General features: G+C 40.8%; 22 protein-coding genes, 1 tRNA gene and 1 pseudogene (1 of these 24 running past the window's edge). 4 read left to right on the top strand and 20 right to left on the bottom strand.

Translation table 11 applies throughout. The annotated features are described in order from the left end of the window. Positions 1–780: 780 nt before the first annotated feature. Positions 781–2,394 carry a hypothetical protein gene (locus tag ACFO6W_RS02280; RefSeq protein ID WP_379993685.1) on the bottom strand — a complete coding sequence of 538 codons (1,614 nt, stop codon included), beginning with the start codon at positions 2,392–2,394 and terminating at the stop codon, positions 781–783. Positions 2,395–3,267: 873 nt separating this feature from the next. On the opposite strand from ACFO6W_RS02280, the gene ACFO6W_RS02275 reads away from it, so the two are divergent. Together ACFO6W_RS02275 and ACFO6W_RS02270 are read left to right on the top strand one after the other, a co-directional pair. Then, a complete protein-coding gene (locus ACFO6W_RS02275) occupies positions 3,268–6,774 on the top strand; it encodes a bifunctional proline dehydrogenase/L-glutamate gamma-semialdehyde dehydrogenase (protein WP_379993684.1) in 3,507 nt (1,168 codons plus the stop codon). A gap of 112 nt (positions 6,775–6,886) precedes the next feature. Next, positions 6,887–7,792 (top strand): glycosyltransferase family protein, encoded by a 906-nt coding sequence (locus ACFO6W_RS02270; protein WP_379993683.1) that lies wholly within the window; start codon positions 6,887–6,889, stop codon positions 7,790–7,792. A gap of 122 nt (positions 7,793–7,914) precedes the next feature. On the opposite strand, the gene ACFO6W_RS02265 is transcribed toward ACFO6W_RS02270, so the two are convergent. The 8 genes from ACFO6W_RS02265 to ACFO6W_RS02230 form a co-directional block, all read right to left on the bottom strand. After that, positions 7,915–9,243, bottom strand: coding sequence for a TolC family protein (locus tag ACFO6W_RS02265; RefSeq protein ID WP_379993682.1), 1,329 nt, complete (start codon positions 9,241–9,243; stop codon positions 7,915–7,917). A 9-nt stretch (positions 9,244–9,252) separates the two neighbouring features. Beyond that, on the bottom strand, positions 9,253–10,377 hold the full coding sequence (locus ACFO6W_RS02260) for an efflux RND transporter periplasmic adaptor subunit (protein ID WP_379993681.1): 1,125 nt from the start codon (positions 10,375–10,377) through the stop codon (positions 9,253–9,255). 287 nt (positions 10,378–10,664) lie between these two features. Next, a complete protein-coding gene (locus tag ACFO6W_RS02255; RefSeq protein ID WP_379993680.1) occupies positions 10,665–11,921 on the bottom strand; it encodes an ABC transporter permease in 1,257 nt (418 codons plus the stop codon). 21 nt (positions 11,922–11,942) lie between these two features. After that, complete coding sequence (locus ACFO6W_RS02250; protein WP_379993679.1) at positions 11,943–13,202, bottom strand: ABC transporter permease; 1,260 nt, start codon at positions 13,200–13,202, stop codon at positions 11,943–11,945. 107 nt (positions 13,203–13,309) lie between these two features. Then, the gene (locus ACFO6W_RS02245; protein WP_379993678.1) at positions 13,310–14,005 is read right to left on the bottom strand and encodes an ABC transporter ATP-binding protein; all 696 of its coding nucleotides are present in this window, start codon (positions 14,003–14,005) and stop codon (positions 13,310–13,312) included. 290 nt (positions 14,006–14,295) lie between these two features. After that, on the bottom strand, positions 14,296–15,489 hold the full coding sequence (locus ACFO6W_RS02240) for a pyridoxal phosphate-dependent aminotransferase (RefSeq protein ID WP_379993677.1): 1,194 nt from the start codon (positions 15,487–15,489) through the stop codon (positions 14,296–14,298). Between the two features lie 38 nt (positions 15,490–15,527). Further along, a complete protein-coding gene (locus ACFO6W_RS02235; RefSeq protein WP_379993676.1) occupies positions 15,528–16,745 on the bottom strand; it encodes a bifunctional 3,4-dihydroxy-2-butanone-4-phosphate synthase/GTP cyclohydrolase II in 1,218 nt (405 codons plus the stop codon). A 23-nt stretch (positions 16,746–16,768) separates the two neighbouring features. After that, positions 16,769–18,823, bottom strand: a complete 2,055-nt coding sequence (locus ACFO6W_RS02230; RefSeq protein ID WP_379993675.1) for an LptF/LptG family permease — start codon at positions 18,821–18,823, stop codon at positions 16,769–16,771. A gap of 218 nt (positions 18,824–19,041) precedes the next feature. Here ACFO6W_RS02230 and ACFO6W_RS02225 point away from each other — a divergent pair. Further along, a tRNA-Met gene (locus tag ACFO6W_RS02225) sits at positions 19,042–19,115 on the top strand. Positions 19,116–19,377: 262 nt separating this feature from the next. Here ACFO6W_RS02225 and ACFO6W_RS02220 read toward each other — a convergent pair. The 11 genes and pseudogenes from ACFO6W_RS02220 to ACFO6W_RS02170 form a co-directional block, all read right to left on the bottom strand. Next, positions 19,378–20,727 (bottom strand): family 43 glycosylhydrolase, encoded by a 1,350-nt coding sequence (locus ACFO6W_RS02220; RefSeq protein WP_379993674.1) that lies wholly within the window; start codon positions 20,725–20,727, stop codon positions 19,378–19,380. A gap of 81 nt (positions 20,728–20,808) precedes the next feature. Beyond that, entirely contained in the window at positions 20,809–22,392 is a 1,584-nt protein-coding gene (locus ACFO6W_RS02215) for a glycoside hydrolase family 43 protein (RefSeq protein ID WP_379993673.1), read from the bottom strand. Positions 22,393–22,463: 71 nt separating this feature from the next. Beyond that, the gene (locus ACFO6W_RS02210) at positions 22,464–23,849 is read right to left on the bottom strand and encodes a glycoside hydrolase family 43 protein (protein ID WP_379993672.1); all 1,386 of its coding nucleotides are present in this window, start codon (positions 23,847–23,849) and stop codon (positions 22,464–22,466) included. A gap of 18 nt (positions 23,850–23,867) precedes the next feature. Next, positions 23,868–27,011 (bottom strand): glycoside hydrolase family 2 TIM barrel-domain containing protein, encoded by a 3,144-nt coding sequence (locus tag ACFO6W_RS02205; protein ID WP_379993671.1) that lies wholly within the window; start codon positions 27,009–27,011, stop codon positions 23,868–23,870. An 80-nt stretch (positions 27,012–27,091) separates the two neighbouring features. After that, positions 27,092–29,020, bottom strand: a complete 1,929-nt coding sequence (locus tag ACFO6W_RS02200; protein WP_379993670.1) for a glycoside hydrolase family 97 protein — start codon at positions 29,018–29,020, stop codon at positions 27,092–27,094. A gap of 31 nt (positions 29,021–29,051) precedes the next feature. Next, on the bottom strand, positions 29,052–29,966 hold the full coding sequence (locus ACFO6W_RS02195; RefSeq protein ID WP_379993669.1) for a prolyl oligopeptidase family serine peptidase: 915 nt from the start codon (positions 29,964–29,966) through the stop codon (positions 29,052–29,054). A gap of 97 nt (positions 29,967–30,063) precedes the next feature. Continuing rightward, the gene (locus ACFO6W_RS02190) at positions 30,064–31,170 is read right to left on the bottom strand and encodes an alpha/beta hydrolase-fold protein (RefSeq protein ID WP_379993668.1); all 1,107 of its coding nucleotides are present in this window, start codon (positions 31,168–31,170) and stop codon (positions 30,064–30,066) included. A 76-nt stretch (positions 31,171–31,246) separates the two neighbouring features. Next, positions 31,247–33,217: an alpha/beta hydrolase-fold protein gene (locus ACFO6W_RS02185; protein ID WP_379993667.1), complete on the bottom strand. Its 1,971-nt coding sequence runs from the start codon at positions 33,215–33,217 to the stop codon at positions 31,247–31,249. Between the two features lie 58 nt (positions 33,218–33,275). Further along, entirely contained in the window at positions 33,276–35,030 is a 1,755-nt protein-coding gene (locus tag ACFO6W_RS02180; protein ID WP_379993666.1) for a glycoside hydrolase family 43 protein, read from the bottom strand. Between the two features lie 387 nt (positions 35,031–35,417). Beyond that, a pseudogene (locus ACFO6W_RS02175) lies at positions 35,418–35,799 on the bottom strand (hypothetical protein). Between the two features lie 47 nt (positions 35,800–35,846). Next, complete coding sequence (locus ACFO6W_RS02170) at positions 35,847–37,010, bottom strand: endo-1,4-beta-xylanase (protein ID WP_379993665.1); 1,164 nt, start codon at positions 37,008–37,010, stop codon at positions 35,847–35,849. A 503-nt stretch (positions 37,011–37,513) separates the two neighbouring features. Here ACFO6W_RS02170 and ACFO6W_RS02165 point away from each other — a divergent pair. Next, on the top strand, positions 37,514–40,822 hold the 5' portion of the coding sequence (locus tag ACFO6W_RS02165; protein WP_379993663.1) for a hybrid sensor histidine kinase/response regulator transcription factor. It continues 498 nt past the right edge of the window; only the first 3,309 of its 3,807 coding nucleotides appear in the window; its start codon is at positions 37,514–37,516; the stop codon falls past the right edge of the window.

The raw sequence follows: 40,822 nt of genomic DNA, 5'->3' as shown, positions 1-40,822 counted from the left end.
CGTTTGCGCCTGTCCTCTCTTACTATCTAATATATATAAATCGTTTGGGGGGTAATATAAGTCCTCTTTGGGCAGGGCTGTTAAGTTCTAATTTTTTATACCCTCTGTGTCATGTTGAACGGAGTGAAACATCTCGTTTCTCAGGGTCGAGACCTTCGTTCCACTCAGAAACAACGTTCGGCAGAGCGAAGCGGAGCCAATGACAGCAGAAAATAACAGAACAAAGTCGAGAACTTAACAGCCCTGCCCTTGGGGGATTGAGGGTCCTGCTGGCGCGGACTTCCAGTCCGTGTCTTGTTGACGGTGCAAAAATGTTTGCTACGCAACACACAGACGGGACGTCTGCGCGAGCGGGCAAGGTAACAAAGGTAACACTTGTTTCAGTGAACAGTAAACAGTCATCAGTTAACAACTTGTATCTCGTATCTTGTTTATTTGCATCTCGTTTACTTGTAACTCGTAACTGCCCTAGGGCGAAGTAACTCGTAACTGCTTTAATCAATACATCAAAGAGCTATCAGCCAACAGCTAAAGGCTATCGGCTCTTATTCTATAGATAAATTATTTTCCAAAGATTGAACAATCACGTTTAATCTTTGATTTTTTCAGAAAGAAAAATCTGCTGGCCTGCGCCGGCCGGGGTATTTGATTCATATTGCAGATAAGGGACGTTTCTCAACGTCCCCCGTTTGTTTTGGAGTATATATAAAGGGATTTAAACAAAGCTATTTTATTTCCATATTAGCTTATATTCATTATATCTGTATTATCTCAACGGTGCTATTGCGCTGTTACCTGACTAAATTTAATATAGCATTTTATCAATGTCGGATGTACTGCTGTCGCCGGGGTAGTTGTATCCAGCGCCACCATAATGGTAGCCTCATAGCATACTTTATTATTTGCTCCTATCGGAATCCATGTATAACGTCGGTATTCAGGTCCATTATTTTCACCATCGTAAATACCTACTTGTCCCCAATAGGCTCCATTGCTGGTGTTGCTTCCCGTGGCATTAGTCCAACTATTGCCGCTATCCTGGTCGCCACCCCATCTCTGAGATGGTATAGTTAAAACCCCCATAGTGCTAAGAGAGCCGCCATAGTCTGTATTGAAGTTCCATATCACAGGTACGGCGGAGCTCTGATTATTTCTCACTTGTACATTAAGATACTGGTTGCCGGATCTCACGGAGGTTTGAGTGACAGGTACTTCGGCCCTTATCGAAAACTTGCCGTCGGGTGAGTTACATTGCAAGGCATAATATCGTGTGCCCGTGTCATTTCCCGTATTATCCGTAACGAGCATAAAATTGCCCATCACTGCGGTTTCTTCTATCGAGGCGGTCAGCGTGTTACCTACGGTTACCTGATTGCAGCCGGAGATGTCGGTATTAGCATTCAGAAAAGGTGTAAGATCGAAGGTAATACCGTTAGGCGCCTGCTGGTCTAGCGTAGGTGTGCCTGATAGCGAGAAGTTAAGCACACCGTTGCCTACCGACAACATGCTGCCTGCGATGGTAGCGGTTACACCCGGGTTGCCGGTGGAAACGAGCGTGGCGCCGTTAAAGCTACCGCCGTTACCGCCCGTATATGGTACTTGCAACACGGTTCCTGCTATGATAGCAGTTGCATCCACAATCTGCTGACCCGGGCTCATTTGTGCTCCCGCGCAATTCAAGGTGGCAGATCCAGCCTCTGAAGAAGCATTGGCAAAGAGCCTCCATTGTGAACCGTCCCAGAACATATAGCCTACGGTGGTGAAACTCGTGTTGGCTCCTGTATTATATACCAGTAAGCCGGTAGTAGGATTGGGTATAGTTACATTGTCGGTAGAGCTTGTTAACTCTACTCTTGGAAGTAATACTCCTTTATTCGTTGAAACTACATTTAAAGCTGCTGTAGGATCGGCAGCCCCGCTTATTCCGACAGATACACTTCCCATCTGGTAAATATTATCGGTATTTGATGTGGCTGCATTCGAGGTTCCGGAGATATTCCATGGGGAAGCTCCGCTACCACCACCGACCGCTGTCCATTGTGTCCCGTTCCAGATATGCAAACCTGCAGGGGTTCCGGTATTGTAGACTACAAGGCCTATGTGTTTCTGCCTGTCCCAACTGTCTGTAGCTCCTATCGAGGCTGCAAAATCGTTATCTGTGGTTGGGGTAAAATCGGAGATGAGCACCCGTGGAAAATTAATTCCTCCATTGGCATTTACGGTATTATCATTGTTTTTGACGTCGAGCATCGCCCCGTTGTTCGGTTCGGTATTTGATCCGATGGTCACCTGTGCATGTATTGCAGGGCTCATAGCTAATATTGCCACCAGCAGCGATAATATCTTAAATATTACGCCTTTTCGGTGTTTTTGTTTGTAGTTTGCTTGTTTCATCCTGGTTTTGTTTTTTAGTTTATGAAAATAGGCTTCTCAATTTGTCTGCTGTGATATTTATTAGTTTTGTCTTTCTGTTATAACCGTTTTCCTGTAAAAGCGTCAATATCCCATATTCTTATCCGGTACTTTCCCAGGCGATGGCCAAGGAAAAAGGAGTAAAGACAATGAAGAGACACTCTTTTCACAGGGTATCAAAACTTTTGCAGAGAATGGATGGATGTGTATGCTGGATTGAAAAAGAATATGGCGGGGTATGAGAATTCTTCCGTCCGTAAAGAAACGGATCTTATATTTGTTTTTGACTTCGGAAAATAATATATCGCGCACGCATACACTCGCAAGGATAATAATGTGGCTGATATAGGCATATACAACCCTGACATTACTCAAAATAAGAAATGTGAAAGGTATGGCTAGTGTGTGTGTGTGTCTCTCTCTCTCTCTCTCTCTCTCTCTCTCTCTCTCTCTCTCTCTCTCTCTCTCTCTCTCTCTCTCTCTCTCTCTCTCTCTCTCTCTAATAAAATATAACTAACTTCCAAATATTCAGTTGGAAAATTGAAGCAAGTAGATGTATATTTTATGAAAGAAAAACTCATTAAAATAGAATTGTATTGTTTGGTTTGTTGCTGCAAAAATAAATAATAGTCCCCAATAAATAAGTTAAAAAATATTAATTTTATTTGTGGTAACCGGTATCATTGATATATCAAATAATTTAATACTTTTTATCCGACGGATACCTCCTTCATGAAGTTAATGGTGCAGGCATTAACGCCCCCCTGTTATTTTTTTATCTCAAAACAACTTTATTCTCACACTTTTATTTTAACTTAGAACAAAAAAATAATACAGTTAATACTTAATGCGCTAATGGAAAAAATCACATCTACAGAAGTCCTCGAATGGGCAAAACAATTTCTCGACAAAGCAGAAAAAGAGTTAACTCCGCAGGAAGTAAAAGAGCAGAAAAAATATGCTTCGCTTATACAGACTCCTGCTAATAAAACATTGTTGTCTAAAATGTTGGACGAGTCTTCTCAGGTAAGGGATAATAAGAAGCTGGCGAAGCGGATGAAGCTCTTGATCGAAGAATACGGTGTGCCTGATTTTTTTAGTCCGTTCGACCGTTTTCAGCTAAGGTTGTTTACAAGCATAGGCTATCTGTTCGATGGTATTTCTATTCCCCTGTTTAAAGAAAGGCTGCGTAAAGAAACTGATAAGATAATCATTTCGGAAGAACGCCCCGCTCTTACCGGTCACCTGTCCGGCAGATGGAAAAGTAAGATAGGGCAGAATGTGAATCTGCTGGGTGAAGTTGTGCTTGGAGATGGGGAAGCCAATCACCGTTACCTGCATTATCTGGAAGCACTGAAAGAACCCGATATCAATTATATTTCCATTAAGCTGTCAGGTATTTACGCGCAAATACATCCTTTAAGCTACGAACAGAATAAAAAAGAACTCTGTAAACTGGTAGCCACAATATATCAGCAGGCAATAGATTATCCGTATACAGATCAGGACGGGGTTACCAAACCGAAGTTCGTGAATCTGGATATGGAAGAATATAAAGATACCGAGCTCACACTCGATGTATTCGAAGAAGTATTGGGCATGCCGCAGTTCAAAAATTACAATGCGGGCATTGTTGTACAGGCTTATCTTCCTGATGCGGGACTGTTTCAGGAACGCTTGTTGAAATTTGCCAGGAAACGTTATGCCGAAGGAGGCGCACCGCTGAAAATGCGTCTGGTGAAAGGTGCGAACCTGCAAATGGAAAGCATTATTTCATCGTTGAAAGGATGGACAAACCCTGTATTACCTACCAAAGTAGATGTAGATGCAAATTATATGCACATACTCGATGTTGCTTTACAACCCGAAAATGCCGAAGCGATGCATGTGGGCGTAGCTTCCCACAACTTTTTCAGTATTGCCTACGCTTATTTGCTGAGTGAAAAGTATGGAACATCCGAATATGTGACCTTCGAAATGCTGGAAGGTATGGCAAATAACCTGCCGCGTGTGATGCGTAATTTTGGAAAACAGATCATACTATATACACCCGTTGTGAAAAAGGAACATTTCCTGAATGCTGTGTCTTATCTGGTACGCCGGTTGGATGAAAATACGGGAAAAGATAATTTCCTTAGCTATTCGTTCAATCTGAAACTGGGCAGTCCGCAATGGAATTTCCTTGCCAACCAGTTTGCAGAAGCATATAAACTGAAAGACAGTGTACAACCAAAATCGTTCCGTTCACAAAACAGGAAAGAAAAGCCAGTTCCGGTAAAAGATATTAATGTATTCCGTAATGAGCCCGATACCGATCTCGACCTGCATGAGAATCGTGAATGGGCCTTGGAATCGCTACGCAAATGGGGCACGTTGGTAAATGACAAGAACTTCATTGTGCCTGTGCAAATAGGAGATAGGGAAGAGATAACCGGGCATAAGAAAAAATATTATGACCGCAGTCGAAATGATGAGGTCTGCTTCTGTGAAGCCAACCTTTCCTCATTGGAGCAGATAAAGGAAATAATCGCCATTGCCGGAGAAGATAAGCCGCAGTGGAGAAAGACAGATATAAATAAACGCAACGAGATACTCCATCAGGTAGCCGACAACCTGAGCGCCAGACGTGGCGACCTTATAGGCTGTATGTCTGCCATTACGGGTAAGACCTTTATGGAAGGGGATGTGGAAGTGTCGGAGGCTATCGATTTCTGTCGCTTCTATCCCATTACAATGAAGCATTTCGATGAACTGAAAACAGTAGAGAATACACCTAAAGGTATAATCCTTGTTATCCCACCTTGGAATTTCCCTTTGGCTATCCCTGTCGGGGGAGTAGCTGCTGCATTGGCAGGGGGCAATACCGTGATACTGAAACCCGCGACTGTCGCCCTGCCTGTCGCCTGGGAATTTGCTAAGTGTTTCTGGGATGCAGGTGTGCCAAAAGAGACATTGCAGGTGGTATGTAGTGCCGACCGTTCGTCTTTGAACTATCTGACAGCGCATCCATCTATTAAGCATGTGATACTTACAGGGGGGACAGATACCGCATTCCGCTTGTTGGAAAACAGCCCGAAGACACCGCTTTCGGCGGAAACAGGAGGAAAGAACCCTATCATACTTACAGGTAACGGCGATCAGGATCACGCTATCCTGAACATAGTCTCTTCAGCATTTAGTAATGCGGGGCAAAAATGTTCGGCATGTTCGCTCTTATTGCTTGATAAGAAGACCTATAATGATGAAAATTTCAAATCGAAGTTGAAAGATGCGGTAACCAGTATGCGTACAGGCAGCGTATGGGACACAATGAATATGGTGGGGCCGATGATAACCAACGACAACGATAAACTCCTGCATGCAATAGAAAACCTTGAAGAAGGAGAATCATGGCTTGTGGCACCGGAATTTCTCGATGAGAAGAAGTATATACTCAAACCTACTGTAAAATGGGGTGTGAAGCCGGCGAGCTTTACATTCAGGAACGAATTGTTCGCTCCACTCCTGTCTGTTGTCTGTATAGATGATTTGGAGCAGGGAATCGAATTTGCCAATTCGTCTGAATACGGGCTTACGGCAGGATTGCAAAGTCTGGATGAAGAAGAGCAGTTGTTGTGGAAGAACAGTATCGAAGCCGGTAATCTGTATATAAACAGGGGAATTACGGGCGCAATCGTCAACCGCCAGCCGTTTGGCGGAATGAAACGTTCTGCGTTTGGCGGTGGTATCAAAGCTGGAGGGCCTAATTATGTTTCCTGTTTTGTAGAGTTTGCTGAAAATGAAGTTCCTGCGACCTCCGTCAGATCACAGTTGAGCGATCTGGTAGATGCCGATAAAGATAAAAACCGCTTGAACTATGCCGTGGAAAGCTACAAAAATGCCTGGGGGACGGAATTTTCTTTAGAGAGAGATGTAAATCATATTTACGGAGAGGAAAACATATTCCGTTACCTGCCGCTGAAGAGCATAGGCCTGCGTGTTCAGGAGAATGATAACCTGTGCGATATTTTGCTGATCCTTTCGGCTGTGACCACTGCTAAAACTCCTCTTACAGTCAGTATTTCGGGCTCGGACAGTAAATTGCAGGCTATTGAGAAAGCAGCTCTGACTTTATTGGGAATCGTTATCAAAATGCAGGACGAAGACAGGTTTGTGGAAGAGATGGATAACTATGAACGTATCCGCATCTGTTCTCCGGCTGCGTCCGATGCTATATATCTGAAAGCTGCGAAACTTGGCAAACATATCGCAAATAACAAGCCGCTTGTGGAAGGACGTCTCGAAATGCTTCATTATCTCAAAGAACAAAGTATCGCCTACGAGTACCACCGCTATGGAAGTATATTTGGAGAAGATAGATAATAAACGGATTTGATAAAATTTAGCTATATTTGTAGTTAATCGGGAATTCTGGTTTGCAGGAAATGAACTCTGGCAGGCCGGAATTCCGGTATACTCACTAAAATTATACAATATGAAACCTACATTGTTCATTTTGGCGGCCGGAATGGGTAGCCGCTACGGAGGCCTCAAACAGCTTGACGGACTTGGCCCTAATGGGGAGACCATCATGGATTATTCTGTGTATGATGCTATACAGGCAGGTTTTGGTAAAATAGTATTCGTTATCAGGCACTCTTTCGAGAAAGAGTTCAGAGAAAAAGTGATATCAAAATATGAGGACAAAATATCTGTAGAGGTTGTTTTTCAGGAGTTAGACTATATACCTGCAGGGTTTGTGCCGAATCCCGAAAGAGAAAAGCCGTGGGGGACAAACCATGCCTTGCTGATGGGAAAAGATGTTATTCATGAACCTTTTGGTATCATTAATGCAGATGATTTCTATGGTCGTGCCAGTTTCCAGATTTTGGCAGGTATGCTTAAGACGATGGCGGATAAGACGCATAATTACTGTATGATAGGCTATCTCTTGGGTAATACCCTTTCCGAAAGCGGAACAGTAGCGCGTGGCATATGCCAGCTCGATGATGAAAACTATCTGACCAAGGTCGTGGAACGGACGCAGATAGAACGCATCGATGGTGTTCCTTGCTACAAAGATGAAGATGGTACGTGGAAAAAACTGACTGATACAACTCCTGTATCGATGAATATGTGGGGTTTCACACCCGACTATTTTGACTTGTCGGAAAAAAGTTTTGAGAACTTCCTGAAAGAAAACCACAACAACCTCAAGGCGGAATTTCTGATTCCTACGATGGTTAATGATTTGGTAGAAAAGAAAGAAGTGAAGGTGAAGCTGATAAATACACCATCTGTATGGTTTGGCATCACATATGCTACCGACCGGCCCGAAGTAGCCTTACGCATACAGGAGCTGGTAGATGAGAGGATTTATCCGGAAAAGCTCTTCGGATAATCTGAAAAAGGGAAAGCCTTCTTCATCGATACTATAAGCCGGTATAATAAAAAAGCCCTGTGATTTTACATATCACAGGGCTTTAATCATTATGGAAGGCGCTTCACTAAACTACTATATCTTTATTCTATATCGATTTCTTTGCCTTGATAGAAATCCAGAATCTTTGCTCTGAATATAAAATCGTATTTCGCTTGTATACGTTCCGATTTGCTGGTCAGCAATTTTGTCTGAGCTTCATTAAATTCAAATACAGTCGATTTACCAATGTCGTAACGTTCCCGGGCATATTTGAATGACTCATCAGCAGCTTCATAAGCTTTGCTCGCCGAATTATACTTAGCCTGCGAAGAAATAGCACTCTGGTATGCCTGTTGAATCTCTTTATATAATGCAAGTTTCACATTGTCAAGCGCTAAATTCTGGTTCTCGATGCTTAGGCGTGCACTTCGCACTTTGTTCCTTGTTTCGAAACGGTTAAAGATAGGAATACTTAAGCTAAAACTCAAATATTCGGAGCCGAAATCTCGGATCTGTTTACTAAAACTCACATTGTTTTGCCCCGATACATTCTGATATGAAGTGCTGTAACCTGCGCTGAAGTTAAGGGTAGGCCAGTAACCTGACTGAGCTACTTTCAGGGTCTTTTTGCTGCTCTCAAGTTTGTATTCAGCTTCTTTTATATGCGGTTTAATCCCTAACGCCATCTGATAGACCTGATTGGGCGGCAGTACACTACCCAAATTGTTGTCCACTATATTATCTATTTTCGGTTCTTCAATATCGAAAGCCTCATTTGATGCGAGATTCAGAGCCTGAGACAAATTCAGCAGCGATAGGGCCAGATCGTTGTCGGCCATTGTTACATTTGATTCGTCTTTTGCCAGTTGGGCCTTTATATCATATAATTGCGATGTTGGTACCTTGCCTGATTCAACCAGCATATTGGTACGCTCTACCTGCTGTTTGCTCAATCCTGCCTGCTCCTGATATGCCTTGAGGATTTCTTTTTTGAACAATACATCGAGGTATAGGGAAACCACCTGTAATTCCAGATTCTCCTGGGCTTTTTTCAAACCTTCCATAGCAGCCTGCAAAGTCAGTTCATCGGCCTTTATCTGGTTAGGAATCCTGAAACCAGTGAATATGGGAACAGAGGTAGATATACCGAATGAAGAACGGGATGAGTTTACCGCTTCAGAAACGTTCGTACCCAAAGTAGACCGCCCGAAGTTGAAGCTTTGTCCCATACTGGCATTCAGGTCGGGTAAACGACTGTTCTTGCTGGTACTCAGGTCTATTTCCGAGTTTTTTACTTCCAGCGATTGCTGTTTCAGTTCTATGTTATTCCGGACAGCATAATCGACACATTGTCTCAGTGTCCATTTGCTCTGTGCTTGGGAACATAGGCAAACAAGTAATAAACCACATGATATTATGTACTTTTTCATATGAGTCTGTTAATTTTTAGGTGCTTCTTTAGGCTTGTCCGAAACTTCGTTTCCTCTGATTTTCTGTCCTTTACTGAGCCCTTCTTTTACTTCTACTTTTATTCCGTCCGACAATCCTACTTTTACCAGCTTTTTGTCAAATACCTGCTTGTGGTTGGTAGTATCGGTCAGTATATAAACGAAAGAAGAGTCGTTGCTGAATGTGATCGTACTTTCGGGTATTGTCAATACCTTTTCAACCTTAGCCAGTACAATCTCAGCATTGGCGCTATATCCTGCTCTCACCATCACTGTATCGGGAATGCGGGCTGCGGCCTTTATTTCAAACAGGATAGCTCCGTTTTCCTCTACTCCTTTAGGCGCGATATACTCTAATATAGCGTCGAATTTCTGAGCTTCGATAGCACCTACCGACAATTTGATCGGCATGCCTGTATGTACCCGGCCTACTTCAGTTTCATCTATTTTTCCGATGAATATCATGTCATTCATATTTGCTACTGTAGCGATGGTAGTACCGTCGTTGAATGTATTGGCCTGTATTACCGAGTTTCCGGCTTTTACAGGAACATCCAGTATCATACCTGTGATGGTAGAACGGATTTGTGTGTTGCTATATTGTGCCGTTTTTTTAGAGATACCTGTTTTTACAATATCGAGGTTGTCTTTCGAATTTTCCAGTTCTTCGACGGCTTTTTTGTAATCGGCATCCGATTTGTCCATTTCTTCCTTGGCTATCACACCTTTTGCAAACAGGTCTTTCTGGCGTTCATGTTCGGCTTTTACCTGTGTAAGGTTTATCTGTGCTACATTCACGCGTGATTCGGCTGAGTTCAACTGGGCAACTTCCGGAATAACCTTTACGGTGGCAATAATATCCCCCTGTTTTACAAAGTCACCTGCTTCTTTAAGAACCTCCGATATAATACCGGATATCTGCGGTTTAATAAGGATTTCGTCACGGGGCGATACCTTACCTGTGGCTACTGAAGTATTTTCCACATTTCCTTCTTCAACGGTAGCGATTTCGTATCTGACTTCTTTCGGCTGCGATTTTTTCCAAAGGAAAAAGAATGTGCCAAGGACCACTAATCCTATAATCACAAACAGTGCTATTCTGAGAACCTTTTTCATATAATATATATTTACAATTTTTTTTCTGTTATATTATCGATCATCATCCAAAAAGTAACAAAGGTAACAGATATATCAGTTAACAGTTATCAGTGAACAGTGAACTAACTTGTAACTCGTAACTGCCCGCAGGGCGCAGTAACTTGTAACTTGTAACTGTTAAAAAGTAACAAAGGTTACAACTTTCCCATACTTTTTGGTGTGCCACATTTTTTATTTTACAGTCTCTGACTCTACAGAGTCTTGTATGTTGCGGCTATGGGCCGGCAATTTATATATAGATAAATTTATTCGTCCCTGATAGCGTCTATAGCTTTTACACTAAGAGCCCGCATAGCAGGCATCAGGCCTGCAAAAATTCCCGATGCGATGAGTATTCCCATAGCAGCCATTGCTGTTCCAAAGGAGACTAACGGAGGTAAGAAAATCATATCTTCGTTAGCCATACTACTCATCCCCTGACTTATCATACTTAAAATAAGCACGCCAAAGAAAAATCCCGAAAATCCCGCGATTGCTGTCAATACGAAGCTCTCACTCATTATTTGCAACATAACGGAAAGCGGTTTGGCCCCTATCGCCCTGCGTACACCGATTTCCCGGGTACGTTCCCGTACGGTGACCAGCATGATATTACTTATCCCTATGATACCGGACATCAGGGCCCCTATTCCAACAAACCAAATCAATATATCAATTCCGCTGAACAGATTATTGAATATCTGGAACTCTTTCTCTATATTGAAACTGCCTATTGCCTTTTCGTCTGAGGGAGATATGCTGTGTGCGGCCTTCAATATACTTTTTACCTCTTGTTCTACAACTGATGCCGGATAGCCGGGCTTGGCGGTGCATGCCATGAAATAAATATCCTGTCCCTGATTGAAAGCCCTCTGGGTAGTAGAGAATGGTAAAAATACCGATGATTCCACATCTCCTCCAATGGATATTTTCGATTTTGGCCGGATGACCCCTATCACTTGAAAATAAATGCCATTTACCCTGATATACTTTCCTATAGGATCTTCGCTTTTGGCAAATAATGTTTCATAAACCTCCCGGCCGATAATACAGACCTTGCGGCTCTTATCTACATCTATCTCATTAAACAGGCGTCCTTGCAGAACGTGCTGGCCCTCTATCTTAAAGTGTTCCGTATATATGCCTCTGACACCATAGCTTCCCGATTTATTCCCGTTAACTACATTTTTGTCGCCACCGCCAATAAACAGTACCGGAGATACATATTCCACCGATTTGGCTTTATCTTTTATTGCTTGCACATCTTTTGTCTTCATCGTCCACTGACGCCCTTTCCGGAACCCATCATAAGGTTCGCTTGTACGTTGTGTCCAGAAGAAGCAGGAATTGGAGGCAAAAGCCTCAAAGTTTTTATATATTCCTCCCTGCAAAGAACCTCCCAGTCCGATGAGCAGAATAAGCATGAAAAGCCCCCAGAATACCCCAAAGCCCGTAAGAAAACTCCGTAGCTTGTTTCGCTTGATGGTAATCCATATCTCCTGCCAGTTATCTAAATCAAACATATTGCGCTAATTTTATTTTTTTTATTCTGCCCGCATGGCTTCTATCGGACTTATCTTTGTCGCTTTCAGCGCAGGCATAAATCCCGATACGACACCGGCTATTATCATGACTATGGTTGCTTTAAGGATAGTTGATAAATCGACCGAGGGATCTTTGAATATCGGAGGCCCGTCGGTAGGCATGCTAAATATCAGATCGGTCATCAGCCCGAATTCATTTATGGCTATTCCCCCGATCATTCCTATATAGCCGGCGATGGTAGTTATAAGGATGGATTCCAATATGATCAGTCTCAATATTGAACCTGATTTTGCGCCTATTGCCTTTCGTATCCCTATTTCCCTGGTACGTTCTTTTACTGTGATCAACATTATATTGCCTACTCCTACTATCCCTGCCATGAGGGAAGCGCCGCCTATTATCCATAGAAATATGTTGATGCCTGAAAAAATCATGTTTGCTTCAATCATGTCTTCAGCGGTATTACGGATATAGAGGGCAGACCTGTCGGCGGGATCGAACTCGTGCAATTTACCCAGTTTCTGACGCAATCTTTCTGTGAAATCCTGATTCTGTTTCAATGTATTTAACCCGACTATGGTGAAATCGATTTGCCGGAATCCAAAACCTTTACTGTAAAGCATCTGGGCAGTTGTGAAGGGTATGTAAGCCGGAGGATTGTTACGGAATTCATTTTCGTCGTCATAAATCCCTATCACCTGATATGCCATATTGTTATCAGCTATTACATATTTTCCTAAAGGGTCCTGATCTTTAAATAATATCTTTTTTATTTCCTGACTGATAACTATTACTTTTCTGCGATTATCCACATCAATTTTATTCAGAAAACGACCTTCCCCGCTTCTTACCTTGATATTGTTTATATATGCTGCATCCTGGGAAACCCCGTCAAGCGACCATGAGCCATATTCCTGGAGATAAGACAGGTTGACCGTCTTACTTATCCGTGCTGAAACATATTGTACTTCCGGGATCTTATTTTTTATCAGGTCATAATCACGTCCGTCAAATTTGATTTCTCTGTTGGTGGGAAATCCCTTATATGGCATTGAAGTCCATCCCGGCCATAAAGTGACTGAATTCTGTGCTCTACGGGAAAAGTTTGAAGTTACTCCGTTCTTCAGACCATTTCCGGTTCCTAACAAGACTATCAACATAAATATTCCCCAAGCCACAGCAAAGCCTGTAAGCGCAGTCCGCAGCTTATTTTTGCTGATAGTTGAGAGTATTTCCCGTAGCGAGTCAAAATCAAACATAGACAAGGTGTTATTTAAGGAACGGACGGAATTTGAATATATAATTCAACAAATTTTATCTGTTCCTGTTGTTTTACTTTTCGGATAATAAAAAGAGGTTTGCACCCTTACATCTCTATTACAGGGTTCTCATTTGTTTCTATCGAGCCTATTATACCGTCTTTTATATGTATTACGCGGTCGGTGGCATTGGCTACAGCCTGTTCGTGCGTTACGATAAGCATTGTGATACCATCGTTTGTATTTATTTCCCTCAACAACTGCATCACATCCCTCGATGTTGAACTATCCAAAGCTCCGGTAGGCTCGTCGGCCAGTATTACCTGGGGCTGCGCTATGAGGGCGCGGGCTATGGCCACACGTTGTTTCTGACCTCCTGATAATTCGTTCGGTAAATGGTCGGCATGGCTGGCCAGTCCCATCTTGTCGAGGTATTCCATTGCCAGCTTATTTCTTTTTTTGCGGTTCATCCCCTGATAATAAAGAGGTAACGCAACGTTTTCCATTGCATTCTTGAATGAGATAAGATTGAAAGACTGAAAAATAAAACCTATTTTCTTGTTTCTCAATTCGGCTGCATATGTCTCGCTTGGTTTATTTATCAATACATTATCGAGATAATACTGACCTGTATCATAGTTGTCGAGTATGCCGAGAATATTCAGCAATGTGGATTTTCCGGAACCGGAGGCCCCCATAATAGACACTAATTCTCCTTTCTCAACTTCCAGATTGATTCCCTTCAAAACGTGCAAAGGAGCACCGTTGTAGTAGGTCTTGTTCAAATTATTAATTCTTATCACGCTTGTAAACTGTTAGATATGCAAAATATGAACACACAAATATAGATTTTATTATAAAGTGTTAGCGCTTGAGCCGGAACTTTTATACTTATATGTCGCAAAAAAAATAAAAAGGTTACAATCTTTTTCAATTTTAACATTTTTATGTTCACATTGCCATATTACTTTATAAAAGAATGTGGCTTTTGTGTATTATATGAGTTATTTCTGAATAACGAATCTTAATATAAAAATAAAGGCTGGCTTCCAATAAGGAACCAGCCTTTGTTCTTTATCTGTAGATGTTATGTTTACTGCAACTTCGCTAGTGTCTCTTTCACCCGTCTCATTGCCTCCACAATATTCTCATCAGAAGTAGCGTATGAGAAACGGATATAGTCAGGAGCTTCGAATGCAAGTCCGCCCACACAAGCCACATGGCCTTCTTCAAGCAGGAACATCGCCAGGTCTGCCGATGTATTGACCTGCCGCCCATTGTACGACTTGCCCAGGTAATAGCTGCATTCGGGGAACAGGTAGAAAGCCCCTTCCGGCTTATTCACTTTAAACCCTTCTATTTCAGAAGCCAGCTTTACAATCAGGTCGCGACGGCGTTGGAATGCCTGGCGCATATCTTCCACACATTGCTGATCTCCCAGATAAGCCGATTCTGCAGCTTTCTGAGCAATGGATGAGGCTCCTGATGTATATTGCCCCTGCAACTTGTTACAGGCCGAAGCAAGCCACTGGGGCGCGGCTACCCATCCCAGGCGCCAGCCTGTCATGGCATATGCTTTGGATACTCCGTTGATAATGGCAACACGGTCTTTTATATTTTCGAACTGGGCAATGCTCTCATGTTTTCCCAGATAGTTGATATGTTCGTATATCTCGTCTGCGATGATGATGATATTCGGATGCTTAGCCAATACATTCGCTATTGCCTCCAGTTCGGCTTTGGAATAGATACTGCCTGTAGGGTTCGAAGGTGAGCATAATATAATAGCCCTTGTTTTCGGAGTAATAGCTGCTTCCAGTTGGGCAGGAGTCATCTTAAAATCCTGTTCGATGCCTGTGCGGATTACCACGCTTTTACCTTCAGCCAGTTTTACCATTTCCACATAGCTAACCCAGCATGGAGCGGGAATGATCACTTCGTCACCCGGATTCACTACGCATAGCACTACATTACAAACATCCTGCTTTGCCCCATTGGAACAAATAATCTGTTCGGGCTTATAGCTAAGCCCGTTTTCTGTTTCCAGTTTTTTGCATATTGCCTGCCGGAGCGACAGATAGCCGGGCACGGGTGTATAGAAAGAGAAGTTATCATCGATGGCTTTTTTCGCAGCTTCTTTTACATGGGCGGGCGTGAAGAAATCCGGTTCTCCTACACTCAGATTGATAACATTGATGCCCTGAGCTTTCAACTCATTGCTTTTCTGCGACATAGCCAGGGTCTCTGAAACTGCAAGGCTCGCTATACGTGCTGATACTTGTGACATAGTTATTTATTATATTTAGGTTGTTGACCTTTTTCTGATTAATCTACATTATGTAAATCGTGTCCCATACGCTCTTTTTTCGTATGCATATAGAACTCGTTATATTTGTTGGGTGTGATTTCGATAGGTACGTTGCCTACTACAGTCAGCCCGAAAGACTCCAGACCTTTTCGCTTGACAGGGTTATTAGTCAATAAGCGCATTTTACTAACGCCTAATTCCCTGAGAATAGCTGCACCTACGCCATAATCTCGTTCGTCGGCACGATAACCCAGATGAAGGTTTGCATCTACTGTATCGTATCCTTCCTCCTGAAGTTTGTATGCTTCCATTTTAGCCATTAGCCCGATTCCCCGTCCTTCCTGATTGAGATATACGATTACTCCTTTTCCTTCTTTCTGAATCATTTCCATCGACTTGTGCAGCTGTTCTCCGCATTCGCAACGCATAGAGCCGAATATATCGCCTGTTACACAGGAGGAATGTACCCTGACGAGGATAGGCTCATCTTTTTCCCATGTTCCTTTTATGAGGGCCACGTGTTCCAGCCCTGTCGATTTTTGCTTGAAGGGAATCAAATGGAAATGCCCGTATTCGGTAGGCATATTCACTTCGGCGCCTTTTTCTATCAGTGATTCTCTTTCGAGTCTGTATTTTATAAGATCGGCTACCGATATCAGTTTCAGGTTATATTTGTCGGCCATTTCGCGTAATTCGGGTAAACGCGCCATCTCGCCATCTTCTTTCTTTATTTCTATTAAAACTCCTGCGGGATATAATCCGGCAAGGCGGGCAAGGTCTACCGATGCTTCGGTATGTCCTACACGGCTAAGTACCCCTTTGTCTTTTGCCCGTAGAGGGAAAATGTGTCCGGGACGGCCGAAATCTTCGGGTTTAGTGTCTTTCCGGGTTAGGGCGAGTATCGTTTGCGCCCTGTCGTAGGCCGAAATTCCGGTTGTTACACCATTCTTGAGTAAATCTATAGATACTGTAAAAGGCGTGGCGTGAGTCGCAGTATTGTGGGTCACCATCATTGGCAGATCAAGTTCTTCGCATCGCTCTGCTGTTATAGGCGCGCAAATCAGCCCTCTGGCATGTGTCTCCATAAAGTTTACTTTTTCGGGAGTGATGGCTTCCGCGGCAATGATGAGGTCTCCTTCATTTTCGCGGTCTTCATCATCGACAACAATAACGAAGTTGCCATTCCTTATTTCTTCTATGGCTTCTTCTACTGTATCCAGTTTTATTTTTTCCATATTATATATCTTTCCTTAAAAACTTAAGAGTATGAAATGATTTCAACTTCTTTTTTATCCTTGCCTATCTGTCTGGTAACATAGAAATATACGAGAGGATAGAACATAAATGAGAATATTACAATAAAGAAATGGTATAGTTTAGACCGCTTCTTAATATTGGTGTAAAAAGCAAAATAGTAAAACATCGACCGTATAAACAAGAATAGATATGAAACGTCGATGATCCATGAAAACCCTGTCAGATTGGTTATCAGGAGAAAGATGCATAAGATATAACCTGCCATAGTCCATTTAGAACTATAGTCATACAGGAATTCGGCATTATCCATATATTGTGCGTCTTGTTTATCTATGATCCCGCCTATTTCTGCTCCTCTTTCTTTCAGGATACTCAGGGCAGCCAGCTGCGTATCCTTTTCGTAATTGTATTTCTTATAATTCTGTATCAAATCCCGTAGTTTGTCGGTATCCATAGCGCGCAGACCATTAAGGATTTCGGGTTGAAGATCGAGCTCCGATACATCAGGTATTTTCTTGACAATAATATTGCGCCTTTCATCGCTGATCTTTGGAGGAGTCTTTATAAAGAAGATCTTCCGTATAAATTTACCATATGCTTCAGGATTGAATAAGGCGGAATCATTCATCGCTTTATAAGTGAGGAATACGCCTAACGGGAATAATGCGAATGAACTGAGCCACATACCCTGCCACGCTTCCCAGACGCCGTCGCGCGCCATTTTATACCCGATATTGTCTATTATATAATAGACGATGAATAAAGCGACGGACACAACCACAGGCATTCCTAATCCACCCTTGCGGATAATAGCACCCAAAGGCGCACCGATGAAGAAAAAGATAAGACAGGCGAAAGATAAGGTGAATTTCCGGTGCCTTTCTACTTCATGATATCTGATATTCTTTTGAAGTCCTGCTTTTTGGGTAGACTCCAGCATATTATACCGGCTATTTTCCGCTTCGCTGGCAGCAGACATTAAATGTTGCGCCATTTCTTCTTTACTGTAAGAGTTCAGCAAGGAGTCGAAGTCGATTCTGGCCGGTTGTTCCTTTTTTAGAGAAACTTTTGGCTTCTCAATTTTTAGCGAGTCGGTTTCTTTTATCCTATTTTGGTATGCTTCAGTATTCCGGTATGCGAAATATGTGTGTTGCCCTATTATTTTCCGGTCCCTGATATTTACACTATCCAGCCGTACACTCATGGAGTCGATAGATCGAGAGAGTTGAACGATATTCTTGGATATCTGTGTTCCTTCCAGATTGGATTCGTCCATCCGGTCAAATCCGGTATTAAAAGGAATGATAACTTCTTTTTCTTTAAAGTTCTCCCGGCTATATGGCACAAACTGATTGTTGCTTCTACTGCTCGTGTTATTAATTTCAGCTTGCCGGAAATTAGAGAATTGCTGTCCGTGGTACAAATTTAATAAAAGAAAGGTTTTATCTTCCGAACCTCTCATTAGAGCCGAATCGCAAACTATGACAGCCATGTTGTCAAATCCCTTGGAGGTATCGTATATCATGACTTCGTGCAGCATCTTGGTTTCACGGTTTTTTTTCTTCACATACAGGTTATAGTTTGGGATGTCGCTATAGAAAGAGCCTTCCGGAATGTCCAGTTCGGGCGATTTTTGTTTGATTGACCATAACAACGCCCTGAGTTTAACCTGGATACGAGGCATTGCTTCATTCTGGAAAAAGAATGCACCCACGGATATAAAAGCGACAAGTATTATCAGAGGTCTCATTGCCTTGAGCAGCGAGACTCCGGATGCTTTGATGGAAAGGAGTTCGAGCCGTTCGCCCAGATTACCGAATGCCATAAGTGAAGCTAACAGCAGAGATAGGGGTAAAGCCATCGGTATCAGCTGGAAGGCGGCATAAATGAAGAGTTCGGCTAAGACAGAAATCTCAAGCCCTTTCCCAACAAGGTCCTCAACATAGCGCCACAGGAATTGCATCAGTACAATAAACAAACATATCACAAATGTCATAGCAAAGACAGGCAGGAATGTTTGGATGACGAATGTATATAGTCGTTTAATTTTTAGCATTAACTACAGAAACTCAAATTGTGTACAAAAGTAGTAAAAAGAAAAATGTTAAGGCAAATATTATCATGAAAGATGTCATTCTTAATTTTTATTAGTGAATTTATACAGGCCTACAAGCTTCATTGGAAGACCGGAGGGAAATATTTTTGTTATTTTCGAGCCGGAAGTTTGTATTATATAAAATAATCTTCTATTTTTGCACCCGCTAACATAAAGTTGGCGGGATAGCTCAGCTGGTTAGAGCGCATGATTCATAATCATGAGGTCCGGGGTTCAAGTCCCCGTCCCGCTACGAAGAAAAGGGAGGTTTACACAGCGTGTAAACCTCCCTTTTTGATGCACATACCTAAATTGAGAAAAATGAAGAAAGCCTATCCTTTTGTACTAGTTTCTCTATGATTGTCCGGTTTCTTTTTTGGGGTTCATTCCTCTGGATTCTTGACTACCAAAAGCACGGTTCTTTCTCCGTCATGATTTTAATTTAATTACTGTTTAATTTTTTACTCATTCCAATATTATGACGGAGAGTTAGTTCCTCCAATATTTCACCCCAATCAATCTGCAGATAACCAATCAATCTCTATTTTATTGGAACTTTTTGTTACTACATATAAGTTGTGTATCCCTCGGTTGAACCTTTGAACAGGTACCGTGGTTATTTTCCAATCTTTGCTTGCCGGGACTTTTATCTCGGCAAGAAGTGTACCTCGGATTCCATTTAGGCGAATCTCTATAATACCACCCTTTTCTGACAAGGTTTTTGCACTCACTGTTTTCAGGTCTTTGTCTCCGAAATCAACACTGTTGTACTGGATCCATGCATCAGTGGAGTTAAATACAGTTTTCCACCCATTGAACTTGTTGAGTGTATCCAGAAATTGAATTTCAACGCCTTTTTCGCTTATCTGATTATAACGATCGATTTGTATCTCGCGGGTTGCATCGGTTAAACCTACTCCGCGTAAAGTGGCAATTACTTTACGAATAGTACCGTCGGGGTTGAAGAACAAACTATCGATACGGGCCGAACGGTTTTTATCAAACCCGGGAGATAAATCATTATGATGGTAAAAGAGATACCACTGATCCTTGAAATTCAGGAGTGAATGATGGTTTGTCCAGCATCCTGTAGACGATTCATCCATAATTACCCCCGTCATTTTGAATGGCCCGAGAGGTTTGTCACTCATTGCATATTCGAGCCTTTCAGTCTTCTTTTCGACATGTGGAAATGTCAGGTAGTATATTCCGTTATTCTCAAAAACAAAAGGCCCTTCCTTTAGTCCTTTTTCGGGTAAATCTTTCAAAACAACGGGCTCCGATTCGAGCTCCGTCATATTTTCTTTCAGTTTGGCTCCGTAAATATTTCCTTGCGACCAATATAAATACGCCTGGCCATCTTTGTCTATGAATATACAAGGATCAATTCCACTGACATTTTCAATGGGTTCAGGTAGCGGCATATATGGCCCTTCCGGTCTATCGGCAATGGCCACACCTATACCAAACCCTTTTCTCCCATTCAAATCAGTCTGTTTTATATTGGCCGGAAAATAGAAATAATATTTTCCGTTCCGCTCTATACAATCGGGTGCCCACATACTGTAAGACATAGAATCGACCCAGGGTACTTTATTCTGAGTAACGATGATTCCATAGTCTACCCAGTCTGTTAAATTATCCGATGAAAATACATGGTAGTCCTCCATGCAAAACCAGTCTTTCCGGAGATTTTTACCGTCAGGAGCCTGAATGTCATGTGATGGAAAGAGGTACACCTTTCCGTTGAACACCCTGGCTGTAGGATCTGCCGTAAACTGATTAAGGATAATCGGGTTCTGAGCAAATGACAATTTAGATAAAATCACCAGCAATAAAATGGCGAATGTTTTATATTTTTTCATTTGGGAACTATAATTTTTTAATGAGTAATAGGCCGTATTAATTCAAAATACGCAAAGTATTACATATCAATTCATACATCTTTACTTACTTTCAGATATCTTATCACTGATATGGAAGTAATCAAAATCAGCATATCCGCCAGCTATTTTCGACGAATAATTGTATAATCCGAAACGGTAGCCCATAAAATGTTCCATTAACGTATATTCCATTTTAAGCGGTTGTCCAATGTTATTCCACGTTTTTCCATCGAGGCTGTAAAAGAAATATGCTATGTCAATTTTATCCCTGAAATCACATTCTATTTTTAGATAAATATTGTTCTGAAAGACAGGGATGCTCTGTAACTCGGTAGGTTTATCCGTTTTGTTACTAACCATATAAATATATTTGTTATTACCTTCTTTCTTTACTCCTACCAACCCGAACTTTCTTTGCAATGCACACAATCCCGCAAAATCTCCGTCCTTTAAATGCGACACATCCAGCAATGTCGTACCTGAACATACAGGGCCAAAAGTGCGTTGGGTAAGAGTATTGCGTGAATGGAGGAATAGCGAGTCGATACGGTTGGTTTTGAGACGTAAATATCCCCGACGCTCTGTTACTGACCATAAGTTATTATCAGGATTGTGATTCCACTGCCATACTAAAGGTAAAGCAATCTCACCCTTTTTACGGGTAAACTCGTCGTTGTTGACTATACCCGGAATCAAACTTTTATTGGCAGGCAAGTCAAGTGTTTCCGGAACTTTGCCATTGATGCCGAGTATAGGCCAGCCATCTTCCCATCTGACAGGAACCAGGTACGGGATACGTCCGACTGAGCCATAATCGCGGAAAAGGTATGAATACCATGTGCCATCCGGCATATCTATAAGCCCGCCTTGAGCCACTCCCAGATCTTTCAGTCCTACACGGCCTTCATAAGGACCGTTAATCTTATCGGCGCGATGGATTACGACTGTCCGCATAGCACCTTCTCCTCTAGGCCAGGTAATGTTGAAAAGATAATATTTACCATTCACTTTGAAGAGTTGCGACCCTTCTGCACCTAATCCCGGTTGCCCGGAAGGAGCCGTGGCATTTTCTATCAGAGTATGGTCGGTTCCTTCTTTGATGCCTGTAAGCTCATCATTCAACTCTACGATATTAAGTTTGTGATTTCCGTAGATCAGGTAATTTCGTCCATCATCATCAAAGAATAAATTGCAATCGTGGTAAGACGGGCTGAAAGATACCGCTTTCCAAGGGCCTTTTTCTATATCTTTTGTAGTATAGATATATGTTTTATTTGTTGTTTGGGCAAAGGTTGTGACATAGAACAGGCCTTTATGATACCTGATAGTACTGGCCCATGAACCTCTGCCATAAGTACTTTTGCCATTCGTGAGATTCAATGCGGCCACATCGGCGAGGGTATCGTATGCATAGCTTACTATTTTCCAATTGACCAGATCATTCGACTTCATAATGGGCACACCCGGATTCATGTGCATAGTTGTGCTCGACATATAATATGAATCGCCTGCACGAACCATTGACATATCGGGTACATCGGCGAATATGATAGGATTATGACCTTTTTGATTTTGTGCTGTGGCTTCAACTAATAATATTGAAGTGGTCAGTACCATAAAATAGGAGAAAAACTTCTTAATCATTTCTATTTGTTTATTTTATTGTTGATAAGCGTAGAGTATTGGTAAATATTATCGTGCACTACGAATTGACATTAATTTTCATCAAAAACCCAATAATCAAAATTAAACAATTCGCGTCCGGCAGTAATATTCTGGCCATTAAAGCAAAAAAAGACATCGTGTTTCCCTGTTACTTCCTGTTTTAGTTCCATCGTAAAAGTTTTAAATATTTCCCATCCACCCGTACGTGGTAACTGCACAGATGAAATAATCGGTCCGGAAATACTATCGAGGCGAACTTCCAAAATTCCGCCGTCGACTCCGGCAGCCAAAGAGGCCGAAAAAGACTTGGGCGATTTAATTCCGAAGTTCACCTCTCTAACCTTTGTATAACCATTCATACGAGTAGCGGTAACATATACCCCAATATCGGTACTTTGATCTATAGAGCATTTTTGGGACCAAGCCATCGTTTCAGCTTCAACACGTTTGTATGGATTTATTTCACCTACCGGTTCAGGCCCTTCTTTAGTAGCTGTTACAGCAGGAATAGTTCCGTCGACATTGTAAGTGAATTGTTCTATACATGAAGCTCTGCCATAGCTGCCTCCGTTGGGTAACAAACCACTGTGATAGAAAAGGTATGAATTACCTTTGTAGTCAATAATACCACCATGATTGGTAAAACTGTTCAGTTTCTGGTCTTCCATAATTTTTCCTTGATATTTCCAGGGGCCTATAGGACTTGCGCTTGTAGAGTAAGAAAGTGTTTCACCACCCTTTCCCATTCCTGCAAACATCATGTAGTATAAATTGTTCCGTTTATATAACCAGGGACCTTCTACAAACATGTCTTTGTTGGGTGTTTCAGCGTTTTTATTACCTCTTATGCCTCCAAAGGATTCCATGGTAATTGGAACGGTAACTATATCACCCGAATAGGAAATCATATCCTTATTCAACTTTACATAATAAAGACTACCGTTTCCCCAGTAGAGGTAAGCCTGGCCATCATCATCTATATATACTGTCGGGTCGATATTCGACCAACTTCCGTTAATGATTAATGGTTTACCAAGCGCATCTTTGAAAGGCCCGGTGGGAGAATCGGCTACCGCGACGCCTATTGCCATATCGTTTTGGGTACTTTGAGCACAGATATACCAATAAAATTTGCCATTGCGCTCGATACACTGAGCAGCCCAGGCACGGTCACGTGCCCATTCAAAAGATTCGAGCGAAATAGGGCTCCCATGATCTGTCCAGTTAACCATGTCGGTAGAAGACATTACACGCCATTTGGTCATATAATAAAAATCAGTTCCGGGAATATCGTCGCCTGTGTACATATACACCGTTCCATTGTAAACCATTGGTGCCGGATCGGGTGAGAAATGCGTTTGAATCACAGGATTGTCGGCTAAACTCATTGAGAATGAAGCTGCCAGGATGCTATATATTAAAAAAAACCTTTTCATATATGTATTATATTTAAATTAAAATAATTTGATGGTATAGCTAAAAGACGTATTATCAGCATATACCTTAAATTTTTCAAGAGGTTGGGGACCGCAGCTATTCGATCCCACGCCCAATGTTTTAGTGGAAACAATCAACACTGTTGCGGTGCTGGCCGGTAAATCAATTTTATATTCAACCGGATACATTTGCTCATCGGTATGAGGAATTGCCGACACCTGCATCAGATTTTTATCCGGTTGAACCAGCAATGAAGGCATATCCTTGCCTTTTAATTCTGCCCACCGTACTTCTTCATGGTTACCTCGTTCCATTGGCTTTTCATATTCATATTGTTCGTTTACGCCGATTTCGTATAATCCTATATCAGCAGCGCTTTTGCGGTCCGAGTAGTTCTCGAACGGACCACATCCGAAAAACGCCATACGGTCCAGCTTTTTATCAAGTAACATACGCACTCCTATTCGGGCCAGATTGATACGAAAACCCACAAATTGAATGTGGTTGTCCACCTTTACAGAGCCATCTCCCCGAACTAAATAAGTGGCGGAATGATAAACTCCAAAACCGTCTTTTCCGTCGGCCTTAGTTATTGCAGTTACCTTCACCGAAGTATTATCTATAATTTCTGTTTTGAAATCGACCAAAGTATATTTAAGTGTGGTAACTCCAAATTTTTCCCATTGCCTATATGCCCAATCATCATCGTTGCGATGCGAAGCGCGCCACAAGTGTAGTTTAGGTCCACCATCGGCCGTCAAAAGTTCAGTGCCATTTTTGGTCAACCGGGAAATAAAACCCGTTTTCTTGTCAAAGCTTACGGAAAAATCTTTACCCGAAATAATAGCAGATTGCGTATTTTGAACGAGTTTCACCGGTTGGGTTACTTTAGTTTCGATCACCGGAGGAGTATTGACCGGAAGTTTAAACTGCGCAGAAGCCACTTCAAAACCTTTATCCGCCCAGAATGTTTTTTCCTTTTGTTTATATGAAATACGCAGGAAATATTCGGCACCGGCTTTTGGTTGTTCTATTTTATACGGGATATTTGCTGTAAAGAGTCCTTTTCCCCAAGTAGGGTGTATTCTTATTTTTCCGGTATCAATCTCTTTCCCGTTTTCGCTCAAAGTCCACGATAGATCAAAACCATCCAAAGAAATAAACTGGTATTTATTTTTAATATGAATGCTTCCGGTTACAGCGTCAACTAATTCTGTGTCAATCCATTGAAAAGCCTTTTTCATTTCCGGGAAATGAGGTTTCATCTTGTTTCCCTCTGTTGCCCTGTCGTACGAAACTACCCCTTTGTGTATAAAGTAATGATCGTTAGGAGCTTCACCAAAACCACCGCCGTAAGCTAAGATGGGACGATCAGGATTACGTTTGTTCCACAATGCCTGATCCTGAAATTCCCAAATGGCGCCGCCTAGTATTTCAGGATAAGCGTCAAATACTTTGGAGTATTCGTCAAGTGACCCCATCGAGTTGAACATTGCATGTACAAACTCACAAACGTAAAGAGGTTTATTCATTCCCCAGTTTTTAACCATATCGGCGTAATCGGCCGCAGTACCGTACATACGTCCTTCCAGATCGGCAGGATTATTTCTGCCGGCTCCAAAGCGTTCGTAATGGACAAACCGTGTGGAATCGATGGTTTTCACTGCATTCATAGCAGCTTTCAGGTTGGAACTTATTCCTCCGCCTTCGTTACCAAGAGACCATATAATCACCGAAGGATGATTCTTGAAATTTTCTGTATTTGCGACATTACGGTCGACAATAGCAGCTTTTATAGTGGGTTCTTCATCAAACCGTGTGTCATAACCGTGATATTCCATATTGGCTTCTGCTACCAACCAGATTCCCCATTCATCACACAACTCGTACCAACGGGGATCATTAGAATAATGGCTGGTGCGCACATGATTACAATTACCTTGTTTAATTGCCTTTAAATCGAGAATCATTTGTTCCTCGGTAATAGCATGCCCTACATCCGACCAATGTTCATGGCGGTTTACACCTTTCAACTTGATTGGTACACCATTAACCGTAAAAACACGCCCTTTGATTTCTATCTTTCGGAATCCGATTTTTTGAGACAAAATTTCCCCTTCCGAATTTGTCAGTACCACCGTGTATAAATCAGGAGTTTCGGCAGTCCATTTCGCAGGATTCGATATTTGCATTTTCACAGTCAATACTTCCTCCTGATTAGCTTTCAACGATGTGCCTATAGTGTTGTTCTTAGCTATTTCCTTGCCTTCTTTGTCGTAGAGCGTGGCTGTGAATATCTGAGGCTTCGCAGTTTTATCATTATAATTTTTGATTTTAGCTGTCACACTTAAAGTAGCATCTTTGTAGTTTGTATCCAAATCCGTTTTCACAAAAAAATCGCGGATATGTACCTGTGGAGAGCTCCAAAGTATAACATCACGGAATATACCGTGTAAACGCCACATGTCCTGATCTTCCAACCATGTACCTGAACTGTATTGATAAACTTCTACGGCTATCATGTTTTTGCCCGGTTTTACATACTTTGTAAGGTCAAACTCGGCAGCATTACGGCTGTTTACGCTGAAACCTACTTTTTCACCGTTGACCCAGATAAAAAATGCACAATCCACACCATTAAAAGTGATGAATATCCGTTGTCCCTTCCATTCCTCCGGCACCACGAAGTCACGGCGATAACTACCCACCGGGTTGCGTTCTTTGTAAGCCGTGTACCATTCCTCGGGCTGACTCATTACCCGTGGAAAATCTTTTTTTATGGTGTAGCCCAAATTCCTGTAAAAAGGCGTGCCATAGCCGTGCACTTCCCAATTTGAAGGAACAGGGATTTCTTTCCAATCCGAAACATCAAAGTCGGATTTGTAAAAATCCACCGGGCGTTTATCGGGCGCCGGCACCCAGTTAAATTTCCAGTTGCCATTGAGGCTTTTGCACAATGACGACGCATGGCGTTTGGCCGTCAAAGCCTCCTGCAAGGTGGCGTAAGGCATCAAAGTGGCATGGTAAGGCTCTTTATTGATACTAAGGCACTCCGGATCTTCTATTTCAGGAGGAATTAGATTTCCTTTTGAAGGCTGAGCACCAATCCTAACAACAAAAAGAGACAATAAAAACAATGCTAATAAAATACTCCTTTTCATAAACAGAAAATTATTTGTTATATTTTTTATAATTGCTAATATATCAGCGGATAAATATCTGTAAATTGAATTAGTCAACCTTAATTCATCGGACTCAGGCAAGCTGCAAAACCTCCTCTCCTGAGCAGCTTTACATCTACTGATGACGTTTTATTCACAACTAAATATTGGGTATAAAACTCCTTGTCGTGCTTGCCGTCCGTTATCAAAATGAGTTTATATTTTACTCCTTCCGGTAAAAAATTGAACGATAATTTCTTTCTTTTTTCCATCATATTGTCAGCATTTATTCCTCCTATGTACCATTCGTTATCCTTCTGTCGGGCAATTATGATGTCCTTGCCGGGGTAGCCCTCGAGTAATTTCGTATTATCCCATGAGTTAGGAACATTTTTCAAAAATGTCTTGGCAGCATCGGGTAATGTGTAATATCCTTCGGGCCTGTCGGCAAAATGCTGGACGCCTGACTCAAACAATACACTTAAAGCAAGTTCATGTCCGTATGTTGTGATATGTGGAAATTGCGAATTGGTAAAAGTTACGGGCGTATAATCCATAGCACCCACCACATTGCGTGTAAATGGAAGAATCGTATTATGCTCCGGTGCAGTAGTGGTGAATTCAGGGCCATTGTTATACCATTCGGCTCCTCGAACACCTTCGTATGTCATCAGGTTGGGGTAAGTACGTGCCCAACCACGGGGCACTAAGCAACCATGAAAATAAACTAACATTTCAAATTTGGCTGCATCGTCCAGAATATCCAGATAATACTTGATCATATCCTGTTTCTCGCTTTCGAAGAAGTCGATTTTCACACCCACTACTCCTAGTTTTTTCAGTTTTGTAAATTCTTCAATCCTATTTTCGTGTGTAAGCATTCTGTCTTTAGGAGTTGATCCAACCCATGTATGATCGCCTCCGGAATTATACCACATCAGAGGTTTAATCCCTTTTGAATGAATGTATGTAAGTGCGTCTTCCAATTTTCCCCCATCGCCCATGGAGTCCCATTCCCAATCAAGCAAAGTATAAGGCCATCCCATTCCGGCTGCCAAGTCGGCAAATGCACAAACAGTTTTGTAGCTGCGTGTCCCATGGTTATCCGACCAATAATTCCAAGATGCCACCCCCGGCTTAATCCAACCCGTTTGAGATATTACCGATGGGGGACAAACGTCATCAACTAAAGTAGATTCTACAATGTCCGCAAGGCTTCCGGCTATAATTACACGCCAAGGTGATTTCCATGGTAAAGAGATAGTCGGTAAAGACTCTCCTTTTCCGCGTCCGTTCCATTGATCGGGGAATATAAGTTTATATTTTGTTTTATCAGAGACATTGGAGAGTTTTGTTCCGCAATAATTTCTATCCAGATCGGCTTCGTGTATCAGATACCAGGAATCTTTTTCAGGAGTATTGAAGAGTGCCGGATAGGCCCAATCCTGCTGCACTTCCCCATCTTTCATAAAAGTATATATACCTTCGTTTGCAGGATTAAATTTTTGCAGCCATCGTTTGGTGCTATCTGGAATCGAGTAAGCAGTGAGTTCATCTTTCATTACAAATGACCCCGACTTTTCAGGAAACTCATAACGAAAAGCCACACCATCGTTGTAAGCTCTCAGTATAAGGTTCATTTTGGCGTTTAAAGGATTTTCAAAGGCAACCACCACTTCATTGGCCGAATTAGAACATTGAGATCGTTTGCCATGTATGGCCGTATATTCTTCATTAATCAACAATATTTTTCCCGCTTTCAAAAATTTCAGTTCTTTTGAAAAATCCTGATCGCTACGATTGAGGCCTAAAGCAATTTGAGGTATTACTTCAGATGTTTTACCTTCATCGGAAGATTTCACTTTTAAAAACCATTCTCCCTTCTCCGTGCCTTGTGTATTAAAAAGTTCGACGATTATTTTCCGGTTCGGTGAGAGAACTGTTGTTTTCTGGGCTGAAAGCGACAATACTATTGATAATAATGGCAAGACAATAAATGTTTTCCTCATGTTTTTTGTTTCCCGGATAATTAAATGATTACTATTTTGAGTATTTATTTTCTTTGCAACTGACAAAAAAATCAACCATTAGTTTCAGGTTTTCGGGTACATGCACTCCCGGCCCGTGTTGACCGCCGGATACCAGATAAAAACGGCTCGGTACTCCGGCCTCCTGAAGCGCTTCGAAGAGTAGCTCGCTCTGACAGTAAGGTACCACCCGATCTTTGTCACCATGGAAGATCAAAAAAGGCGGATCAGTGGAATCAATATATGTGATAGGGCTTGCCAGCGAGCATTTATCCTTGTTTTCCTGAATCGGACCTCCGATATAAGCCGATGCCGGCGAGTTAGGGGCATTATGGATAAAATCCGTACCACCACAGGAATCCATCGCCAGCATATCGGTAGGACCAAACCAATCGACCACGGCATCGACAGAACTGCTAAATTGGGTGTACGGGCCGATGCCTTCCATGTCAACAGTTGTATTACCGTGAGTACATTGCTTCACAAACCGCGACGTGCCGGCAATTGCCGCCATATTACCGCCTGACGAGCTACCCGAAATTTCCACAAAGGTGGTGTCAAGCCTATATACAGAAGCATTAGCACGTATGAAACGGATGGCTGCTTTTATGTCGTTGACCGGAACAGGGAACTTGGCATCGAGGCTCGAACGGTGATTCGGTGTGACAACTGCAAAGCCGGCATCGAGCAATGCTTTGCCAACCGTATTCATATCGGCTCCCTTCCCATTATTGGAGAACCATGCGCTCCCGTAAATATAAATTACGACTGGATAGCTGCTCTTTTCTACCTTTGGCAGATAAATATCCAGACGGTGGTAAATGGCTGAGTCCCCTATGTAACTCACATCTTTCCAGTTTTGAGAATATTCCTGTCCGAAACAGGTTAAGGATAGAAGAAAAAGGGCTGTTAATATATAATTTTTCATTCAATTGAATTTTTCAAAGAATTATTATAATAAGATCTTTCGACTTTATTTTCAGATTCAGAGCTTTCTATATATTCAGTTTGAGATCTTCTACGCACTATCTAAACAATAGAGGGGCAAGTTCCCGCAGGCTTCTGCGCCATGTGAGAAACTCATGAGCCGTATTATTGGAAACATAAGAAACTGCATTGATACCGGCAGACCTTAGTTCTTCTGCGGATTGCGTCACTTTATCCGGATTCTCACGGCTTCCGCAACTCATAAAGACAAGTTTCAGCGCCGATTTGTCTTTGATGTCGGATGGGGCATAAGTACCGCCACTGAGAAGACCGTAATGCGAAAAAATATCCGGACGGGCCAGTGTGATCATCCTTGTTTCCATTCCACCCATCGAAAGACCGGCCATTGCCCTATTAGGCTGATTCGCTAAAGTTTTGAAATTAGCATCGATATAAGGGATAAGTTCATCGATCAAAACGGTTTGGAAGTGTTCGATTTTGAAATCTCCAATTCGCCCAAATTTGGTATCGTTGGTCATGCCATAGGTCATTACGATAATAAAAGGTTTTGCTTTTCCTTCAGCTATCAGGTTATCCATGATAAGGTGTGCGAAACCCTGATTCGTCCATGCCGTTTCATCCTCGCCCCAGCCATGCTGAAGATATAGAACCGGATAGCGCATATCTGGATCTTCTCCGTATTTGGGGGGAGTATATACAAAAGCCCGACGCAAGGTATTGATGCTTTTTGACGGGAAATACACCTGGCTCACAAGCCCATGAGGTACATCTTTTAGTTTATAAAAATCTTTGTCGGAAGCAGGTATTTCGATTCCGCTTTCCCAACGGTTCGATCCAAAAAAATTACATGCACCGGGGTCATTGAACATACCTCCGTCTACTGTCAGGTGATAGTAATGAAAGCCTTCATCCATTGGCCCCTCAGTGGTTCCCATCCATGTTCCGTCTTCTGCTTTTTTCAGAACAGTACCCCCTCGTCCGCCTAAACCGAGGCTAACGGATACATTTTGGGCATCAGGTGCTGCGATTTTGAAGCGGGCATAACCTTGCGAGTTTACCTGTGGGTACAACTGCCCCGGTTGGTTTAGTCCTGAGGGGCTGAAATCTTCTTTAATGTTTTGTGCTGAAGCAGAGCCTATGACAAACAACGTTGTCAACAAAACGGTTGTGATCTTTTTATTCATGGTTATTTGATAATTTTAATAAGCGGTTATTTTTAAGTTCCTTTTTCCGGATCTTTTAATCGAATTTACATTTTAATTATTTGAAAATCAATCCTGCAAACTGATGCAACGATCGTCGCCATGTAAGCCATTCGTGAGAAGTGCCGGGAGATTCGTAGTACATATGTTTTATTCCCGTTTTTTCCATTTCTTTATGGAAACTATTGACTGTTTGATACATATTAGCAGGTTCGTCTGTCCCGATACTTAAATAAACCACTTTCATTTTTTGATTGAAAGTATTCACATCAGCCCATACGCCATTGTACATTTTAGAAAATTCATAGTCTTGTTGTATCGATCCCCCGCCGCTAAACCCGCCAACGTAAGCAAATTTGTCAATGTTAGACATTGCTATCTGGAACGATTGGAAACCTCCCATCGAAAGTCCGGCCATAGCACGATGATCGCGGTCTGAAATAGTCCGGAACTCTTTATCGATCATTGGAATAATTTCCTGCATGAAGACATTCTCCAGCGTTTTGTTCTGAAACAAACCTCTTATACCCTGCCCGGATTGTCTTTTGTTGTTATCCGGATCAATAGCATAGCCATTGTCCATCACTACAATCATTGGCTTAACTTTTGCTTCGGCAATCAGATTATCCATAATCGCATCCATCTTTCCCTGATTCCACCAGCCTGTTTCGTCTTCACCACCTCCATGTTGCAAGTACATCACAGGATAACGTTCCGAGATGTTGGCATCGTATCCGGCAGGAGTGTAAACGAAAGCCCGGCGCCATACTTTGGTTATATTAGAATAATAACGTACCTGACGTATTTGTCCATGAGGTATGTCTTTGATATTATAATAATCTACTCCTTTTTCAGGAATATCAATGCCGCTTGCCATACGGCTCATGCCATAGAAAGTCTGGCTTCCGGGATCGCAGACCGCTACCCCGTTTATCAGAATAGAATAATAATGGAACCCTTCTGCGATAGGATCGGTAGTGATAGCCCACGAGCCTTCTTCTTCCTTTACCATGTCGTATTTCCTACCGAGATCAACCTGTACTCTTTGTGCATCAGGAGCTTTAATCCGGAAAAGAACTTTATTATCCGGCAAAATTTGAGGGTATTGCGCTCCCGGAACGTTGGTGGAAGCCGGAACCGGAAACAGGTGTTCATTCGGAATATTACTATACAAATCTATCAGTTCAGTTGTTACAGGTTTAAATAGTAATTGGGAGAACATATATAAGTTTTGTTTCCATATTTTGAAATCATGATAACCGTCAGGGATTACCTGATAGATGTGAGCGATTTGATTTTGAGCCAGATATTCATGAGTGCGTTTGCTAATATTAAGTAAACCATCTTTGTCTCCACACGAAATCCATAGTAATTTCAGGCTGCTCTTCGCTTTCTCAGGATCAGGTAAGAGCATTTGTGGTTCCTTAGTATTGGGTGCGGATGAGAAACCTCCAATCCAAGCAAATTTATCCAAATTGCCTAATCCAAAATTCAAAGACTGTCCGCCTCCCATCGAAAGTCCTGCCAGGGCACGATTTTCCCTGTTTTTAAGTACCGGAAATTTTTTCTCTACATAAGGTATTAGGTCATTAAGTAAATCTTTTTCGAAAGTGACAAAAGCCTGTACCTTTGGAGCTTCCATAATATTACCTATGGCCCGGTCATCCTTCATCGCCCGCCCGTTGGGTAGAATTACGAGCATAGGCACTATTTTTTTATCAGCGTACAGATTATCCAGTATCACCTGGGGATCACCATGGTTGAACCATTCTTTTTCATCCCCGCCGATACCATGCAACAAATAGAGAGTTGGATATTTTTTGTTTTGCGAATACCCCGGAGGGGTATAAACCAAAGCTCTGCGATCAGCACCGACGGTGGCTGAAGGATATGTTATCGTATCTATCTTCCCGTGGAAAATCCCTGTACGGAGCATGTCGTAACCTTCCGGGGCACTCAGAATATTCTGGCTGTTTGCAGAAACACTGAATCCCCCAATTAATAAACAGAGTAAGAATATATTTTTCATCTTTCTGAGATAAAATTAAAATAGCAGGATGCTATTATTTAAAATATATAAAACAGTTTTACAACCTGATATCATTACCGGAAGTTGCATATAACCCTATCAAAGCCCCGGTAAAGCCTCCGGCAACATTCGTAGAAAGAATATCGCCGGATACAGTTCCTCCCAGATTATTAAAGTTAGTGTTATCCATCGAATAATTGAATCTATATTCGTCTTCCTGAGCTGATACTTGCAGGCTGACAGGCTTGCGTACATCTATTTTTTCGCTGGCGATGATTGTAGATTTACCTCTTTCCGTCCTTTCCAAGACCAAATAATAGTCATTCCCCTTTTTCGTGAGACCATATACATAATTGAACGATTCGCTTTGGTAACACGTGATGCCAGCTAAATCGTTTTCTGACTTAGGAAGATAATCCAAGGTGACTGTAGCTGTGAAATTTTTATGTTGTTGCCTGTAAAACAATGTGGATATTGGTTTTGCTTCTTTAATGGTGATCGAAAAGGGATTTATTTGTAATCCTTTCTTTGTTATTTTAGTAAAATCTTCCCGCCAGCTTCTTACGCCGATCCATCTATCGTCTAATTTTTCTGATGAAAAATTATCGGTGAAAGTGAAATTTCCATTCGGGAAAAAGCCATTCTTTCCGGTTTGATTACTTACTCCTTGCGGCATCTTCAATTTAGGCTCCATTGGTATAAGCCCATTTTCAAAAACTGGGAATGTACCACTCCAATCTACAGGCAATATAAATGTCTCGCGGCCTGTATTTACCCTATTCTTTTCATTTGGACGAATAGCCAGAAACACTCCATAATATTTACCGTCCGGGCCTTCTACCAAATCGGCATGGCCAGCCCAATCTACTTTATCGACCCTGTTATGTGGAAAATATCTTTGGGTTAATATAGGGTTGCTCGGAGCTGGGGTATATGGCCCTTTGGGTGAGTTACTTATAAAAATAACTTCGCTGTGCCAGCCTCCTGTTCCTCCTTCTGCGCACATCAGATAATATTTACCGTTTTTCTTATAAATATGAGGAGCTTCGATCCATATCGGTTTTTTCGTAATATCGACTCCGCCATTGACTACTATTTGATCGGTACCCTGGATTATTTGATCATTTTCCAGGTCATACTCCCAAATTTTGATTACACGATGCCCATTATATAATCCTTCACCTTTATTTGGTGCGTCGTTATGTACTACATAGGCCTTACCATTATCATCAAAAAATAGGGATGGGTCTATGCCATCGAATTTAAGTTTGACAGGGTCTCCCCATCCTTTATGAGGATCTTTCGTCTTTGCTACTATATTTCCAAATCCTCCGGCAAATTGGGTAGTAATCATGTAAAAGGTATCGTTGTATTTATTATATCTGATGGCAGGAGCATATATACCCATGCTTATACCTGCTGTCTCCACCTTCAATTGGGAAGTCTGGTCAAGAACATGTCCTATCTGGGTCCAGTTGACCAAATCCTTGGAATGGAAAATAGGGACTCCCGGGACCATTGCGAAAGATGAGCAAACTAAATAATAATCATCTCCTTTACGGGTAATACTAGGGTCAGGATAACAACCCTGAAGAATCGGATTGTAAAATTCATCCGCTTTCAACAGATTTTCATTATAGACTTTATCATCTCCCTGATATACAAAGTTTGTAAATACAGGAGGGGTTGTTGTAACTTTGCCCTTTTCCCCGACAGCGCGCATGGCAGGGATAGATGTAAGCAAGAAAAAGGCCGTTAATATAATTGACTTGTACTTTCTTGATAAAATTGACTTTGACTTGATCTTTTTCATTATATATTAATTTTAATCTTATTGACATTTTATTTTAAAACTATTTGGGTATAATTCCAAAGTAGCTGGATTAATCTTAAATGGAATCCTATGGACTTGTCTTTCCAATGGTTTGTTAATTCTTCCATTGCCATGTTTACAGCCAGGCTTTTATATTATGATATTATTGATTTCAATTTAGCTATATTTCAGTAAAATGTAACCATAAGTGCCTTCTGTTTTTTGCCTGGGACAAAAGATATCTCAATATAAAATAATCATGAAATAAATATTACAGAATGTCATACTATATTCTGAATAATATTGATATTAAATACAAGGGCGAATTTTAATCCGCCCTTGCAAAAAAAGAGGCATAAACCTAAAAACCTTAAACCTAAAAATAACCTATCCGTTTTCGAATCCTTGAATTGTTTTAATTTTTCCGTCCGGATTATATTCCAGCTCTATGACTTTCATACTGCGGAGCCATGTCTTACCACCCGATGGTACAGAATCGTGATGGAATAAATACCTCTTGCCCTTGTATTCTACGATACTATGGTGAGTAGTCCATCCGATAACGGGAGCTCTTGTAGGTGTACGGCCCGTCGACTTCACCGAGAGAGAATACATGGTAATCTTTCATATTGAAATGGTCAGCGTTGTCATTTTCGGGAATACCGCTTTCCCAGTCATGGGACGGATAAATATAGATTTTACCTTCGAATACGTGTGCAGACGGGTCTGCCATATAGTCCTGCGGAAATAAGTATCGAGCTCGTTTCATTTGATTTAGATATATTAAAATGAACTTTTTAAATAGGATAGAGGCGTTTATTCCTTATTTTGTGCTTTGTTATCAGGAAGACCAGCCATCGTGATGATTTCCCGGACTATTGGCTTTGCTTTATATTGTCTATCAAACAGTAAAGGGTAATCGGTACGGCCTCTCATCGGAAAATTGTTTTTCCATGAATCTCTGTCGGTTACACCCCACAAGGTGACACGGCTTATTTTCTCCTTATTATCTAAAAAAAGTTTGAAAAAATTCCCCATGCGCTCTGTCCATGCAACTACGACCGAATCCGGCAGGCCGGTTGTATAAGGGTTCATTTTCTGATTATATGCTTCTATCTCAGAGATATTTGCTCCCGTATTGCGACGGGGTGACGGGAGGGCGCTAAGATCGAGTTCGGTAACCATAACTTTAACACCGGCAGATGTATAAGCATCTATAGCCGCCTGATACTCTTCCAGACTGGGCCCATCCATACCAATATGACCTTGCATACCTACCGCATCGATTCGTATGCCTTTTTCTTTAAATGATCTTACCAATCTGACAATGGCTTCCCGTTTACCTTGATACCATTCGTTATAGTCGTTATAGTATAGTTCCGCATCAGGATCAGCTTCATGGGCATACTGGAAAGCCAGAGGTATAAATTCTTCTCCCAGTATTTTGTAAAATTTGCTTTCACGATATGATCCGTCTTCCATGATCGCCTCATTGACAATATCCCAACCTTTTATCTGTCCTTTGTAACGAGATACAACTGTTGCAATATGGGCTTTCATTCGTTGCTTAAGAACTTCAGCTGATACTTCTTTTCCTTCATTGTCGATAAAGAACCATGCCGGAGCCTGTGAATGCCATATCAGACAATGCCCTGTGATAAAAAGATTGTTTTGCTCTCCAAATTCTACAAATTTATCGGCATCCTCAAAGTAATACTCACCTTCTTTTGGTTGCAGATACATGCTTTTCATGCAGTTTTCTGCTACGATCGCATCGAATTCGGCTTTTACTATATTCAGTGATGCTGTGTCTTTTCCCTGTATTTGGTTCAGGTTAAGAGCTGTGCCTATATAGAACTTCCCTTTTAAAGCCTCTTTCAAAGAAGGTTCGTTTTTGCTTTGTGCGTCATGTTTTACATTGCAAGCAAAAAGAGGAAATACAAACAAAGAGAATAACAAGTAATAAATATTCATTTTCATTTCAGATTCTTTTATTTATTTTATATTCTAATAATTTTATTTTGATGTACCCCGTGATGTTGATTTCATTATATCGTGTGATTATACATAATTTCACAAAAATAATTGCGTATGTTATTTTTTGTCATTCAATTTTAGACAATTAAAATCTAATTCTAGACAAATCCATCATTTGCCCGAACCTATTTTCAACAGCTTGAACGAATGGGTAAAGGGATAGTGTGGAAAGAACTACATGGATATTACTTATATATGACGTGCAGAATTATTATCGCATTCATTTATCTAATTTTATTGATTATCTGCTTTAATAATAGTGTTAAACAAACACTTAATTTGATTTTTTTTATAAATTTGCATTTATAACCTATTTCTGATCACTAATGAAATGCAGAAGAATTAATTATTTAACTAATATCTTCAGGATATTAGTTCTGATGTTAATAATATTTCCAATCAATGAAATATTTTCATCTAATGTGAAGTTCTATTCCGTAAATACGATGTATGGAACATTGGTGAGAGAAGTCTATTCAATATGCAAAGACGATAACGGCTTTATTTGGGCTGCCTCTAAAACCGGTATATTGAGAATTTCAGAAAATGATTCCAGATTATATAATCTTCCTGTTACAATAAAAGATTTTTATTTCATCAGGCTTATCTATAAAAATTCGAAGCTAATAGCTTTTACGAGTAATGGTCAAATTTTCATTTACAATGAACTCTATGATTGCTTCGATTTATTTGTAGATATCAAGCAAGCCCTAAATGATGTTAATGCAAATATATTAGGACTTGTTATTGATGAAAACGGAACTCTTTGGATAGGAACTACAATAGGCTTATACAAATATTCAAATCAAGCATTAACACTTGCTTTCAACAGCAAAGCAGAAGTACAACAGGTCGATTTATATAAAGATCATAATTTAATACTTGCTACAATAAACGGCATAGGGATATTCAATACACAGAGCCAAAAACTTGAATATATCCATAAATACTCAGCCGTTAATGAAATTCAAGTGTCAAGTTTTTTCTATGATACAGAATTTAACCAAATTTGGATAGGTACAATCTCTAATGGACTCTTCCTGTATTCTATTGAAAGCAAAAAGCTAAAAGAAATTATAAAGGATGAGTTACCCAAGCAACCGATACTTACGATAAGGAAGAAACAGGCATCTTCAGTCCTTATAGGAATAGATGGGCAAGGTATTTGTGAGATTTCAAGGGATGGTACAAAAATCTTGAATATATATAAAGAGGATGTAAATGATCCGTTCTCACTTCAAGGTGATGGCGTTTATGATATTTTTTGTGATAAAGATGAAAGGATATGGATTGCAACATTTACAGGGGGACTTTCTTTTTTCAACCAGAAATTGTCAGATATAGATATAATAAATCATCAAATCAACAATCCTAACTCTTTAGTAAATAATAATGTTAATAAAGTCTTGGAAGATAAGAAGGGGGATATCTGGTTTGCGACGAACAATGGCTTAAGTCGTTGGAATGTCAAGTCAAACCGTTGGTACCGGTATATTCATGATAAAAGGAATGCAGCCAAGGTTTTCATGGCTTTATGTGAAGATGATGCAGGAAATATATGGGCAGGGACTTACTCCTCAGGTGTCTATGTGATAAATGGAAATACAGGGAAAGAAATAAACCATTATTTTCACGATAGAGACAAATCAGGCTTCTCTGGCCAGTTTATATCCGATATATTCAAAGATATGGATGGGAATATATGGATGGGAGGGACTCGTAATATAATTTGCTATCAAAAAAAAGAGAATAAGTTTCGAGTTTATGAATCGCAACCTATTAATTCTTTTTCAGAACTTTCTTCAGATATAATATTGCTCGCTTGCACATATGGCTTGGTTTCATTGAAAAAAAGTACCGGCGAATTCGAAGTCTTAATTAATAATTATTATGTGCAGGATATCATAGTTCTTGATGATAATATTTGGATAACAACGTCAGGAGAAGGGTTACTTTGCTATGATTATAAAAACAAGACGATTGAAAAATATTCAACAGAATCAGGTATTTTGTCCAATTATATAAATAGTATTACATATATCAATGGTTATTTATGGCTTGGTACGGAGGCCGGGTTATGTCAATTTGATATAAACAAAAAGAAGGCATATACTTCTCCTTCTTTGTTGTCTCTTTCGAGAGTGTCATTTAATACAAATGCTCATTTCTTAATGAAGAATGGGAATATTATATGGGGTACCAATAAAGGTGGTGTCATCACTAATCCATATATTCTTTATAAGAACGAAATTGAAGGCAAGATCTTTCTTCAAAACATAAGTATCTCGGGACGTTCAATCCGGGAATATCATAGTTTGTTGAAGGGAGTGCCTGTAAATGAACAGACTGGTCTTGATTTGAGTCATAAGCAAAATAACTTTATTTTAGAGTTACTGCCTCTTGGCATGTATACTAAAGATATTAAGTTTTCTTGGAAGATGGAAGGTTTAGACTTAAAATGGAGTCATCCGTCTAACTTAAGACTGGTTACATATAACAGCCTCCCTAGCGGAAATTACAAATTAAGCATAAGAATGTATGACAGTTCTCTATCAAAAATTATCGATGAACGTTCTCTTGATATTGAAGTTTTTCCTCCGTTTTGGGAAGCATGGTGGTTTCGCCTTATCATCATAATGGTCATATCCAGTGTTATTATCTATCTCATTAAATCATATTCGAGCCATCTAAAGCAAAAACACATTAAAGATAAAATACAGTTCTTTACCAATATGGCGCATGATATACGTACATCCTTGACTCTGATCAGCGCTCCAATCGAACAATTGAATAATGCCCGGGAACTGCCTGCAAATCTAAGATATTACTCGAATTTAGCCAGTGAACAATCTAATAGATTATCTTCTGTAGCTACCCAGCTACTCGATTTTGAAAAAGTAGATTTGGGGAAAGGACAGATATTTCTGGTTATGACAGATATCGTAAATCTATTATCCAGGCGAATCCTGATTTTTGAAGAAGCAAGTAAGAAAAAAAATATTAAACTTAATTTTTCTTTCAACCAATCCTCATATTTTACGGCAATTGATGTGTTGAAGATTGAAAAAGTAGTAGATAATTTAATCTCAAATGCAATAAAGTATTCGCATTCGAATGGCAGAATAGATATTATACTTGATTGTAACAAATGCTCCTGGTCTTTGGAAGTTAAAGATTATGGCTTAGGTATCAGCTCTAAAGCTCAGAAACTTTTATTCAGAGAATTCTACAGGGGGGATAATGTTGTAAACTCCAGAATGGTCGGATCTGGGATCGGATTATTATTGGTTAAAAGCTATGTTGATTTGCATAAAGGTCAGATCATTTTAAATAGCAAAGAAAATATAGGCTCGTCTTTTATAATAACTATCCCTTACAGAAGAGTTGAAATTGAGGAGACGGTTTCTAGCCATTTCGGGCAGGAAAATGGAGAGGAAAATATTGTTCACCCTGAAATAGAAACAGAGCAAGCCGTTTCAGAAGAAAAGGGAAGTGAGAGATCCAAGAAAATGCATGTATTAGTTGTTGAAGACAATAATGAGTTGCAGGACTTTTTGAAAAACTCTTTGCAAGAGCTATTTCATATATCTGTAGCTAATGATGGAGAAGTAGCCTGGAATCTGATCAATAAAAAAATACCGGATTTGATTATTTCGGATATTATGATGCCCAATATGGACGGGTTTGAATTGTGTCAACTGATTAAATCAACTTTCCAAACTTCTCATATTCCAGTAATATTACTGACAGCATTA

This window comes from Dysgonomonas termitidis (genome assembly GCF_042654545.1).
In the GTDB taxonomy this organism is placed as follows: domain Bacteria; phylum Bacteroidota; class Bacteroidia; order Bacteroidales; family Dysgonomonadaceae; genus Dysgonomonas; species Dysgonomonas termitidis.
This window is presented reverse-complemented; position numbering and strand designations above follow the sequence as displayed.

Bases quoted from the DNA above. Each gene is read 5' to 3' on its own strand.
- ACFO6W_RS02280 (WP_379993685.1), bottom strand. From the start codon at position 2,394: ATGAAACAAGCAAACTACAAACAAAAACACCGAAAAGGCGTAATATTT.
- ACFO6W_RS02275 (WP_379993684.1), top strand. From the start codon at position 3,268: ATGGAAAAAATCACATCTACAGAAGTCCTCGAATGGGCAAAACAATTT.
- ACFO6W_RS02270 (WP_379993683.1), top strand. From the start codon at position 6,887: ATGAAACCTACATTGTTCATTTTGGCGGCCGGAATGGGTAGCCGCTAC.
- ACFO6W_RS02265 (WP_379993682.1), bottom strand. From the start codon at position 9,243: ATGAAAAAGTACATAATATCATGTGGTTTATTACTTGTTTGCCTATGT.
- ACFO6W_RS02260 (WP_379993681.1), bottom strand. From the start codon at position 10,377: ATGAAAAAGGTTCTCAGAATAGCACTGTTTGTGATTATAGGATTAGTG.
- ACFO6W_RS02255 (WP_379993680.1), bottom strand. From the start codon at position 11,921: ATGTTTGATTTAGATAACTGGCAGGAGATATGGATTACCATCAAGCGA.
- ACFO6W_RS02250 (WP_379993679.1), bottom strand. From the start codon at position 13,202: ATGTTTGATTTTGACTCGCTACGGGAAATACTCTCAACTATCAGCAAA.
- ACFO6W_RS02240 (WP_379993677.1), bottom strand. From the start codon at position 15,489: ATGTCACAAGTATCAGCACGTATAGCGAGCCTTGCAGTTTCAGAGACC.
- ACFO6W_RS02235 (WP_379993676.1), bottom strand. From the start codon at position 16,745: ATGGAAAAAATAAAACTGGATACAGTAGAAGAAGCCATAGAAGAAATA.
- ACFO6W_RS02230 (WP_379993675.1), bottom strand. From the start codon at position 18,823: ATGCTAAAAATTAAACGACTATATACATTCGTCATCCAAACATTCCTG.
- ACFO6W_RS02220 (WP_379993674.1), bottom strand. From the start codon at position 20,727: ATGAAAAAATATAAAACATTCGCCATTTTATTGCTGGTGATTTTATCT.
- ACFO6W_RS02215 (WP_379993673.1), bottom strand. From the start codon at position 22,392: ATGATTAAGAAGTTTTTCTCCTATTTTATGGTACTGACCACTTCAATA.
- ACFO6W_RS02210 (WP_379993672.1), bottom strand. From the start codon at position 23,849: ATGAAAAGGTTTTTTTTAATATATAGCATCCTGGCAGCTTCATTCTCA.
- ACFO6W_RS02205 (WP_379993671.1), bottom strand. From the start codon at position 27,011: ATGAAAAGGAGTATTTTATTAGCATTGTTTTTATTGTCTCTTTTTGTT.
- ACFO6W_RS02200 (WP_379993670.1), bottom strand. From the start codon at position 29,020: ATGAGGAAAACATTTATTGTCTTGCCATTATTATCAATAGTATTGTCG.
- ACFO6W_RS02195 (WP_379993669.1), bottom strand. From the start codon at position 29,966: ATGAAAAATTATATATTAACAGCCCTTTTTCTTCTATCCTTAACCTGT.
- ACFO6W_RS02190 (WP_379993668.1), bottom strand. From the start codon at position 31,170: ATGAATAAAAAGATCACAACCGTTTTGTTGACAACGTTGTTTGTCATA.
- ACFO6W_RS02185 (WP_379993667.1), bottom strand. From the start codon at position 33,217: ATGAAAAATATATTCTTACTCTGTTTATTAATTGGGGGATTCAGTGTT.
- ACFO6W_RS02180 (WP_379993666.1), bottom strand. From the start codon at position 35,030: ATGAAAAAGATCAAGTCAAAGTCAATTTTATCAAGAAAGTACAAGTCA.
- ACFO6W_RS02170 (WP_379993665.1), bottom strand. From the start codon at position 37,010: ATGAAAATGAATATTTATTACTTGTTATTCTCTTTGTTTGTATTTCCT.